Genomic DNA, 54870 nt, shown 5'->3' with positions numbered 1-54870 from the left:
GAGGCGCGAGGGATTACCGAGGCAGAGATCGAGGATGTGGAGGGCGTGCTGGCAATCCCAGGCGCTGTGGCATTTTTGCAGAGTTTGCCTGCCCACCGCTGGGCCGTGGTCACGTCTGCGCCCAAGGCCCTTGCCCTGCGCCGTATGCACGCGGCAGGCCTGGTACCGCCGGCTGTCATGATCACGGCTGAGGATGTGGCCAGCGGCAAGCCGGATCCGGCCTGTTACCTGTTGGGCGCCCAGCGTCTGGGGGTGCCGATAGGTGAGTGCCTGGTGTTCGAGGATGCCCCGGTGGGGATCGGCGCCGGTGAGGCGGCGGGTGCGGACGTCCTAGTGGTGACCTCGGTGCATGGGGAGCCAATGGTGACGGATCATCCGACGATTGCGAGTTATGACCGCGTACATGTCCAGTGCGACGCCGCCGGTTCACTGCGCTTGCGGCCTTCTACACCGGCTTGAATGCCTCGCCACGCTTGGTCAGCAGGATGTTTTCAGCGCTAGCCCACTGGTAGCCCAATGGATCTTTGATGCTCCCGTGGGTAATGGTGCCCGTAATCAGGTGCAGCAGATGAAGTTGACGCAGGCCCGCGAGGACGTCATCGGGCTTGCCGTGCAATTGCGCGGAAGACTTTGGATGATCTGCCGAGAGTTGTGCGATCAAGAACAATAGGTTCTTGGCGTTATGTTCTATGTCCATATCGATAACGTTTTTTATGGGATGTATGGGTATGGGTGCTACCGAAGTGGATAGTTCCTCCTGATTTAAGCATGGGATCCAATCGCTGTTTCAAGAGGGGGTTTTCTGGCGGGCCTGGCGAAACGCTCGACGACTGAGTTTTCGCTGGATCGCAGCCTGGATGGGCTTGAGGCAGAAGCAGAACAGATAGCCACCGAGAAACAACGCCAGGTCAGGCCATGAATTGGCATCCTGGACGGTGGTAGTGCCTTCCATATAAAACCTGAGACCATACCCGATCGCTACGAAAGCCAGGGCAATCACCAGGGCGATTATCCAGGATTTACGGGTATAGGGCTCTTTGCGGGATCGCCTCATTAACGCGCTCCGAGGGCACTGTAAGGTTTTGTAACGTTCCTGGAGGGGTTTGTCTGTTAAACGGCCCGCAAGTTCCGCGGGTGAGCCGGGGGAGGGGATGGCAAGTGGCTGGGCCTGGCGCGAATGCTGCGCTGATCACGGAATACCGTAGACAGGCCAAGAGGCTTTCGCCAGCCGTTACAGGGGACGAGCGGGCTGGCTACTGGGAGGGCTTCAAGGTGTTTCGCGTTTGTCCGGTGCAGTCAGGCCTGCCTGGATGCGCTGGTAAATCTCTTCGCGATGCACGGCAACATCTTTGGGAGCATTGATGCCGATTCTTACTTGCTGGCCGCTAACGCCCAGAATGGTGATCGTAATGTCATCACCGATATTTATGCTTTCACCGACTTTGCGGGTGAGTATCAGCATGGACTTCTCCTTGATTGCTTTGAAGGACGCATGTTCTAACAGGGCGGATGTCGGTTGCGTGTAGCTTACTGTGAAGCGCTTCCCTGTGGCTGCCTCTTTTAGGACGCATGGAGGCGGCATTAATTCCCATGGCGCCATCATACAGGTCTGGGAAACATCCTTCGCAATGTTTAAGCCAACGTTTATGACGGCCAGAATAGGCAGCGAATGATAAAGTTGCCTCTTTGATCATTAAAGGGGCAGGGCAGTGCGTAAAGTAGCGATGGCAATGGTGGTATTGGCGTTGGCCGGATGCGGTGAAGGGCCCAATCTCGACACCCCCCGAGACAAAGCTGAAGCCGCCAAAGCCCAGGCGCCTGCGGTTGCCGCTGTGCAGTGGGATATCCTGGTGCGCTCGCCCGACAACAAACTGCAGGCGCTGACCGACCTGACCGCCTGGTTGCTGGAAAACGGCTTTACTTTCTATCTGGCCAAGGAAGACGGCAAGGACCTGGTGCTGTTGGGACCATTCGCCAGCAAGGCCGAGGCCGAGGCTCGCCAGGTCCAGTTGCAGGAAAGGCTGGTGAAAAAGAAGAAGACCGACGCCGAGTCGCTGGTGATCGAGCACAAGGCCCGCCAGTAACAAGGGGGTTGGCGGGATCCGCGGATCCCGCTCGCGTTTATCCGCAGGCCTTGAGGTTCACCGGGCCGACGAACTCGTTGCCGCGCCCCATCACGCATGCCACGGTTTGATTGCGCTGGCGCTCCCAAGGCTGCACGGGATAGGTCCGGTTCCAGGCTTCATACAACTGGCGGTCCTGTTTCGACAGGCGCAGACCGTATTGTTTACTCATGTAAAAGTAAGTCCGGGCAATCATGCCGCGGATAGATGGCCTGGGCATGACCTTCTTGGCCTTGAAGTCCACTTGAGTCAGGCATGAACCGTATTGCCCGCTCTGCACTGGCAACCAGCCAAAGCTGAAGTTGTTTCGATCGCCATTGACCTCGCCGATGCTCGGTACCAGGTTGTGCAGGTCGGCTTCCGCGCGCTTGAAGACAGTATCGGTACGCGTGCAGTTTTTGCGTCCGCCGTCTTGCCAGCACTGGCGTTGATGCCCGATCTGCCATGCGGGGACAATATGCTCCCACTCGATGCGCGCGGCCCGGTTCGCGTTTTTACGTGGGATGTAGCCGCAGGCTTTCAGGTCTACCCGGTTACCCGTGTATTTGCAGCCGCAATAAAACTCCGTGGATTGCGGAGCGTAGAGTTTCCAGGCGATTTTCTTGGCTTCACTGAAGGTGCGTGGGGCTTGGGCGTGGGCGGCGGTGGCAAAAAAAATACATAACAGGGCGATAAAACGGACACTCATTGACTCAATCTTCCTTCGGCACGACCCAGAAAATCTGCACCCCACCATCATCGCGATAGGCGAGGGTGACGTTGTCGTTTTCTGCGATTTCCTCCAGTAGTCGTGCCCATTCGTCCTCTGGTTCCTCGGGCAGGCGAAAAATCAACGCGGCTTTGTTTTTTTGGGCGTTGGTGGAGTTGATGATTTTTTGCACGCGGATCGCCAGGCGTTGGTAGGCGTCGGGAGGTGTTGGTGTTGCAGCGGAGGGCTTGGCCACGGAGGAGTCCTTAGTTAGCTGTACGAACATACAGTATTTAACTGTGAGAAAATTCGCAACTGCTTAAAATCCAAGAAGTCTGTGTGGCGGCAAATTTATGAAAGGCAGGAATGTTTTTTATAGGGGCCGGCTGAGCGGCGATAGGGGTATGTCAGTCAATGATGCAACATCAGGTAGACCGCTATCGCTGGTAAGCCTGCGCCTACAGCGATAGCGGCGTATCGGTTACCGAGTGGACTCAGTATTCCCAGAAGATGCGCTGCAGTTCCTTGCTGTCCTGGGTCTTGGTCAGGGCGACCATAGCCAGGATGCGGGCTTTCTGCGGGTTCAGGTCATGGGCCACGACCCAGTCGTACTTGTCGTCAGGCTGTTCGGCGTTGCGCAGAACGAAACCGCCGGCATTGACGTGGGAAGAGCGAATGATCTGTACGCCTTCCTTACGCAGTTCCTGCAGGGCAGGCACTACCTTGGCCGGTACCGAGCCATTGCCGGTGCCGGCATGGATGATGGCTTTGGCGCCAGCCTGGGCCAGGGCTTTGTAGGCGGTGTCGCTGACGTTGCCATAGCCGTAGGCAATTTCAACATCCGGCAGGCTCTTGATGTTCTTGATATCGAACTCCGAGCCCATGGTGTGACGCTTGGCTGGCTGGCGGAACCAGTAGGACTTGCCCTCTACAACCATGCCCAGTGGGCCCCAGGCGCTTTTGAAGGCCTCAGTCTTGATGTTGATCATCTTGCTCACGTCGCGACCCGACTGGATCTCGTCGTTCATGGTCACCAGTACGCCTTTACCGCGTGCGTCCTTGCTGCCGGCTACGGCCACGGCGTTGTACAGGTTCAGCATGCCGTCGGCGGACATGGCAGTGCCCGGGCGCATGGAGCCCACGACGACGATTGGCTTGTCGGTCTTTTCCACCAGGTTGAGGAAGTAGGCGGTTTCTTCGAGGGTGTCGGTGCCGTGGGTGATCACGATGCCGTCCACGTCCTTGCTGTCGGCAAGTTCGGCGACACGACGACCCAGTTGCAGCAGGTTTTCGTTGGTGATGCTCTCGGAAGCAATCTGCATCACTTGCTCGCCACGCACGTTGGCGATCTGGCTGAGCTCGGGAATGCCGGCGATCAATTGTTCGATACCGACCTTGGCCGCCTGGTAGGTGGCGCTGTTGGCCGCGCTGGCGCCAGCGCCGGCGATGGTGCCGCCAGTGGCCAGTACCACCACGTTGGACAGCTTGGTCTTGGATTCAACTTCCTTGGCCTGGGCGGCAACCGGGAAGAGCAGCAGCAGGGCTAAGGCGCCCGGAACAAAGTTCTTGAGTGCAGATTTCATTATTTTTCTCTCTAGTTTTGATGAGTGCATGTGCAGGTTCATCCAGAACACCCCGGGCTGCGCTGAGCACCACAAGGTGCTGATTAAGAGCAGGATTTGTACCAGCGAGATTTTGTTTGAGGATTGTTTTTAACCTGCTGATTTAAAACAAATTTTTAACGTTGTGTGATTTTTTGGCTTTAGCTCGTGTCCGAATTTCCGAACGCTGGCGGCTTCGGCGTTCGGTTGTCCGAAAATCATTCCGGAAAAATCAGCAAGACGCTTCTGAAATGCGGCCGCAGGTCTGTCGTTTTAGAGAACGATCGCCTAGCCCGGATGTTTAGGCACGCGGGGGTTGGGCTGTAGGGCAGGAAGTAGAGCGTGCACGGAAAAAGCCCGTTTCTTTCGTTGACAAAATTCAGCCTTATTCGCATAGTTTGTTTAGCGCAAACGTTTGCGAGATGTTTCACGAGCACTCCGTGAGTGAGGTGAAGCTGCAGGCGTTGCTCAAAATAATCATAAGATCGGAGTGAACCCATGAAGCTGCCATTCGCTGGACGTTTGCTTGCTGCCGCTGTCCTGGCTGCCGCATCCGCTGCCCTGCCTATTTCCTCTGCATTCGCTGATGACAGCGCCGCCAAACCCAAGGTCGGCCTGGTGATGAAGTCCCTGGCCAATGAGTTTTTCGTCACGATGCAAGACGGTGCCAAGGACTATCAGAAAGCCCATGCCGCCGATTTCGACATGATCACCAACGGGATCAAGAACGAAACCGACACCTCGGCCCAGATTGATATCGTCAACCAGATGATCCTCGCGAAAGTCAACGCAATCGTCATCGCGCCCGCCGACTCCAAGGCCCTGGTCAACGTACTGAAGAAAGCCTCCGATGCCGGGATCAAGGTGGTCAACATCGATAACCGCCTCGACCCTGAAGTGCTGAAAAGCAAAAACCTCGAGGTTCCCTTCGTAGGCCCGGATAACCGCAAGGGTTCGCGCCTGGTCGGCGAGTACCTGGCCAAGCAACTGGAGAGCGGTGACAAGGTCGGGATTATCGAAGGTGTGCCGACCACCACCAACGCCCAGCAACGCACCGCCGGCTTCAAGGATGCGATGGATGGGGCGGGTATGAAGATTGTCTCCGTGCAGTCCGGTAACTGGGAGATCGACCAGGGCAACAAGGTCGCGGCTGCCATGTTGAGCGAACACCCAGACCTCAAGGCGCTGCTGGCCGGTAATGACAATATGGCCCTGGGTGCCGTTTCTGCGGTACGTGCGGCAGGCAAGGCCGGCAAGGTCCAGGTGGTTGGCTACGACAATATCGCCGCGATCAAACCGATGCTCAAGGACGGCCGCATCCTGGCCACCGCCGACCAGGCGGCTGCGCAGCAAGCAGTGTTTGGTATCCAGAACGCGCTGAAGCTGGTCAAGGGTGAAAAAGTCGAGTCCGTGGATGGCGTGATCGAAACGCCGGTAGAACTCGTCCTCAAGCAATAATCCCTGGCTGCGCACTACAGCGCCCGTTCACGTCGAGCGGGCGCCTGGAGATTTTCCTATGTCATCTTCCGCACCGACCACTGTCCTCTCGGTCAGCGGTATCGGTAAGACCTATGCCCAGCCTGTCTTGTCTGACATCACCCTGACGCTCAATCGCGGCGAGGTGTTGGCACTGACCGGTGAGAATGGCGCGGGCAAAAGCACCCTGTCGAAGATCATCGGTGGCCTGGTTACACCCACCACCGGGCAGATGCAGTTCAACGGCCAGGACTATGCCCCGGCCAGCCGCACCCAGGCGGAAAAGCAGGGGATCCGCATGGTGATGCAGGAGCTCAACCTGCTGCCGACCCTGACCGTAGCCGAAAACCTGTTCCTCGATAACCTGCCCAGTCGTGGTGGCTGGATCAGCCGCAAGCAACTGCGCAAGGCCGCGATCGAGGCCATGGCACACGTGGGGCTGGATGCCATCGACCCGGACACCCTGGTCGGCAGCCTGGGCATCGGTCATCAGCAGATGGTCGAGATCGCCCGCAACCTGATCGGCGACTGCCATGTGCTGATCCTCGACGAACCGACGGCAATGCTTACCGCCCGTGAAGTCGAGATGCTGTTTGAGCAAATCAGCCGCCTGCAGGCACGGGGCGTGGCAATTATCTACATTTCCCATCGCCTGGAAGAGCTGGCCCGCGTGGCCCAGCGCATTGCGGTGCTGCGTGACGGCCAACTGGTGTGTGTCGAGCCAATGGCCAACTACAACAGCGAGCAACTGGTCACGCTGATGGTCGGTCGCGAGTTGGGCGAGCACATCGACCTCGGCCCGCGCACCATTGGCGCGCCTGCCTTGACGGTCACGGGCCTGACCCGTTCGGACAAGGTCCGGGATGTGTCCTTTGAGGTGCGCGCCGGTGAGATCTACGGCATCTCCGGACTGATCGGTGCCGGTCGCACGGAGTTGCTGCGCCTGATCTTTGGTGCCGACCTGGCCGACAGTGGCACGGTGGCCCTCGGCTCGCCGGCCCGGGTGGTGAGCATTCGCTCGCCGGTGGATGCGGTAGGGCACGGCATTGCGCTGATCACCGAGGATCGCAAGGGCGAGGGCCTGTTGCTCAGCCAGTCCATCAGCGCCAACACGGCCCTGGGCAATATGGCCAAGGTGTCCAGCGCCGGCCTGGTCAATGGGCGTGATGAAGCGGCGCTGGCCAAGCGGCAGATCGACGCCATGCGCATCCGCAGCTCCAGCCCCGCGCAATTGGTGTCCGAGCTGTCGGGCGGCAATCAGCAAAAGGTGGTGATCGGCCGCTGGCTTGAGCGCGATTGCGCGGTGATGCTGTTCGACGAGCCGACCCGTGGCATCGACGTCGGCGCCAAATTTGATATCTATGCGCTGCTTGGCGACTTGACCCGCCAGGGCAAGGCGCTGGTGGTGGTGTCCAGCGACTTGCGCGAGCTGATGCTGATCTGCGACCGCATCGGCGTGCTGTCTGCCGGACGCTTGATCGAAACCTTCGCGCGTGACAGCTGGACCCAGGACGAATTGCTTGCCGCCGCGTTTGCCGGCTATCAGAAACGTGATGCGTTGCTCAACGAAGCAGCGCCCAGGACAACCCCATGAAAACAGCAACTCCAACCGCAAAAGCCGGCGGCAATTTCTACGGCCTGGGCACTTACCTGGGCCTGGCAGGTGCCTTGATGGCGATGATTGCGCTGTTCTCGGCCCTGAGCAGCCACTTTTGGTCCTATGACACCTTCAGCACCATCGCCAACCAGATTCCCGACCTGATGGTGCTGGCGGTCGGCATGACGTTCATCCTGATCATCGGCGGCATCGACCTGTCGGTGGGTTCAGTGCTGGCCCTGGCAGCATCTGCGGTCAGCGTGGCGATCCTCGGCTGGGGCTGGAGCGTAGTCCCGGCGGCGTTGCTCGGCATGGGCTGTGCGGCCCTGGCCGGGACCATCACCGGTTCCATCACCGTGGCCTGGCGTATTCCGTCGTTCATCGTGTCCCTCGGCGTGCTGGAAATGGCCCGTGGCGCGGCCTACCAGATGACAGGCTCGCGCACCGCCTATATCGGCGACTCCTTCGCCTGGCTGTCCAACCCGGTGGCATTTGGTATCTCGCCATCATTCATCATTGCCTTGCTGGTGATTATCGTTGCCCAGGCGGTGCTGACGCGCACAGTGTTCGGTCGCTACCTGATTGGTATCGGCACCAATGAAGAAGCTGTGCGTCTGGCGGGGATCAATCCAAAACCCTACAAGATCCTGGTGTTCAGCCTGATGGGGCTGTTGGCCGGTGTGGCGGCACTGTTCCAGATTTCCCGCCTGGAAGCGGCCGACCCGAATGCCGGCTCCGGCCTGGAGCTGCAGGTGATTGCCGCAGTGGTGATCGGTGGCACCAGCCTGATGGGCGGGCGTGGTTCGGTGATCAGCACGTTCTTCGGGGTGTTGATCATTTCTGTATTGGCAGCCGGCCTGGCGCAGATCGGCGCGACCGAGCCGACCAAGCGCATCATTACCGGCGCCGTTATCGTGATTGCCGTGGTGCTGGACACCTACCGCAGCCAACGCGCAAGCCGGCGGGGTTGAGACATGGCAACCATCAAGGATGTGGCGGCGCTTGCAGGCATTTCCTACACCACGGTTTCCCATGTGGTGAACAGGACGCGCCCGGTCAGCGAGCCCGTGCGGCTCAAGGTCGAAGCAGCGATCAAGCAGCTGGACTATGTACCCAGCGCAGTCGCCCGTTCGCTGAAGGCCAAGACCACCGCGACCATCGGCCTGTTGGTGCCCAACAGCCTGAACCCGTATTTCGCGGAGCTGGCCAGGGGCATCGAGGATTACTGCGAGCGCAATGGCTACTGCGTGATCCTGTGCAATTCCGATGATAACGCCGATAAACAGCGCAACTATTTGCGGGTGTTGCTGGAGAAGCGTGTCGATGGCCTGATCGTTACCTCGGTTGGTGGCGATGACAGTGGCCTGGCGACTGGCCTCAAGGCGGTGCGCACGCCCATGGTCATTGTCGACCGGGGCCTGGAGGGCGTTGATGTGGATCTGGTGCGCATCGATCATGAGCAGGGCGCGTACCTGGCGACCCGGCATTTGCTGGAGCTGGGGCACCGGGATATCGCCTGTATCGGCGGACCGGCGCACACGCGTGTCGCGCAGATGCGCCTGGCCGGCTACCAGCGGGCGTTGCAGGAGGCCGGTGTGGCGGTTCCTGCCAGCCGCGTACTGGAAAGTGATTTCACCAGTACCGGTGGCTATGCGGCGGCGGTGCAGTTGCTGGCGGATAATCCGCCCAGCGCGATATTCGCCGGCAACGATATGATCGGCTTCGGTGTGCTGCGTGCGGCCGCCGAACGCAACCTGCGGGTGCCCGCCGAGCTGTCGGTGATTGGTTTTGATGACATTCAAATGAGCCGCTATGTCTACCCCGCGTTGACTACTGTGGGCCAGTCGATCCTGCAATTGGGGGAGATGGCGGCGGAGTTGTTATTGCGACGGATTGCGACACCGCAATTGCCGGCTGATCAACGCATTGTCACGCCGAGCATTGTCTTGCGTGAGTCAACGGCGCCGTTGGCTGGCGTGTTTGCCTCAAACCGCTGAACGAATTGATGAGTATTGATGTATGCCAGCAAAAGTAGTGGTAGTAGGCAGCCTGAACATGGACCTGGTGACCCGCGCCAGCCGGCTGCCTCGCGGCGGCGAAACCCTGGTCGGCCAGTCGTTTGCCACCGTGCCGGGCGGTAAGGGAGCCAATCAGGCGGTCGCTGCGGCGCGTCTGGGGGCTGCCGTTGCGATGATCGGCTGCGTGGGCAGCGATGCCTATGGCGCCCAGTTGCGTGACGCGTTGTTGGTGGAGGGAATCGACTGCCAGGCCGTCAACGAGGTAGAGGGCTCCAGCGGTGTTGCGCTGATTGTGGTGGATGACAGCAGTCAGAATGCGATCGTGATTGTGGCTGGCAGCAACGGCCAACTGACACCCGTGTCGCTGCTGGCGTTCGACGCTGTGCTGCAGGCGGCCGAGGTGATTGTCTGCCAGCTCGAAGTGCCCATGGACACTGTGGGGTATGCCCTCAAGCGCGCTCGCGCACTGGGCAAGACGGTGATCCTCAACCCCGCGCCCGCCAGCGGGCCGTTGCCGGCAGACTGGTACGCGGCGATCGACTACCTGATCCCCAACGAAAGCGAAGCATCGGCCTTGAGCGGTGTGCCGGTGGATTCGCTGGACGCGGCCAAGGTCGCGGCTACGCATCTGCTAAATGCCGGTGCGGGCAAGGTGATTGTGACCCTGGGCTCGCAAGGCGCGCTGTTCGCCGATGGCCAGGGTTTCGAGCATCTGCCGGCGCCCAAGGTCCAGGCGGTGGATACCACTGCGGCGGGCGATACCTTTGTCGGCGGCTTTGCCGCAGCACTGGCCAACGGGCAGGGCGAGGCCGAGGCCATACGTTTTGGCCAGGTCGCGGCGGCTCTGTCGGTCACCCGTGCCGGGGCGCAACCCTCCATTCCCACATTGCATGATGTTCAAGGCTTTGTTCGCCCATGAAAAAGACTCCATTGCTCAACATTGCCCTGTCGCGGTTGATTGCCTCCCTCGGCCATGGCGACATCCTGGTGATCGGCGATGCCGGCCTGCCGGTGCCTCCGGGGGTGGAGTTGATTGATCTGGCGCTGACCCAGGGCATTCCTGATTTCATCAGCACCCTGCGCATTGTACTCACGGAGATGCAGGTTGAAAGCCACGTGTTGGCTGAGGAAATCCTGCACAAGCAGCCGCCGGCGCTGGCTGATCTCAACGCGCTGGACCCGCAAGACCTGGGTGAGCGCCGCCTGCTCAGTCATGAAGCGTTCAAGCAGCTCAGCCACAAGGCGCGCGCGGTGGTGCGTACTGGCGAGTGCCAGCCCTACTGTAATATCGCGCTGGTGTCTGGCGTGACTTTCTAGCATTTCCCACAATGACAAGGAGTGCGTCATGCAACATAGAATCCCAACCCTGCGACACCTGTTTCGGAGTGTGCTGCTTTTGTCCGTGCTAACTGCTGCAAGCGCCCAGGCGGCGGAAAAAATCGACCTGATCATTGATACCGATCCGGGCGCCGACGATGTAGTGGCATTGCTGTTTGCGATGGCCTCGCCACAGGAGCTGAACATTCGTGCATTGACCACGGTGGCCGGCAATGTGCGCCTGGACAAGACCTCGCGCAATGCGCGACTCGCCCGTGAGTGGGCAGGGCGCGAGGAGATCCCTGTGTATGCCGGCGCGCCGCAGCCGCTGCTGCGCACGCCGATCTATGCCGAGAATATTCACGGCAAGGAAGGCATTTCTGGTGTGACCGTGCACGAGCCGAAAAAAGGCCTGGCCGACGGCAATGCGGTCGACTACTTGATCAGCACCCTGAGCACCGCCAAGCCCCATAGCATCACCATCGCCATGCTCGGCCCGCAGACTAACCTGGCTCTGGCGCTGACCCAGGCGCCGGAAATCACCCAGGGCATCAAGGAAGTGGTGGTCATGGGCGGCGCGCACTTCAATGGCGGCAACATTACCCCGGTGGCCGAATTCAATCTGTTTGCCGATCCGCTGGCGGCTGAAATTGTCCTTAAAAGTGGCGTCAAACTGACCTATCTGCCGCTGGACGTGACCCACAAGATACTGACCAGCGAGGCGCGCCTGAAGAAGATCGCCGACCTGAACAACAACGCCAGCAAGGTGGTAGGCGATATTCTCAATGAATACGTCAAGGGCGATATGGAGCACTACGGTATGACGGGCGGCCCGGTGCACGACGCGACCGTGATCGGCTACCTGCTCAAGCCCGAACTGTTCACCGGGCGCCAGGCCAATATGGTGATCGATAGCCGCGAAGGCCCGACGTTCGGCCAGACCATCGTCGACTGGTACGACGGCCTCAAGCACGACAAAAATGTGTTCTGGGTTGAAAACGGTGATGCCCAGGGCTTTTTCGACCTGCTCACCGAACGCCTGGCGCGCCTTGAGTAAGGCACCTGCCGGTTGGTTGCTATTCGCGTAGCGGGTCTTCGACCCCCATATGGTCGGCCGGGTATTTCTCGAATATCTGGCCGATAAAGGCCTGTGCGGCCTGGGTGCCCAGTTCCTTGACCAGCAGGTCTATGCCGATGATTGCCAATTCTTCCGGGCTGCCCGGGCTGTAGGAGCTTTGCCCTTGAGGCCACTTGGCTTTGATATCGGCATTGATGGTAACGATGGTCATCGGGTTCTCGCGGTTCGCAAAGGCTGGACTGGCGCGCAGAGTTAACCATTTTGCGCCGCGTTTGGCACTGCTACTTAGGCATGAGGTGAGCGCTGTGCGACACTGGCGCCCTGTTTAATTGTCAGGACAAGCCACGTGCACATCGATTTGACCAACCCCAAGAGCCTTACATTGGAGGCCGTTCGCCAAATGATTGCCAGTGCCAGCGACGACCAGCACACCCAATTGCGTGTGACCAAGGCCGGTATTGCCTATATCTCCTCCTGCGTGGTGGGAGGGATGGAGGTCAACGGGCTGTTGTTCCGCCTGGAAACATGGGCGGCAGGGTCGGGCTACGTGGGCAGGGTGGCGGCCAGTGATGAGGTGTGGGTGACGCAGATTTATAACGCGCTGAAACAGAACTGGCCAAACCCGCCCTTTGACTACATCGACATCTACTGACACTTGTTCATATCTGGTGACGATTGATTCATCAGGCCGTGGCGCTGAGTCAGGCAGACTCGCTTACGGCCAATTGTGACAATTCTGAAACCAATTGGCCAAATCACGGTCGCACGATCTCTGTCCATTTTTTATCAAAGGAGGCTTCATGCCTTGGAAGCTCGCATCATTCGGTACCTTGTTGGCGGCAGCCGTCCTGGCGGGCTGCAGCACTGCGGGTACCTCTGAGCCGGCCAAAGACACGGCTGCGGCTGAGCCTGTTCATACACGCTGCGAATCGAAGGCTGCAGAGTTTGCGGTCGGCCAGAAAGCTTCGCCGCAATTGCTGGAGCAGGCCCGTACCCGTGCGGGTGCGCAGAATGCACGCATTCTCAAGCCCAACGATATGATCACCCTCGAATACCGCTCCGATCGCCTGAACCTCAATACCGATGACAACCTGGTGATCACCCGCGTCAATTGCGGCTAAAAACGCTTTTGCATCCCCCATAAAAAACCCCGTCACATGGACGGGGTTTTTTTGATTGGCGTAGAGATTACTCTGCGCGAACCTGTGCAGCTTGCATACCCTTTTGGCCTTTCTCAGCCACGAAGGAAACGGTTTGGCCTTCTTTCAGGCTTTTGAAACCGTCGCTTTCGATAGCTTTGAAGTGTACGAACAGGTCGTCACCGCCACCTTGAGGAGTGATGAAGCCGAAGCCTTTTTCATCGTTGAACCATTTAACGGTGCCGGTTTGGCGATTAGACATGGTGTATCTCCAAGAAACATATATTTTCAGTAGTGCTGTGCTGCTCAGGCCAACTGGGCACACTGGGCTATCATAGTCGAAATGTTCGGCTTGGGAGCCCCCCCAAGGCACTGTTTGCTAATCAATCGCGTCTTCTTCAGTGCCGTGGCTGGCTGTAAGCCCCGGTTTACGGGGCTTGAGTACGAAATATCAGCTAGTAAAAAAAGCCGTAAAAGCTGTGTAAATTGTGCGAAATAGCAGTTTTCAGAGGGTTTTCAGGCCATTTTGGTGGGCTGATTTCTCGCCACGCTTACTTTTTCTTCACGACCTTGCAGGACGAAATAGCCGCGACTGCTTTGTTTTTTAGCTCCGCGCTGGCGTTCTGGTTAGTCATCAGTTCCTTGATTTCCGCCGTGCTCAATTCCGCGTTGATTTTGTCTGCGCCGCATTCGCAATGGGCTTTGGCGGTTTTGGCATCAACGTTCTGGCTGGCGGCGGCGCTGCAGTCCTGTACGAAGCTATCGCGGGCACCAGCGGGCCAGTTGGAGGGGGCGGCGGCTTGAGCGCCAATGGAGAACAGGGCCAGGGAAGCGGCAAGGGCGAAGATCGAGGTGCTGCGCATGGTGAGATGCTCCTTGAGTCGATAGGACGGACGGCGATTTTCAGTGTGTTTGAGGCCTGTCGTACAGCCCAAGTTCACTTTTGGCTGCAAAAGTCTGGGGTTTGTCGCTACCAGGCTGCAGGGGCGCGCCATGACCGTTCATCTGTGCTAGCATCCACCGCCTGGCTTTTTTCTTGCCAGGTTCCTTTTTGTTTAACTCCAGTCACTCTGGTTCGATTATCGGTTGGCCGAAAGGCTCCTGCCGCTGTAAGGCAGGCGTTCAGCAATGAGCGGCCTGGTGTTGGATCTTGTACTGGCTCATCCCAACCCACGTGACCTTTGGTAGGGGTCACCACTAGGAGAGGAGGCGCCATGCCAACTATTACTCTTCCCGACGGCAGTCAACGTTCATTCGATCATTCGGTTTCCGTAGCCGAGGTCGCCGCATCCATCGGTGCAGGCCTGGCCAAGGCCACCGTAGCCGGCAAGGTCGACGGCAAGCTGGTTGACGCCAGCGACCTGATCACCACCGATGCCAGCCTGCAAATCATCACGCCCAAGGATCAAGAGGGGCTGGAGATCATTCGCCACTCTTGCGCGCACTTGATTGGCCATGCGGTCAAGCAGCTGTATCCAACCGCGAAGATGGTGATCGGCCCGGTCATCGACGAAGGCTTCTATTACGACATCGCCTACGAGCGTCCTTTCACTCCGGACGACCTGGCGGCCATCGAACAGCGCATGCATGCACTGATCGAGAAAGATTACGACGTCATCAAGAAAGTCACGCCGCGCGCCGAAGTGATCGACGTGTTCACCGCCCGTGGCGAGGACTACAAGCTGCGTCTGGTGGAAGACATGCCGGACGAGCAGGCCATGGGCCTGTATTACCACGAAGAATATGTCGACATGTGCCGTGGCCCGCACGTGCCGAACACGCGCTTCCTCAAGTCGTTCAAGTTGACCAAGCTGTCCGGTGCCTACTGGCGCGGGGACGCGAAGAACGAGCAATTGCAGCGCATCTACGGCACCGCCTGGGCTGACAAGAAGCAGTTGGCCGCCTACATCCAGCGCATCGAAGAAGCCGAAAAACGCGACCACCGCAAAATCGGTAAGCGCCTGAACCTGTTTCACCTCCAGGAAGAAGCGCCGGGCATGGTGTTCTGGCACCCGAACGGCTGGACCCTGTACCAAGTGCTTGAGCAGTACATGCGCAAGGTTCAGCGCGAAAACGGCTACCTGGAGATCAAGACTCCACAGGTCGTCGATCGCAGCCTGTGGGAGAAATCCGGGCACTGGGCCAACTATGCCGACAACATGTTCACCACCCAGTCGGAAAACCGCGACTACGCCATCAAGCCGATGAACTGCCCGTGCCACGTACAGGTGTTCAACCAGGGCCTGAAGAGTTACCGCGAGTTGCCAATGCGCCTGGCCGAGTTCGGTGCCTGCCACCGTAACGAGCCATCGGGTGCGCTGCACGGCATCATGCGCGTGCGCGGCTTCACCCAGGATGACGCACACATCTTCTGCACCGAAGAGCAGATGCAGGCCGAATCCGCCGCTTTCATCAAGCTGACCATGGACGTTTATCGCGATTTCGGTTTTACCGAAGTGGAAATGAAGCTGTCCACTCGTCCGGAAAAACGCGTTGGCTCCGACGAATTGTGGGATCGCGCCGAAGCTGCACTGGCCGCAGCGCTAGACAGTGCGGGCCTTGCGTACGATCTGCAGCCGGGCGAAGGCGCCTTCTACGGGCCTAAGATCGAGTTCTCGCTGAAAGATTGCCTTGGCCGTGTCTGGCAATGTGGTACCTTGCAGCTCGATTTTAACCTGCCGATCCGTCTGGGAGCCGAATACGTCTCCGAAGACAACAGCCGTAAACACCCGGTTATGCTGCACCGGGCGATCCTCGGCTCGTTCGAGCGGTTCGTCGGGATACTGATCGAGCACTACGAGGGCGCGTTCCCTGCGTGGCTGGCTCCGACTCAGGCAGTGATCATGAATATCACTGATAAACAGGCCGATTTTGCCGCTGAAGTGGAAAAAACACTCAACGAAAGCGGATTTCGTGCCAAGTCCGACTTGAGAAATGAAAAGATCGGCTTTAAAATCCGCGAGCATACTTTGCTCAAGGTTCCCTATCTTTTGGTTATCGGAGATCGGGAAGTCGAGATGCAGACTGTCGCTGTGCGTACTCGTGAAGGTGCTGACCTGGGCTCGATGCCCGTCGCCCAGTTCGCTGAGTTCCTCGCGCAAGCGGTTTCCCGGCGTGGTCGCCCAGATTCGGAGTAATTATTATTAAGCGTGAAATGAGACAAGATAAACGAGCTGCACCGAAAGCCCCGATCAACGAGAATATCTCGGCACGCGAGGTTCGGTTAATTGGGGCTGAGGGTGAGCAGCTTGGGATTGTGTCAATTGAAGACGCGCTTCTTAAGGCTGAAGAAGCCAAGCTCGATTTGGTGGAAATTTCCGCCGATGCTGTACCGCCTGTCTGCAAGCTGATGGACTACGGCAAATCGATCTTCGAAAAGAAGAAGCAGATTGCCGCAGCCAAGAAAAACCAGAAGCAGATCCAGGTTAAAGAAATCAAGTTTCGTCCAGGGACGGAGGAAGGGGATTACCAGGTAAAACTGCGCAACCTGGTACGTTTCCTGAGTGATGGGGACAGGGCCAAGGTATCCTTGCGATTCCGCGGCCGTGAGATGGCCCACCAGGAGCTGGGTATGGAACTCCTCAAGCGGGTTGAAGCTGACCTGCTGGAGTACGGTTCCGTCGAACAGCATCCTAAGATGGAAGGACGCCAGCTGATCATGGTCATCGCCCCGAAAAAGAAGAAGTAATCAATAGGGCACGGCAGGCCTTCTGATTATGTTTATCAACTGAATGCGGAGTATCCGAACATGCCAAAGATGAAGACTAAAAGTGGTGCTGCTAAGCGGTTTCTGAAAACTGCTAACGGTATCAAGCACAAGCACGCTTTCAAGAGCCACATCCTGACCAAAATGTCGACCAAGCGTAAGCGTCAACTGCGCGGTAGCAGCTTGCTGCATCCGTCTGACGTGGCAAAAGTCGAGCGCATGCTGCGCCTTCGTTAATTTTGGATCAAGAATAGAGGAAGTAACTCATGGCTCGTGTAAAGCGTGGCGTCATTGCCCGTAAGCGTCACAAAAAAATTCTGAAACTCGCTAAAGGCTACTACGGCGCGCGTTCACGCGTATTCCGTGTTGCCAAGCAAGCGGTAATCAAGGCAGGCCAATACGCCTACCGTGACCGTCGTCAGAAAAAACGTCAGTTCCGCGCTCTGTGGATCGCTCGTATCAACGCTGGTGCTCGTGTTAACGGTCTGTCCTACAGCCGTTTCATCGCTGGCCTGAAAAAAGCGTCCATCGAAATCGACCGTAAGGTTCTGGCTGAACTGGCCGTGAACGAAAAAGCGGTGTTTGCTGCGATTGTCGAGAAAGCTAAAGCCACCTTGGCTTAAGTACCCCCGACAGTCACCCTGGGCTACTCCGTAGTCCAAGGTGGTAAACGTCATAAATAGGGGAAGAGCCTTCAAGCTCTTCCCCTATTTTGTATCTGGAGTCTGTACATGGAAAACCTGGACGCGCTGGTTGCTCAAGCTCTTGAAGCTGTGCAAAGCGCTGAAGATATCAATGCCCTGGAGCAAATCCGGGTTCACTACCTTGGCAAAAAGGGTGAATTGACTCAGGTGATGAAGACCCTGGGCAATCTGCCGGCAGAAGAGCGCCCGCAAGTCGGCGCGCTGATCAACGTTGCCAAGGAGCGTGTCACAGAGGTTCTCAATGCGCGCAAGGCGTTGTTCGAGGAGGCCGATCTTGCGGCCAAGCTCGCCGCCGAGTCCATTGACGTGACCCTGCCTGGCCGCGGCCAGACCTCTGGCGGTCTGCATCCGGTTACCCGGACTCTGGAACGTATCGAGCAGTTTTTTACCCACATCGGCTACGGCATTGCCGAAGGCCCTGAGGTCGAAGACGACTATCACAACTTCGAGGCGCTCAACATCCCAGGCCATCACCCGGCCCGGTCGATGCACGACACCTTCTATTTCAATGCGAACATGTTGTTGCGCACCCATACCTCGCCGGTACAGGTCCGCACCATGGAATCGCAGCAGCCGCCGATCCGCATCGTCTGCCCAGGCCGTGTGTATCGTAGCGACTCCGATATCACCCACTCGCCGATGTTCCACCAGGTCGAAGGCCTGCTGGTTGATCGCGATATCAATTTCGCCGACCTCAAAGGCACCATCGAAGAATTCCTGCGGGTGTTCTTCGAAAAAGAGCTGGCGGTACGTTTCCGCCCGTCGTACTTCCCGTTCACCGAGCCTTCCGCTGAAGTCGACATGGAGTGCGTGATGTGCAGCGGTAAAGGCTGCCGCGTCTGCAAGCAGACCGGCTGGCTGGAAGTCATGGGCTGCGGCATGGTTCACCCCAACGTGCTGCGCATGTCCGGGATCGACCCGGAAGAATTCTCGGGCTTTGCCTTCGGTATGGGCGTCGAGCGTCTGGCCATGCTGCGTTACGGCGTGAACGACTTGCGCCTGTTCTTCGACAACGACTTGCGGTTTCTCGCGCAATTTCGCTAGTCGTAACGAACCTTTAGGAGAGCAGGATGAAATTCAGTGAACAATGGCTGCGTGGCTGGGTAAGCCCGCAGGTAAATCGCGATGAGCTGGTTGCTCGTCTGTCGATGGCCGGTCTTGAGGTCGATAGCGTTACACCGGCCGCCGGTGTTTTCAGTGGTGTGGTAGTGGGCGAGGTGCTGAGCACCGAGCAGCACCCGGACGCCGACAAGCTGCGTGTGTGCCAGGTCAGCAATGGTGCGCAAACCTTCCAGGTCGTGTGCGGAGCGCCAAATGTGCGCCCGGGCCTGAAGATTCCGTTCGCGATGATCGGTGCCGAACTGCCCGGTGATTTCAAGATCAAGAAAGCCAAGCTGCGTGGTGTCGAGTCCAACGGCATGCTGTGCTCCCAGGCGGAGTTGCAGGTTGGCGAAGGCAATGATGGCTTGATGGAACTGCCGACCGATGCGCCAGTAGGCCAGGACATTCGTGTCTACCTGGACCTGGAAGACGCCAGCATCGAAGTCGACCTGACCCCGAACCGTGGCGACTGCCTGTCCCTGGCAGGCCTGGCCCGTGAAGTGGGCGCGTTGTACAACGCGCCCGTCACCCGTCCAGTGGTTGCTGCTGTGCCTGCGGTGCACGATGAAGTGCGCTCGATCGAAGTGCTGGCGCCAAGCGCGTGCCCGCGCTACCTGGGGCGTGTGATCCGCAATGTCGACCTGTCCAAGCCGACCCCCCTGTGGATGGTCGAGCGCCTGCGTCGCGCCGATGTACGCAGCATCGATGCCGCCGTCGACATCACCAACTACGTGATGCTGGAGCTGGGTCAGCCGCTGCACGCCTTCGACCTTGCCGAAATCAACGGTGGGATTCGTGTGCGTATGGCCGAGGAAGGCGAAAAGCTGGTCTTGCTCGATGGTCAGGAAGTCACCCTGCGCAGCGATACCCTGGTGATCGCTGATCACTCACGCGCCCTGGCCATTGCCGGTGTGATGGGCGGTGAGCACAGTGGCGTATCCGCGACGACCCGTGATGTGTTCCTGGAAAGCGCTTTCTTTGACCAGATCGCCGTGGCAGGCAAGGCTCGTTCCTACGGCCTGCACACCGATGCCTCGCACCGCTATGAGCGTGGCGTGGACTGGCAACTGGCCCGTGAAGCCATGGAGCGCGCCACTGGCCTGCTGCTGGAAATCACTGGTGGTGAAGCCGGACCGATCACTGAGACCGTCAGCGAGCAGCACTTGCCGTCGATTGCACCGGTGACGCTGCGCGCCCAGCGCGTTGAGCAAATGCTCGGCCTGGTGATTGAAGACGCGGAAATCGTCCGCCTGCTGACCGGCCTTGGCCTGGGCATCAGCGCTGATGGGGCAGGGCAGTGGCGTGTAGCAGTGCCAAGCCATCGCTTCGATATCAGCCTTGAAGTCGACCTGATCGAAGAGCTGGCCCGTCTATACGGCTACAACCGCCTGCCGGTTCGTTATCCGCAAGCGCGGCTGGCCCCGCAACCCAAGGCTGAAGCTCGTGCGCATCTGCCAGAGCTACGCCGTCTGCTGGTCGCCCGTGGGTATCAGGAAGCCGTGACCTACAGCTTCATCGATCCCAAGCAATTCGAACTGTTCAACCCGGGCGTCGAGCCATTGTTGCTGGCCAACCCGATCTCCAACGACATGGCGGCCATGCGCTCGTCCCTGTGGCCGGGCCTGGTGAAAGCACTTTCCCACAACCTGAACCGCCAGCAGGACCGCGTACGTATGTTTGAAAGCGGCCTGCGCTTTGTCGGCCAATTGGATGGCCTGAAGCAAGAGCCAATGCTGGCCGGTGTAGTCTGCGGCAGCCGTCTGCCGGAAGGTTGGGCGCAGGGTCGCGACCCAGTGGACTTCTTTGACGTCAAGGCCGACGTGGAAGCGGTGCTGGGCTTCGCTGGTGCGCTGGATGCCTTCGCGTTTGTTCCCGGCAGCCACCCAGCGTTGCATCCGGGCCAGACTGCGCGTATCGAGCGCGAAGGCCGCCTGGTTGGTTTCGTTGGTGCTATCCACCCTGAGCTGTCGAAAACCCTCGGTCTCGACCGTCCGGTCTTCGTCTTCGAGTTGGTATTGGCTGAAGTCGCTGCAGGCAAGATGCCTAAATTCAGCGAGCTGTCGCGTTTCCCGGAAGTACGTCGTGACCTGGCCCTGGTGGCAGATCGTGATGTAGCGGCCAGCGCTGTGCTGGAAGTAATCCGAGAAAATGCAGGCGAATGGCTGACGGACCTCAGGCTATTTGACGTCTATCAGGGTAAAGGCATTGATCCGCATAGAAAAAGCCTTGCAGTTGGCTTGACCTGGCAGCATCCATCGCGCACTCTTAATGACGATGAGGTGAATACCACGACGCAAAATATCCTCACCTCGCTCGAACAAAGGTTGAACGCCACGTTAAGGAAGTGACGTATGGGGGCTTTGACGAAAGCTGAGATGGCGGAACGTCTGTACGAAGAGTTGGGTCTGAACAAGCGCGAGGCCAAGGAATTGGTCGAGCTGTTTTTTGAAGAAATCAGGCACGCTCTGGAAGACAACGAACAGGTCAAATTGTCCGGTTTCGGCAATTTTGACCTGCGGGACAAACGCCAGCGGCCTGGCCGCAATCCAAAAACGGGAGAAGAAATCCCGATCACGGCTCGCCGTGTGGTCACCTTTCGTCCAGGGCAGAAGTTGAAGGCCCGAGTTGAGGCTTATGCTGGAACCAAGTCATAACGACGAGCTACCCGTCATCCCAGGCAAACGCTACTTCACCATCGGTGAAGTCAGCGAGCTATGTGCGGTAAAACCGCACGTACTGCGCTATTGGGAGCAGGAGTTTCCTCAACTCAACCCCGTCAAACGCACAGGGAACCGTCGGTATTATCAGCGCCAGGATGTGCTGATGATCCGACAGATCCGTGCGTTGCTGTACGATCAGGGGTTCACCATCAGCGGCGCACGCCAGCGTATGTCCGGTGATGAAGCCAAAGACGACACCACCCAATACAAGCAACTGATCCGCCAGATGATCTCCGAACTCGAAGATGTGCTGGTTGTTTTGAAGAAGTGAAACAAGCCTTTAAAATACTTCCACATTTCAAATGCTTGCGGTATATTCCTGATCGCTTCGTTACGAAGCGAACCCAGTTTCACGCCTAGTCGGGGCGTAGCGCAGTCCGGTAGCGCACTAGCATGGGGTGCTAGGGGTCGAGTGTTCGAATCACTCCGTCCCGACCAAATTTTTCAATGACTTAGGCCAATGTTCACAGCATTGGCCTTTTTCATGTGCGTGACTTTTGCGTGACTTGTCGTTTTCTCACGCCTGCTTCCTCTTCAAAATTGTCAGGACCGGTCCGCGAGAATCGGTTGCTGATACCATATTCGCAGCTTCGATCAGATGCCCAAGCTCAGCGCCTGAGTAGTGACTGGTGATGCTGCCGTTCTTGTGCCCCAGAAGGGTCTTGCGATCTTCCTAGGTTACACCTGCTGCGCGTAGCCGCCGGCCGAACGTGTGTTTAAGGTCATGGATCCTGATGGATGCATACCCAGGGTGAGCGGGGCGAAGGCTTTCCTTCTGCCAGAGTTTCGCCGCTCTCACCCGAGCCTTCTTCCAGGCCGAGTCGTTCATTCGGTGCATCGCGGTGCCGTTGTATGGGAAACCCCATTCCTTGCTGATACCGCGCTGCTTTTCGATGATCGACCTAGCCACGCTGTTCAGCACTACGAGCCGCTCGTCACCGTTCTTCACGCCTGACCGCTCATGCCGCCCCCAAAGTCGGCCGGTATTAGAATTTCAGCAATTCTCTGGCTGGGGCTACTCAGCTCCTGCACGATGACAGAACCAAAATTTACGCCATTCGATCTCGTTATCTTTGATGAGGCATCTCAAATACCTGTCCGGGATACCATCGGCGCAATGGCCCGAGGGAAGCTAGTGGTGATGGTAAGCGACCCCAAACAGCGCCCTCCAACTTCGTTCTTTATGGCCGGCGCGCATAACAGGAGCGGAGCAGCACACCCCCCCAACTCTGTTATCGTGGCGCGCATCTGAAGGCAAGGAAGCGATCAACAGTGGATTTCTGCAAACCTCTAGCAATCACCCTCATGGTGTCGATTGGCAATCTGGCTGTGGCCGCCGAGAACAATAATCCGTTCCAGGGGGCGCTCATGATCACTTCGGTAGCCCCCTTCGTCATCACCTCGGCAGCCACCGCAGGCACGTCCTATATTCCAGAGCTTTTCAAATCATCCAAAAGTGACGCGCTGGCGTTCATTGGTTCCGATGGCCAGATCCGTGGTGCGCAGTTCGAGCAGGCGTGCAGGTATTACCGCTCGACCTACAAGCCTGCGCTGATGACTGACGCACAACTGGCCCTGGCGATCGCCGCTGCAGGCTGATGGGTTACTCACCCCGCGATGATGCAGCACTTCCCCGGTCATGAAGCTCGCGCCGTGGCTGCACAGGAATGCGATCACCGAGGCGATTTCGCTGGGCAGGCTCCCGTGCTGACGGGCCGCGCCGCCTCACGGCCTGCCGAATTCCAGACAAAGAAAAGCCCGCGATGGGGAGTGCGGGCTTAAAGGTTTTCACTAGGAGCTGGGACTACCCTATGCGCCCGACTGTGAAAGGGATGTGAAAGCGCTAAGCAATTCGCATGGACGCTGATCAGCGATGGGTCGACAAGTGATAAACCCTCATCGGCCACTGCACCAGGGATTGGCCGTTGTTGAATAACCCTACCCGGTCCATTTGGGGTGTGGGCAGCCACAGTGTGCCGTCCTTATCCAGGAAGGGCGCATCAACCCAATGCAAGCGCTTGTCCTGGATCAGGGTTTCGATCTGCCCATCAGTGCGGCGTACGCGAATGGCGTCGTGCGCCAGGTCGGAAAAGTACAGGTTGCCCTGTGCATCCATGACCGACCCGCCGGTTGCCGGGATATCGGCAAAAAACTCCACCCGCGCGGCCAGTTGCTCTGGGGTCAGGGCCCGGTTTGCAAGGTCTTGGATACGTACCTTGGACCACGGGCCTTGCAGCGGGCCGTAATACAGCCAGATGCCGTCAATACTGACTTCCAGCGGGTCGGCGTTGACGCGCAGGGGCTCGCCGTTGGGAGCCTTGACCACGTGGTTGCTGAGGACCAAGTCCCGGTCAGGCGGGGCGTTTACCGAGGCATGCTGGTTCAACACGCGGCGGGCAGCGCCGGTCTTCAGGTCCAGCACAATAATGCCGGCATTTCCCGCATCGGTGAGGAAGGCCATGCCGGCGCTGAAGCGCACGTCATCTACATAGCTGCCGGCTGTGGCGATATCCGGCCCGAAGAAGTAGGTTCGAACCACCTGGTTGGTAGGCAGGTCGATACACACCAGCTTCGCGCCCTGGTGGACGGGGTTGCCGCCGAACTCGGGTGAGCCGGTATCCACCACCCACAGTTTGTTGCCTTCCAGGCGCAAGGCATTGATGTTCACAAAGGCGTTGGCAGCATCCAACCCAGGCGCCCAGTTGTTCCAGGCATCCTTTGGATAGGCGCTGTGCTGGCCATTGCTGTCAACCGCCGTCAGTTGCGGCCCCTGGGTGCCGGTCCAACGGGGGCCGGAGAGAAATGTGCGGCCGCTGTAGTGCGCCACGGCATTCCAGATCTGCCCGGAGCTTTGGACGGCGACGTCCAGTTCGGGCTGTTTGGCGGCGCTGCACCCAACCAGCAGTGCCAGCATGGCAGCGCCCAGCAGCAAGCGCGTCATGACCGTGTGCCCCCTGCGCGGGCGCAGGTATCCCATAACTCTGTGAGACGTTGATGGAGGGTTTGCATGAACTGGCTGACGGTGGTTTTCGACATGATGCTTCTCCTGTATCCGGTGAGGTGACCTAACGAGGAGATAGCTTGATTGCTGGTGTTTAACTGAAAAAGCCCAGGTTCGATGCATTCAGTTTCTTCAAAATATTGATAATCGGCGCTCGAACAGCACAACACGCACCATTCGTTGCGCAATGTTTCTCCGGGTGAGAAACTGGCCTAATTGTGAACAGTTATCATCCACTGCCTATGACATCTTCTTCCGCGCGCATCCTGGTCATCGAGGATGACGTCGAGCTGTGCACCCATCTTTGTACCCACCTGAGCCGCCGTGGATTTGCCATGAGCAGTGCGCATTGCGGTGATCAGGGCTTGAGCATGGCCCTGGACCCGGCAGTCGAACTGATCCTGCTGGATATCATGCTGCCCAACGAAAACGGTCTGAAGGTGCTGGCGCGCTTGCGCAGCGAGCGGGGCACGCCGGTGATTCTGATGTCGGCCCTGGGCGCCGAGCAGGATCGCATTACCGGATTCAGCCAGGGCGCGGACGACTATCTGCCCAAGCCTTTCAGCCTCGCCGAGCTGGATGTGCGGATCGACGCCCTACTGCGGCGGGTGGCCCTTGATCGCGGCACTCGAGCCTTCAGGCCAGCATTGCTGGATCTGGATATAGACGCCCGGGATGTAATGTTCAACGGCTGCCCAGCCGGGCTGACGGGTTCGGAATTCCGCTTGCTGTGCACGCTGCATGAGCATGCCGGCGAACCCCTGTCCAAAGCGTTCCTGTACCAGCATGTATTGCACCGCGCCTATACGCGGCTCGATCGTGGCCTGGATGTGCATGTGTGCAATGTGCGGCGCAAGCTGGCGGCGATCAACCTGCAGGGCGTGCGTATCGAGGCGGTGCGTCACCAGGGCTATGTGCTGCTGTGCGAAGGCTTGGGCTGATGCAGCGCCGGCATCCACTGCTGTGGAAAATGGCACTGTTGCAAGTGTGTTTCTGCTTGCTGCTGGTCTGGTTGGTCTGGGGCTGGGGCTTGCAGGTGGAGCGCAGCACATACTTTCTTGAAGAGCCCGACCGCGCGGCCCTGACCGCCTATGCCGCCCAGGCCGAAGAGGTGGCCGCCACCGGCGACGCCAACGCCGTGGAGCGGTGGCGCCAGGCCCTGCAACAGCGTGAGCACACTTGGGTGGGCGTGCTCGACCCGTTTCTGCAAAGCCTCGGCACACAAGCGCTGACGGCGGCCGAGGTCAGCCACCTGACCTTTATGCGCAAGCCCAGTTGGCCCATGAGCAAGCGCCTGGAGGATGAACTGCCCTATGTCAGCATCGCCTTTCCGCAACGCCCGGAGCGCGGCCGCCTGGTCATGCAACTGCCCGAGCGCCTGCTGCCATCGGGGCTCACGCCATGGACGCACCTGTTTACCCACGGTGTGGTGCCGGTCGTGTTGGCCTTGGGCCTGGGCCTGTTGCTATATCGCCACTTGGTGGTGCCGTTGAACGAATTGCGCGAGCGCGCTAACGCCCTGAGTGCCGGTGACCTGGCGCCACTGGCCAGCAGTTCCGTGACCCGGCGCGGTGATGAATTGGGTGAGTTGGCGCGCGCCTACGAGCATATGGCCGAGCGCCTGCGCCAGAGCCTGCAGCAGCAGCGCCAACTGTTGCGCACCTTGTCCCATGAAATCCGCACGCCCTTGGCCCGCTTGAAAATCGCCAGCGAAAGCGGCCTGGCGCGCCAACAGTTGGAGCAACGGCTGACGCGGGAAGTCGAGGAGATGCGGCGCCTGGTGGATGACTCCCTCAACCTGGCCTGGCTGGATACCGAAAAGCCGCGCCTGGGGGCCGAGGATGTGCGGGTGACCTCGGTGTGGGAAGCGCTGGTGCAGGACGCGCATTTCGAGACCGACTGGCCATTGCAGGCGCTGGTGTGCGAGGTGGACGGTGCGTGCGAGGTCAGGGTCCACCTCAACAGCTTCGCCCAGGCCCTGGAAAACATCCTGCGCAATGCAATCCGCCATTCACCCCCAGGCGGTGTGATCCGCTTGAGCGGCGTGCGTGAAGGCGATACGTGGCTGCTGACCGTCGAAGACCACGGCCCCGGTGTTGCCGAAGCCGACCTGGAGCGGATTTTTGAACCCTACCTGCGCCTGGACGGTGCGCCCGGTACCGGCTTTGGCCTGGGCTTGAGCATTGCCCGGCGGGCTATCGAACTGCAAGGCGGCCAGTTGTGGGCCAGCCATGGCACGCAAGGTTTGCGCATGCACCTGCGGGTGGCGGCGGCAAATGTTTAGAAAGTTAATGTTCTTTACTCGCAATTGCATCTGATTATCATCTGCGATCTTTGCTGGCCTACCGCTATCGGTGGGCTTGACGTTCCGGAGATCTTCCCATGCACCGTCTGCCGCCCCTGTCCCTGCTAGCCCTGAGTATGTGCAGCCTGCTGCCCGCCAGCAGCTTTGCCGCCGAGCCCGAGACGCCCGCGCGTCTTGAACTGCAAACCCAGACCGTACTGGGCACGGCGCAGGAAGAGATCAAGCAGGCGCCCGGTGTGTCGATCATCACCGCCGAAGACATCAAGAAGCGCCCACCGGCCAATGACCTGTCGGACATCATCCGCACCATGCCCGGCGTCAACCTCACAGGCAATTCCAGCAGTGGCCAGCGCGGCAACAACCGGCAGATCGATATCCGTGGCATGGGCCCGGAAAACACCCTGATCCTGGTCGATGGCAAGCCGGTGGGCAGCCGCAACTCCGTGCGCTATGGCTGGCGCGGCGAGCGTGACAGCCGTGGCGACAGCAACTGGGTGCCGGCCGACCAGGTCGAGCGCATCGAGGTCATCCGTGGCCCGGCTGCCGCCCGTTACGGCAACGGCGCCGCCGGTGGCGTGGTGAACATCATCACCAAACAACCCGGTACCGAGACCCACGGTTCGGCGACCATTTACCACAACTTCGCCCAGCACAGCGCCGAAGGCGAGACCCAGCGCATGAACTTCGGCCTGAACGGCCCGCTGACCGACACCCTCAGCTACCGGGTATACGGCAACGTGGCGAAAACCAATGCCGACGACGCCGACATCAACAGCGGCCATGAATCCAAACGTACCGGTAACCAGGTCGGCACCTTGCCGGCGGGGCGCGAAGGGGTGCGCAACAAGGACGTCAACGGCCTGTTGAGCTGGCAGATGACGCCTGAGCAAACCCTGGACCTGGAAGCCGGCTTCAGCCGCCAGGGCAACATCTACACCGGTGACACCCAGAACACCAACAGCAACGCCAATGTGAAAAAACTGCTCGGCCACGAGACCAACGTGATGTACCGCGAGACCTACGCCGTGACCCATCGCGGCGACTGGGACCTGGGCACCAGCCTGGCCTACCTGCAATACGAAAAGACCCGCAACAGCCGGATCAGCGAGGGCTTGGCGGGCGGCACCGAAGGGATCTTCTCCAGCAGCAACTTCAATACCAGCGTCTTGCGCGACCTGACCGCCCACGGCGAACTCAGCCTGCCCTTGCATGCCGGGGTGGACCAGGTACTGACCGTGGGCACCGAGTGGGTCGAGCAGCAACTGGATGACCCCAGCTCCAACGTGCAAACCACCACCGCCGGCGGCAGCGTGCCGGGGCTGGCCGGGAGCAACCGCAGCAGTTCGTCCTCGGCGCGGATTTTCTCGGTGTTCGTTGAAGACAACATTGAGCTGCGCCCCGGCACGCGCCTGACCCCCGGCCTGCGCATGGACCATCACGACATCGTGGGCGACAACTGGAGCCCGTCACTGAACCTGTCCCAGGTGCTCACCGACACCCTGACCCTGAAAGCCGGGATCGCCCGCTCCTACAAGGCGCCCAACCTCTACCAGCTCAACCCCAACTACTTGCTGTACAGCAATGGCCAGGGTTGCTACGGGCAGACCACCAGTTGCTACCTGCAAGGCAATGCCGAACTGGACGCCGAAACCAGCGTCAACAAGGAACTGGGGATCGAGTACCGCAACGAGGGGGTGGTCGCCGGCCTGACGTACTTCCGTAACGACTACAAAAACAAAATCGAGTCGGGCCTGACCCCGGTCGGCAACGCCAGCGGTGGTACCGGCACCACGGCCAACGCAAGCATTTTCCAGTGGGAAAACGTGCCCAAGGCCTTGGTCGAAGGGCTGGAAGGCACCCTGGCCCTGCCGTTGACCGAGCAGTTGAACTGGACCAACAACTTCACCTACATGCTGCAATCGAAAAACAAGCAGACCGGCGATGTGCTGTCTGTCGCGCCCAAGTACACCTTGAACTCGATGCTCGACTGGCAGGCCAGCGATGCCCTGTCCCTGCAAATGAGCGTGGCCTGGTACGGCAAGCAAACCCCGAAAAAATACGATTACCACGGCGATCGCGTGACGGGTTCGGGCAACAACCAATTATCGCCCTATGCCATTGCCGGCGTCAGCGGCACGTACGCTTTGAGCAAGAACCTGAGCCTGACAGCCGGCGTCGTCAACCTGTTCGACAAACGCCTGTGGCGCGAAGGCAATGCCCAGGGCGTGGCCAATATCGAAGGGGCGGGTGCCGCGACCTATAACCAGTCCGGCCGCACCTTGTACACCAGCCTGACGGCGTCCTTTTGATGGGGCGCTGGATCAGCCTGGCGCTGCTGCTGATTACCCCGCTCGCGGTTGCCCGGCCCGCGCCGGATCAGTTGATGGATGCGCCGGTGTTGCGCGAATCCAGTGCCTATAGCTTCAGCAGCCTGGAGCTGGATTCGGCCGATGGCGCCCGCCATTACCGGATCTGGCTGGGGCAGCCGTCGACGGTGAGTGACGCCACCCCAGTGGCGTACTTGCTCGATGGCAACGCCGCGATGGCTGCGCTGGATAGCCAGAGCCTGGACCGACTGGCACACAGTGTGGCGCCTCCGGTGCTGGTCGCCGTGGGCTATGCCACGCCGCTGCGCATCGAGCGTACTGCACGTACTTTTGACTACACGCCGAAAGTCGGCAGCGCCACGCAACAGCGGGACCCTTTGACTGCCGTGCCCAGTGGCGGTGCGGATGTGTTTCTTGACCTGCTGACCGGGACCGTTCGCCCGCTGATCAATCAGCGTCTGGGCATCACCCCACAGCGGCAATTGCTATGGGGGCACTCCTACGGTGGTCTGCTGGTGCTGCATGCCTTGCTGACACGCCCACAAGCCTTCGATGACTACGCGGCCGCGAGTCCTTCGTTATGGTGGAACCAGGGGCTGATGACGGCAGAGGCCAACGGCCTGGCGCAACGCCTGCGGGGCAGCCAGCCCCGCTTGCTGCTGATGCGTGGCGACCAGGAACCGGCCAGCCCGGGAGCCGTGTCGCCGGCCAAAGAGGCCAGTGACACGGCGTTCAAGGCGTTGCTGGGCACACTCCATCAGGTGGATGGGCTACACGTGCGTCACCTGACCTTCACCGGGCTGGGGCATGGCCCGATGTTGCCGGCATCCTTGCGCTATACCCTGCAGATGCTCAGCCAGGGGCGTTAGCCCGCCAGGCTGGCACGTCCTCGGCATCAATCGTCCAGTGCGGCTGGCCGGGCACGATCTGCACGCCACCGACCCAACGCGGGTGGCTTGCGTGATCGGGCCAGTACGCGCGGCCATTCAGCACCCTGACGCCCAGCGGTGTCAGCGCCAATGTACGTTCAGGCCATGGCCGGTCGGCGTCGGACTCCGTCAGCAAAGGAGCGGCGCCGTCGATCAGCGGCCGCATCAGGGCGTGGAACATCATGTCGCCAAGAAAGGGCAGGGGGTCTCGCTTGGCCATCAGCTCGGCGAACACCCGGGCAAACGCCGTGGGGCCGACTTCGGCCAGATACTCCAGGGCCAGGCGCTCGGTCAGCGACAAACCGTCACGCGCGCCGGGCAGCTCCTGCAACTGCCGACGCAGTGCCGGGGCCAGCAAGGGCAAGGCGGGGTGGGGCGCGCGGGCCAGTTGCGCGAGGGCCACGGGCGAGTTGTCGCAATAGGCCGCCCACGCCTGCCGCGCCAACTGGCGCATCGGCTCGTCGACCGGCCGACGTTGGGGCCACAGCCACGCCAATACCTGCGGCGCCAATTGGCCGATACCGATAAAGCGTTGTACGCCGGGTATGTGGTCGACTTCGATCAGCTCCAGCCTGGCGGGCGTATGGTCAAGACCTGCCAGGGCACGGATCAAAAACAACTGGTCATAGCCATCGGCTTCGCACCACAACACGCTGTGATCGGCGCTGCCCAGTTCCTTGAGATGGGTGTATTCATCGTCCAGGCGGCGCGCGGCATCTGCCACGTCCAGGGTAAACGCCTGGCTGATGAAACGCGCCCGCGTCGCCCGGTAGGCCTCGGTGGGCAAGGCTTGGACCGGGCCCATGCACAGCGGATCGCTGAGCATCCGGAAGCGCCCCTGGAACCCGGCCAAGCCAAGGCTGTGGGCAATATCATTGCCGCAACGCCAATGGGTGGTGCGCGCTTCATCACTGGCCTCGAAGCCCGGGTGGCTGGCGGCGAAGTCCACCGCATCCACATGGGCCTTGAGTTTTGGCCAACTGCTGAAACCCAACTGTCGGGCAATCAGCCATTGAGCATCGGACAGGGTCGGCGGCGGGTGGGCAACCTGCGCCAGTTCATCGGGCGCCGTGCCTTGTTTCATACGCTGTAAAAGCTCCTTGGCGCGCTTGCGCTGCTGCTCAAGGTTGATACGGCCGTCAGTGGACGGTGAGACGGGGCGTTGCGACATACGATCTCCTTGCACAAACCTTGTCCGCTTTAAGGTTGGGAGTCGTAGTGATGTGATAGGCAGTCATGTCTTGGGCGCAGCCCTTTCCGCGGAGGGTGGCGTAGATGGCGCCTGGCGCGAATATAGGCAGGGGAGAGGTTGTTTGCAAGGCGTTCTGTTTCCAGATGTTGAAATATGCAACTTCTCCAAGAGCCAGAAAAACCGTTGAGGTAGCCTTGTTTCCTACAGACAACAAGGAGTCGTCATGCAACGAAGAACCATCAATCCCCCGACAGTCTTCAACTCTCTGCAATACGGTTTCAGCCAGGCCATGGAAGTGCGCGATGGCCGACGCATTTTACTGTCCGGCCAGGTAGGCGTGGACGCTGACGAACGCACCGTCGGCCCGGGCATCGCCGAGCAGACCGCCACCGCTCTGGACAATATCGAAAAGGTCCTGGCCGCGGCCGCGGGGGACCTGTCCCATGTGATCATGCTGCGCCTGTACATCGTCGAGTCCGCCCGCGATCAGCAGGAGCCTATCGCCGCCGCCTTGCGCGAGCGTTTCCCGAACAACCCACCGCCGTCGTCGTGGATCATCGTCAGCGGCCTGTCGCTGCCCGAATGGTTGATCGAGATCGAGGCGGAGGCGCTGATCCCAGGGTGATCAATAACGCATCATCACCGACTTGAGTTCGGTGTAGTCCTCGATAAACGCACTGCCAAACTCCCGGCCAATCCCCGAGGATTTGTTGCCACCGAATGGCACGGCCGGGTCGAGCAGGGTGTGCATGTTGACCCACACCGTGCCGGCGTTGATGGCCGGGACCATACGCAGGGCCTTGCCCAGATCGTTGGTCCACAGGCTGGCGCTGAGGCCGCCGGCAGTGTGGTTCATCAGTGCCAGCAACTCCTCCTCGTCGTCGTAGGGCAGGAAGGTGGCGATGGGGCCGAAGGTTTCTTCGGTGAGTAGCGTGTCGTTGATGCTGTTGGCGAGGATCACCGTGGGCTCGACGTAGCAACCGGGGCGATCCATCGGTTGGCCGCCGTAGATAATCGTGTTGTTTTCGGCGCGGGCGGTGGCAAAAAAACCTTCCAGCTTCGCTTGGTGTTGGCGATGGGTGACCGGGCCGAATTCGGTGCGCTCATCCAGCGGCGAGCCGATGTTCAATGCGCTCAAACGCTGGGCCAGGGCCTCCATGACGGGGTTGACCTGTGAACGATGGACGAAGAAGCGCTCGGCCGCCGCACAGATCTGCCCCGAGTGCAGGAACCCGGCCTCGATAATGCCGTTGACGGCGGTTTCCAGCGGCACATCGCGCAGGAACGCCGCCGCGTTTTTGCCACCCAACTCCAGGGTCGCCCGCGTCAGGCCGGCGCCCATGGCCGCGCGGCCGACCGCAATGCCGGTGGGCACCGAGCCGGTGAACGACACCTTGTCGGTGCCTGGGTGTTCGATCAGCCCCTTGCCCACCTGGCCACCGCCAGTCAGCACGTTCAGCACGCCCGCGGGCAGGCCGGCTTCCACGGCCAGTTCGGCAATGCGCAGCAGAGTCAGCGGGGTGAACTCGCTGGGCTTGATGATGATGCTGCAACCGGTCACCAGGGCCGAGGCGAGTTTCCAGATGGCGATCATGGTGGAGAAGTTCCACGGCACGATGCCGACCACCACACCCACCGGTTCGCGCAGGGTGAAGGCGGTGTAGCGCTCGCCGGCAAACGAGGGCAGCGATGGGGTGAGGGTCTGGCCGCTGATCTTGGTTGCCCAGCCCGCGTAATAACGCAGGAAATGCGCGGCCTGGTCCACTTCAAAGGCGCGGGAAATCTGGATGATCTTGCCCGACTGACAGGTCTCGATCTGCGCCAGTTCCTCGCGGTTGCGTTCCAGCAGGTCGGCGAGTTTGAGCAGGACGTTGCCACGGACCGCGGGCGCGGCCTGGGACCATTGTTTGAAACCGTGCCGGGCAGACGTCACCGCCCGTTCAATATCACTGGCTTGCGCATCGGCGACCGTGGCAATGACCTGGCCGGTGGCGGGGTTGATCACCTCCAGGGTCTGGCTGGATTGGCTGGGGACGTAGCCACCGTCGATAAACAGGCCGTGGTCCCGACGCAAGAAGGCTTCGACCTGGGGCAGCAGCGCGATATCGCTCATGGGGGGTGTTCCTGATCAAAAAGGAAAACCCGAGGCTAACCAACGCCGGCGGCTACAGCTTGACTGTGCCTGCCGGGGCGCATGCCTGTGGCTGCCATCTGCCGGGGGGAGGGTTGTTGTGTTGAGCAGGCTTTCTTGTAGGGGAGCAGATTTCCTTGTGGCGAGCGGGCTTGCCCCGCTCGCCACAGGAAGCGCCATCACAGGCCAGTCACACCACAACCAAACCTCAGAACGGCACGGCCACCACCAACTGGCTGTACACATTGGTGCCGTTACCGCCGACCTGGTTGCCGCCGTTGTCCTGGTCCTTGTCCGGTTGGTACAGGCCAATCAACGGCGTGATGATCAGGTGGTCATTCACCGCCCATTCGGCATACAGGTCCAGCTCGCGGCCATCGAGGTCGAGCATGTTGCGTTTGCTCACGGTCTGGTAGTCGAAGAACAGCGCGCCGAGGGTCAGGTTGTCCAGCGGCTTGACCTTGAGTGCTACATGCTGCACCGCAGTGTTGGTGTTGTAGGGCCCGGAGTAGTTGCCCGCCACTTCGCCCTGGACCCAGGTGCCATAACCGCGGTTGAAACCGGCGAACAGTGCATCCCAATTCTTCGAATAGCGCGCATAACGGTAGGTCAGGTCCGGCGACCAGGGCAGGTCGGCAAAGGTATAGCCGGCTTCGGCGTACCAGGCTTTTTCCGGGCCGGGGTCCTTGTCCTGCCAGGCGTATTCAAACGAGAAGTGCGCGTTGTCGATCCCGGCATTCCCGCTGCCGCGCAGGCTGTAGAGGTTCATGCCCTTGCGCTGCTTTTGCACGTCACTGGCATAGCGCTCGTCCACATCGATGCCATGCAGGTACGTCAGGCCCAGGGTGCCCGGTGCGGCGCTGTATTCCAGGGTGCCGATGGCCATCTCGGTCAGGGCCTGGGCGCGGTTGTCGGACTCGATCCACATCAGGCTGCCGTGCAAGCCGTCCTTGCCGCCCAGGCGCACCACCGCAGCCTTGTCGAAAGCATGCCGGGCCGCGATGTAATAGGCGCCGCCACGGTCGAACTCGCCATCGGCCACGCCATTGCCCAGGTTCGGGCCGTCGTCATTGATGATAAAACCATCGCCCACGGTGATGATCTGGCGCCCGTACGACAGGTCCAGGCCATCCTTGCCCAACGCCGGCAACAGGTCCCCCGAGCGCCAGCCAGCAAAGGCTTCGTCGAACTTGGTGGTGCGCTCGCTGCCGTCGGTCACACGGGAGGCATCGCCATCGCCCCAGGTGCCAGAACTCACCAGGTTGGCGGTGCCATACACACTGCCCAGGCCGCCCAGGGTCTGGTCGACGCTCAAGCCATACTTGATAAAGCCTTCCCGCCACGTCGAGCCACCCGGGCTGCCCTCGTAGTTCTTGCGGCTGTTGAACATGCCGTACACGGCCAGGAAGTTGCCGGTGACGGTGGTGTCGTCGTCGGCATACAGTTCGATTGCCTGGGCCGCAGGTTGGCCGATCAACAGCGCCAGCCCCAGGCCGACGGCCGGGTGCAGGTGGCGGGTTTTGAGTGTGTGCTCCATTGTTATAGTCCCCAGCAAGATGAAGTTGAGGGCGCATTAGGACGAGCGTCGGCGGCACAAGTCTTTCACCTGCGTGCCAGGCAATTGATCCTGGCCGCCACGCCGCAAGCCCTGGCAGGGAGCAACAAAACCGGCGGCAGCCAGGGGCAAGACGATCAGGTTGGGCGGGGCGCACAGTGCAAACACTTCTAAAAAATCCCTTTCGAGGATCTGCACCATGTCGATCAATGACAGACTTACCGCGCACCTGAACCGGGGCACGGTGGGCTTTCCCACCGCGTTGGCCAGCACCATTGGCCTGATCATGGCCAGCCCGGTGATTCTCACCGCGACCATGGGTTTTGGCATCGGCGGCAGCGCGTTTGCGTTGGCCATGCTGATCGCCGTGGTGATGATGCTGGCCCAGGCGACAACCTTCGCCGAGGCCGCCTCGATCCTGCCCACTACCGGCTCGGTGTACGACTACATCAACTGCGGCATGGGCCGTTTTTTTGCGATCACCGGTACCTTGTCGGCCTATTTGATCGTGCATGTGTTTGCCGGCACCGCCGAGACCATCCTCGCCGGGGTCATGGCCCTGGTGAACTTCGAACACCTCAATACCCTGGCCGAATCCGCCGGGGGTTCCTGGCTGCTTGGCGTCGGTTTTGTGCTGGTGTTCGGCGTGCTCAATGTGTTTGGCGTCAGCGCCTTTGGCCGCGCCGAAATCATCCTGACCTTCGGTATGTGGACCACCTTGATGGTGTTTGGCGTGCTGGGCTTGATCGCCGCGCCGGCAGTGCAACTGGACGGCTGGTTTGGCGAGTCCCTGGTGGGCAGCGACCTGGTGACGGTGTTGTCCCTGGTGGGCATGGCGATGTTCATGTTTGTCGGCTGCGAATTCGTCACCCCGCTGGCGCCGGACTTGCGCCAGTCGGCCAAGGTCATGCCACGGGCGATGATGCTCGGCCTGATGGGCGTGGCGACGTGCATGTTCATCTATGGCGCGGCCATGAAGCGCCAGGTCGAAAACGTGGTGCTGGACGCGGCCAGCGGCGTGCATCTGCTGGACACGCCCATGGCGATCCCACGCTTTGCCGAACAGGTCATGGGGCAGATCGGGCCGCTGTGGCTGGGCGTCGGTTTTCTGTTTGCCGGTGCCGCCACCATCAATACCTTGATGGCCGGTGTGCCACGGATTCTCTACGGCATGGCGGTGGATGGCGCGCTGCCGAAGGTGTTCACCTACCTGCACCCACGCTTCAAGACCCCGGTGCTGTGCATCCTGGTGGCGATGCTGATTCCCTGCCTGCACGCGCTGTACCTGGGTGGCAACACCGACAACATCATGCACCTGGTGCTGGCGGCGGTGTGTGCGTGGAGTTTTGCCTACCTGCTGGTGACGGTGTCGGTGGTGATCCTGCGCATTCGTCGTCCCGACTTGCCACGGGCCTATCGCTCGCCGTGGTTCCCACTGCCGCAGTTGCTGTCCAGCGCCGGCATTCTTTTGGGCATGTGGTTTATCACGCCACCGGGGATGAACCCGGCGGATATCTACGTCCCGTTCGGCGTGATGCTGGGCGGTACGGCGGTGTATGCGCTGTTCTGGACCCTGGTGGTGCAGAAGGTCAATCCATTCAAGCCGGCGTCGGTGGAAGACGTGCTGGCCAAGGAGTTTGCCAATGAACCGGGTCACGCTCACAGCGGCTATATCAGTGCTGCGGCAAAAGCTGTCTGAACTGTTCAGCGCACAACGGGCGCCAGCGGGCTATCAGCCGGGGCGCACCCTTGGGCAACTGCGGCGCAACCTTGGGCTGGCGCGTTTCGAGCAAGTCTCGCCGACCTTGGCGCGGGTTGCCCTGGACGACGACAGCCTGCACCTGGAAATCCGCGAGCGCACCGAATCGCAGTTGTTGATGCACCTGGTCATGACGGAGTTCAGCGTGCGCCTGCCTGCCTCGACAGAGGGCGCGGCGAGTTTTGCCCTGCACCATGGCGGGGCTGTTCGACGGACCGGGATCCACTGTCGGCAACGCATGGGCGAACGTGCTTTGTTGGGGCAACTGCAGGCGCGTCTGCAACACGACAGCGCCTTGCACCAGGCATTGATGCCCCTGGATTTCAAACGCTTGCACATCGAGCTGCGCGACCATCAATGGCATGTGCGCCTGGAGCATATGGGCGGCAGCGAGGTGGTCAACCGCATGCCGGCCTTTCGGCGCTACATCGCCTTGAGCCGCGTGCAGCGCGATGCCTTGCTGGCTGCGCTGGTGGGCTTGCAGCGCGTATTGCGCACGCTCTGATTGGCATCATTAGTGCAAACACAATGGCGGACAGGTACTTGTTGCGCGCATATAGATAACATGTTAACTATTGCCCGACAAAAACAATAAGCCATTGTGGAGACACCCATGGGTATCCAACAGAGTGCACAACAGGGGCTCGACACCTGGAACCGCGACTTGCGTGCGATGTGCGGCCACTTCGACACCGAACTGGCTTTCAACCGTTCGCTGTTTATCGGCGAGTTTTCCATGCTTTCAAACGGCGGGTTGCCCTTGGCCAGCCTGCGTACCAATGCCGGCCTGATCAAGCGCCAGGTTTCCAATCCCGACCATGATAACGACCAGGATTGTTTTTTGGTCAGCCAGCGCAGCGGCTATTCGCAGATCGTGCAGAACGGCCAGCGGGTGCAACTGGCCCCTGGCGAACTGCTGCTGATGGACTCGGTGGGCTCCATTGAAATCACCCCGTTCGGCTTGATCGAACATACCTCGCTGTCGTTGCCGCGCGCTCAGGTGTGCAAGCAGATGGGCAGCCAATCGAAGACCTTTGGCAAGATTTCCTCCAGCAAAGCCTGTGGGCGCATGTTGCATGTATTGATGGACCAACTGTGCAAGGGCAGCGAAGGCGCCGAGGATGAGGTCGAGGCGTTGCAGTGTGCGTTTGTATCGCTGCTGGGTTCAGCCCTGGAGCAGGACGACGACGCGCGCGACGATACCAGCGCGTTGCAAGGCAACAACCTGCGCAGCTACGTGCAGAAGATCATTGATGAGTCCCTGAGCCAACCCGGCCTGAGCCCCGTTGGCCTGGCCAGCCGGCTGAACATCTCGGTGCGTCATTTATACCGGCTGTTCGAGGAGCAGGACGATAGCGTCTGCCGCTACATCCAACGTGCGCGGCTCAAGCGCAGCGCTGATGACTTGACCAACCCGTTCCTGCGTAGCGAATCGATCACTTCGATTGCCTACAAGTGGGGCTTTACCGATTCGGCGCACTTCAGCCGTTCGTTCAAGAAGCAGTTTGACCTGTCGCCCAAGGCGTTCCGTTCCAGCCGGATGGCCTGAACCCCATTCATCAACCACCGAATGTGGGAGCGGCGGTGCGACGATTCGACTTGCCCGCGAACGCAGTGGGTCAGTCAGAACAGTATTGACTGACCCAGCGCATTCGCGAGCAAGTCGAATCGTCGCACCGCCGCTCCCACTTAGAGCAAAGTAGTTATACGACCGCGAAGTAGTGTTTGACGAAACTCTCGCTCAGCACTTCCCACAGCACGGGCGTGCCCTGGGTCACGAACCAGCTGTCGCCCGCTTTGTAGGTGGTGGTTTGGCCGCTGGCCTCGTCGGTCAGGCGCACTTCGCCGGTGACTACCGTGGCCTGTTCGTTGAACGGGTAGACCATGCGGAACTTGCCTTGCGTGGTGCCGAAGTAGGCGCTGCTGACCGGGTCGGTCGGCGCACCGAAGGTCATTTTGCCGAAGGCCTTGAGTTCGCCGGCGAGGATTTCGGAGCCGAGGTCGGCAACGGTGCCCCAGGCGTCGAGTTCAGACAGCTGGATATCTTTCTTGAGGGTAACGAGGGTCATGGCAGTTGCTCCAGAGGGATAAAAAAGGGGTTAGCGGCGACCATTCCAGTAACCGGACAGTTGGTGCCAGGATTTGCCCGCCGTCAGCAGCAGCGGGCGGATTGCGTCCTTGCCGATAATCGTCGGGCGGTGGATCGAGCTGACCAGGTCGTAGCGCGCCGAGCCTTCGCTCATGCCTTCGGCCAGGACCTTGCAGATGATGTGGCTGGGGGTGACGCCGAAACCGGAATAACCCTGGACGAAGAACGCATTGCTGCGCCCCGGCAGGGTGCCGATCTGCGGGAACAGATTGGGGCTGCAGGCCATCGGGCCGCCCCAGGCCAGGTCGATTTTCACGTCCTTGAGGTAGGGGAAAATCTTCAGCATCAGCTTGCGGTTCCAGGCCTTCAAATCGCCGGGAATGTGCTCCACCAACGGCGTGGCGGCGCCGAACAACAGGCGGTTTTCATTGGTCACCCGGTAGTAGTCGATCACCGGGCGGATATCGCTGTAGGCCCCGCGAATCGGGCTTATGCGCTGGATCAGCTCTTCGCTCAACGGCTCGGTCATCATCTGGAACGCGTAGGTATTGATGGTCGAGCGATGCAGTTCCGGCTCCAGTTTGTTGAGGAAGCTGTCACACGCCCATAGCAGTTTGCTGGCCTTGACCGAGCCGCGCCCGGTACGCACGGTGATGCGCTCGCCGTAGCTGACTTCCAGCGCCGGGCTGTTCTCGAAGATCCGCACGCCATGCCCGGCCAGGGCAGTGGCCTCGCCCAGCAGCAGGTTCAACGAATGCACATGCCCGCCGCCCATGTGCAGCAGGGCGCTGCTGTAGGCGTTGGAGCCGATGATCTGCTGGACGTCGGAGCCGCCGAGGAAGCGGATCTCATGCTTGCTGTTGATCGACTTGAAGTCTTTTTCCCAGGCCCGCAGGGTCTTTTCCTGGCGGGCGTTGAAGCCCATATAGCCGTAGCCGTGGCAGAAGTCGGCGTCGATGTTGTACTTGGCAATACGGTCCTTGATGATATCGGCGCCCAGGTCGCTGATCTCGAAGACCTGGCGCAGGCCGTCCTCGCCGACGTCGTTCTTGATCTTCTCCAGGTCATGGCCAATGCCGGCCATGATCTGCCCGCCATTGCGCCCGGTGCCGCCAAAGCCCAGGTAGCGCGCTTCCAGCACGACGATATTAGTGATGCCCTTTTCCGCCAGCTCCAGGGCGGTATTGATCCCGGAAAACCCGCCGCCAATCACCACGACGTCGGCCTCGATGTCCTGTTCCAGGGTGGGAAAGCTCAGGTTGTACTTCTTGGTAGCGGTGTAATACGTGGGGGTTTCAATATTGATCATGGCGCAGCCTGAAAAGTGAAGGAAGGCTCTAAAGCAGATGTCTTCATTAGGGGCCTTGGCGGGATCAATGTCTTGATCCTGCGTGCCGGGGCTTTTGATTCAGCGCGCCATGGACGTGCGCGACCACTAAGTTATAGCGCGAGCGCGGGGCGGGGATGTTAGAGTTTCGTTAAAACATTAACTAAATATCACGTGATCCTGACTCTATGCTCAAACCCCGGCAGTCCCTGACCCTCACCCTGTTGCAGGCCCGCGAAGCGGCCATGAGTTTTTTCCGCCCCTCGCTGAACGAACATGGCCTGACCGAGCAGCAATGGCGGGTGATCCGCATCCTCAATCAACACGACGAACTGGAGATTTACCAACTGGCGGAACTGGCCTGCATCCTCAAGCCGAGCATGACGGGCGTGCTGGTGCGCATGGAAGCGGCGGGGATGATCCACCGGCGCAAGGCCGAGCAGGATCAGCGGCGGGTACTGGTGACCCTGGCGGACAAGGGCCGGGCGAGTTTTGCGTCCATGAGCCAGTGCATGGAGGCCAACTACCAGCGCTTGCAGGAGCAGTTGGGGGCGCAGAAATTGCAGACCTTGCTGGGGCTGCTCGATGAGCTGAAAAACATCAAGCGCTGAAACACCACACATCCAAAAGGTGGGAGCGGGCTTGCTCGCGAATGCGTAGTGTCAGTCGATATATTCGCCGGCTGAACCACCGCTTTCGCGGGCAAGCCCGCTCCCACATTTTGCACCTGGGGTGTTTGGAAGGGATCAGTACACGCCACCAGTACCGACTGGTGACGCTGTACCTTTGAATTTCCCCACCAACCCCTGCAACCCGCGCATTAGCACCGTGGTATCCACTCCCACCGCGACAAACCCTGCGCCCAGCTCGATATAACGCCGGGCCAGTTTTTCATCGGCACTGAGAATGCCCGCCGCCTTGCCCGCCTGGCGAATCCGCGCAATGGCGTCCTCGATGGCCGCTTGCACGTCAGGGTGCCCCGGATTGCCCCGGTGCCCCATGGACGCACTCAAGTCCGCCGGGCCGATAAACACTCCATCGACGCCCTCGACGGCGGCAATCGCATCGAGGTTGGCCAGGCCTTGCAGGCTTTCGATCTGCACCAGCAGGCACATCTGCGCGTCGGCCTGGTCCAGGTAGCCGTCGATGCGGTTCCAGCGCGAAGCCCGCGCCAGGGCGCTGCCCACCCCGCGTATGCCCTGGGGCGGATAGCGCATGGCGCGCACCAGCTCCCGGGCCTGGGCGGCGCTTTCGACCATCGGCACCAATAAGGTCTGTGCGCCGATATCCAGCACCTGCTTGATCAGCGCGGTGTCGCCGATCACCGGGCGAATCACCGCCTCGCTGGCGTAGGGCGCCACCGCCTGCAATTGGCCGAGCATGCCGCGCAGGTCATTGGGGGCGTGCTCGCCGTCGATCAACAGCCAATCGAAACCGGCATTGGCCGCCAATTCCGCGCAGTACGCGTCAGCCAGCCCGAGCCACAGGCCGATTTGCGCTTCACCGCTATTGAGCCGCTGCTTGAAGCGGTTGATAGGCATGTCCATGAAACAGTCCTCCTGGGGTCAGACGAAACGGCAGGAAATCGAGCCGAGCATGTCGTAGTCGACATGGAAGGTATCGCCTGGGCTGGCCGCCACCGGCCGGGTAAACGAGCCGCCGAGGATGATCTGCCCCGGCAGCAACGTGACGTCGTAGGGCGCCAGTTTGTTGGCCAGCCAGGCCACGCCCTTGGCCGGATGGTTGAGCACGGCGGCCGAGACCCCGGACTCTTCGATCACGCCGTTGCGGTACAGCACCGCCGGAACTTTGCGCAGGTCGATCTCGGTCGGGCGCACCGCACGGCCACCCATGACCACGCCGGCATTGGCGGCGTTGTCGGAGATGGTGTCGAATACCTTGCGTGTGGCCTTGGTGTGCGGGTCGATCTGCTGGATGCGCGCGTCGATGATCTCCAGGGCCGGGATCACCCACTCGGTGGCGTCGAGCACATCGAAAATCGTGCAGTTGGGGCCCTTGAGCGGCTTGCCGAGGATGAAGGCCAGCTCCACTTCGACCCGGGGCACGATAAAGCGCTCGAACGGAATGTCGGTACCTTCCTCAAACAGCATGTCGTCGAGCAGCGCACCGTAGTCCGGTTCGGTGATGTTGGACGACACCTGCATGGCCCGCGAGGTCAGGCCGATCTTGTGGCCGACCAGCTTGCGCCCGCCCTTGATCTTCTGGGCGACCCAGGCGCGCTGGATGGCGTAGGCGTCCTCGATCGTGATGTCCGGATGATCGAGGGAAAATTGGCGTACCTGTTCGCGGCTGCGTTCGGCATGGTCCAGCTGGGCGGCGGCTTGCAGGATGAGCTGTGGATCGAGCATGACGAGGGTCTCTTACTGAGGGTTGACGATGGCGGCGTTGGTGCGCAACACCAGCAGGCCGCCAAGGGCGATAAACAGTGCCAGCACGTACAGGGCGAGGCTGGCGCTTTGGGTGGTGTCGCGCATCCAGCCGATCAGGTACGGCGCGAGGAACGAGGCGATGCTGCCAAACGAGCTGATCATGGCGATGCCGGCGGCCTGGGTGCAGTTGGACAGGAAGGCCGGCGGCAGTTGCCAGAACATCGGCAGCGCGGCGCTGGCGCCCATACCGGCGACGATCAGGCCACCCATCACCACCAGCGAATTGCCCGGTGCCAGGCCGGCCACGGCAATCCCGACGGCGGCCATCAGCAGCGGCACACACAAGTGCCAGCGGCGTTCGCGGTTGCGGTCCGAGGAGCGTCCGCAGCCGATCATGAAGAAGCAGCCGGCCAGGTACGGCACGGCGCTCAGCAGGCCGACCTGGCTGTCGCGGCCGATGCCGGCGCCGTGGATCAGGGTGGGCATCCAGAACGCCAGGGTGTTGACCGCCAGCATCACGGCAAAATAGATCGCCACCAGCAACCACACTTGCGGGTCGCGCAGGATGCCGCCGAAGGAGGTGATGGACTTGCGCTTTTCTTCGGTGCTCAGCTGTTCGCGCAATTGTTGCTTTTGCGCGGGCTCCAGCCATTTCACCGTTTCAAAACTGTCCGGCAGGTACTTGAGCACCACCAGGCCCAGCAGCACCACGGGCGCGCCTTCGATCAGGAACATCCACTGCCAGCCGCGCATCCCGCCAAAGTCGTGGAAGTTTTCCAGGATCGCCCCCGAGAGCGGTCCGCCAATCACCCCGGCCATGGGCACGGCGATGGCGAACAGGGCGGTGATCTGCGCCCGGCGGCGCGCCGGGTACCAGCGGTTGAGAAACACCAGGATCCCCGGGAAGAAACCCGCTTCGGCCACCCCCAGCAAAAAACGCAGGACGTAGAAGCCGGTGGAGCTTTCGATCCACAGCATGCTGGTGGACAGGATGCCCCACACCACCATCAGGCAGGCGATCCAGCGCCGTGGCCCGACGCGGTCCAGGGCGATGTTGCTGGGCACGCCGAACAGGGCGTAGGCGATAAAGAACAAGCCGGCACCGAAGCCATACACCGTGTCGCTGAAGTGCAGGTCGCTGCTCATCTGCATCTTGGCGAACCCGATGTTGATCCGGTCCAGGTGGGCAAACAGGTAACAGATCAGCAACAACGGCATCAGTCGCCAGGTGACGGTGCTGTGGGTGCGATCATGCTCGGCAAGGGTGACGCTGTGGGCGGTATTGGCTGTGCTCATGATGTTGTACTTTTTGTCTGAGAGGCCGTTGTGGAGGCGAGACTGCCCCGTCAAGCGAATGGAACCCACTGTAGGCGCGAGCTTGCTTGCCAAGGCCTCAAGGCCATCGCGGGTATCCAGCAGGCACGCGTTATCGTTGACGATCTTCGCGAGCAAGCTCGCTCCTACAGGTGATCTCGTTCAGTCGATGGATGTCAGCCCGCCTGGTTGCTTAAAAACGCGTGGATGTTGTTCTGTTTGAAGTTCAATTGCGGGTGCAGCTCGATCATCTCGAACGACAGGGCCAGCAGCCGCTGAGCCTGCAGGGCGGCGAAGTGTTCGGTGATCACCGCGAACAGCGCCTCGGCCACGGTCTGGCGGGTGGCCAGGTCACGTCCGTGGCCGACCTTGAGGGTCATGTGGACGAAGGCGTAGTCGTGCTTGCCGTCGGCCATGCGCCAGGTGTCCAGGCGTACGGCGCGGCTACGGATGCCGCCCAGGGGGAACACGCCACTGTCTCCCAGCACCTGGTGGACCTTTGCAAACAGCCCCGGCAGGTCGGCCTGGGATTCGAGGTTGTCGGTGTATTCGGCGATGAAATGCGGCATGCAAAGCCTCCTTCTGTGCGCGATTCAATGTGGGAGCGGTCTCGCCGGGCGAGACAGCTCCCACATGTATTCAGAGCGGGAAAATGGCGTTGATCTGGCCGGTGCCGGAGCTGCCGAACGGCTCGGTGATGATCTCTGCAGGGCGGTTGTACTCAGGCCCGCCAAGCAAACCCAGGAGCATCGCGGTGTCGTGCATCTTGCCTTCGCCAAAGCAGTGTTCGGCGTAGTCCGGGAGCATCGCGCAGAACTCCTTGAAGCGGCCTTCGCGCCACATCTGCACCACGTGCATGTCCACTTGCTTGTCGAACTCGCGAGTCCAGTTGTGGATGTTGGCTTCGGCCTCGCGGTCGTCGGAGAAACGGTGCGACAGAGAGCCGGACGCCAGCACCAGTACCTTGCGATCACTCTTCTCGATGGCCCGGCGCACGGCGGCACCAAAGGCAAAGCTGTCTTCCAGGCGATGCCAGGCGCACCAGGCGGCGATGGAGACCACGTTGAATTTCTGTTCTTCGGGCACATCCATGTGCATGTAGCGCATGGGCACCAGGGTGCCGTATTCCAGCTCCAGGCTCGGGATGTTGTGGTTCATGCTGCGCACCCCGGCCAGGTTGGCCTCGGCGGCGATCAGTTCGCCCAACTCCGGGCAGCCGGGGTAGGCGTACTCCATGTTCTTGATGAAGTGCGGCAGCTCATTGCTGGTGTAAGTGCCCTGGAAACGCTCGCCACCGTTGATGTGATAGCCGCTGTTGACCAGCCAGTGCACATCGAAAACCACGGCGGTGTCAGCCCCCAGTTCACGGGCGCGGCGCCCGATTTCCTTGTGCCCGGCAATCGCCGCGGCGCGGCAGCCGTGATGCTTGCCCGGCAGTTCCGACAGGTACATGGAAGGCACGTGGCAGATTTTCGCCGCCAGGACTACTTCACCCATGATCGTTCTCCTGATTTCATTATTCTTGTTGGGTTGTAGGAGCCGGTTTGCCGGCGATCCGAGTGCACGCGTCGCTTGCATCGCCGGCAAGCTGGCTCCTACAGACAGCGTTCATGCAGTTACACGCCCCAGCGCGGGATGTGATGGCTGCCCATGGAGATGCACACGTTCTTGATCTCTGCGAAAACTTCGAAGCTGTACTGGCCGCCTTCACGGCCGGTACCCGAACCCTTGACCCCGCCGAACGGCTGACGCAGGTCGCGCACGTTCTGGCTGTTGATAAACACCATGCCGGCCTCGATGCCACGGGCCAGGCGATGGGCCTTGCCGATGTCCTGGGTCCAGATATACGACGCCAGGCCATATTCGGTGTCGTTGGCCAGTTGCAGGGCCTGGGCTTCGTCCTTGAAGGGAATCAGGCACACCACCGGACCGAAGATTTCTTCCTGGGCGATGCGCATGTTGTTGCTTACATCGGCGAACACGGTGGGTTGGATAAACTGCCCGCGTGCCAGGTGTGCCGGCAGGTTGGCCGGCCGTTCCAGGCCGCCTGCCACCAGGTTTGCGCCTTCTTCGATGCCAATCTTGATGTAGCCGGTGACTTTGTCATAGTGGGCTTGCGTGATCATCGAGCCCACCTGGGTGTTCGGGTCTTGCGGGTCACCGACAATCAGGCGCTTGGCGCGGGCGGCGAACTCGGCGACGAACTGCGGGTACACGCTTTCCTGGATAAACACCCGGCTGCCGGCGGTGCAACGCTCGCCATTGAGCGAGAAGATGGTGAACAGCGCCGCATCCAGGGCGCGTTCGAGGTCGGCGTCTTCAAAAATCAGCACCGGCGATTTACCGCCCAACTCCATGGAGTATTTTTTCAGGCCGGCGGTCTGCATGATTTTCTTGCCGGTGGCGGTGCCGCCGGTAAAGGAAATCGCCCGCACATCCGGGTGACGCACCAGGGCATCGCCAGCGGTGGCGCCGTAGCCCTGGATCACGTTGAGCACGCCCTTGGGGATTCCCGCTTCGAGGGCCAGGCGTCCCAGTTCGTTGGCCGTCAGCGGCGACAGTTCGGACATCTTCAGGACCGCGGTGTTGCCCAGGGCCAGGCACGGAGCGGTCTTCCAGGTGGCGGTCATGAACGGCACGTTCCACGGCGACACCAGCGCGCACACACCCACCGGTTGGTAGAGGGTGTAGTTGAGCATCTGGTCGTCCACCGGGTAGCTGTGGCCGTCCATGCGCGTGCAGACTTCGGCGAAGAAATCAAAGTTGTGCGAAGCCCGTGGGATCAGCACGTTCTTGGTCTGGTGGATCGGCAGGCCGGTGTCCAGGGTTTCCAGTTCGGCCAGGTGGGGCACGTTCTGTTCGATCAATTCACCAAGCTTGCGCATCAGGCGCGCACGCTCCTTGGCGGGGGTATTGGCCCACTTGGGGAAGGCTTCCTTGGCGGCGGCCACGGCCTGGGCGACTTCTTCGGCGCCGCCGCTGGCCACTTCACCAATCGCCTCGCCGGTGGCCGGGTTGTAGTTGATGAAGGTGTCTTTGCTTTCGACCTCACGGCCGTTGATCCAATGTTTGATCATGGTGCTCAAGCCTCTTTGGCGGCGGCAAAAAAGTCCGCCTCGCTGACAATTCGGTTGACCAGGCGGCCGACGCCTTCGACTTCCACCACCACTTCATCGCCGGGCACCACATCGGCCAGGCCTTCTGGGGTGCCGGTGGCGATCATGTCGCCGGGTTGCAGGGTCATGAAGCTGGACAGGTATTCGATCAGGTAGGGGATATCGAAAATCATGTCGCGGGTGCTGCCTTCCTGGCGCAGTTCACCGTTGATCCAGGTGCGCAGGGTCAGGTTGCTCGGATCTGGCACATCGGCCACATCGACGATCCACGGGCCGACCGGGGTGGTGGCGTCGCGGTTTTTCACCCGCAGGTTGGGGCGGTAGTAGTTTTCCAGGTAGTCGCGGATCGCGTAGTCGTTGCACACGGTGTAGCCGGCCAGGTACTCCAGGGCGTCTTCGCGCTTGACGTTGCGCGCCGGCTTGCCGATCACCGCCACCAACTCGCACTCGTAGTGCATGTAGACGATGTTGTCGGGGCGCCAGGTGACCTGGTTATGCCCGGTGTAGGTGCCCGGCGACTTGACGAACGCCAGCGGCTCGGTCGGTGGGGCGAAGGCCAGTTCGGCGGCATGGTCGGCGTAGTTCAGGCCCAGGGCGAACATATTACCGGTGGCCGGTGGCAGCCACTCGACCTGGTCTTCGGCCAGCAACCGGCCGTCAGCCAGGCGCACAGCATTGAAATCTTCGACGTGGGCCTGATGGACCTGGCCTTCAAAACGGATGCGCGCGTGTTTCATGGCTGTTCCTCGGCCTGGATGTGGTTGACCAGGCGGCCCAGGCCACTGATCTCGACTTCGACGGTGTCGCCGGGTTGCACATCCACCCGGCCTTCAGGCGTACCGGTGATCAGCACATCGCCTGCATGCAGGGTCATGAATTCGCTGATCTCGGCGATCAACCGGGGAATATCACGCACAAAGTTGGCGGTGGTGTTCTGCTGGCGCAGCTCGCCGTTGACGAACAGCTTGAGGCTCAACTGATGAGGGTTGGCGATCTGCTCGCGGGCCACCAGTTCCGGGCCAAGGGCGCAGAACCCGTCGCGGCACTTGGCTTTGACGGCGGGGCGGTAGTAGCTGTCTTCCGGCAGGCTGAATTCATTGACGATGGTGTAGCCCGCCACATAATCCAGGGCGTTTTCCACGCTGACGCGGCTGGCATTTTTGCCGATCACCACGCCCAGCGCCGGGCCAGGTTGCAGGCGCTGGCCAGCCGGATGAAGCACTACGCCGTCATGACCGTTGCGCGTATTGGGCGTCTTGATAAACAGCACCGGCTTGACCGGCGGCTTCTGGTACGGCGGCTGTTCGAATTCAGCGAGACGCTGGTTCAGCAAGCCCTGGTAGTTCAGCGCGACGCCGAACAGGGTGCCGCTGGCAACATCATGCAGGGTACGGCTCATGGATTTCTCCTGGCGATGGCGACTGCTCTGGAGGCAGTTCGTTAATGTGTTAACGTTATAATTAATATGTTAACTACCGTCAAGCATGGCAAAATCATCGGGTGCAAAAAACAATAAAGAGATGCCCGTGAAACCGATCCCCAACATCAACATCGGCCAGGTCTACGACCAGCGCTACAGCGATGCCGACGTGCATTACGACCGGCTCGGCAACCTGGCGGGTTTTTTCGGGCGCAATATGCCCGTGCATCGCCATGACCGGTTTTTCCAGGTGCATTACGTCAAGAGCGGCGCGGTGCGGGTCTACCTCGACGACCAGCAATACCTGGAATCCGGGCCGATGTTCTTCCTTACGCCACCGACGGTGGCCCATGCGTTTGTCACCGAAGCCGATGCCGACGGCCACGTATTGACCGTACGCCAGCAACTGGTGCGGGCGCTGATCGATGCCGACCCAAGCCTTGCCCCCGGCCCGCACGTGCCACCGGCCTGCGTCGCGCTGGCCCGCCTGGCGCCGCAGTTCCAGCCCGAAATCAAGCGGCTGGAGTGGCTGTTTGACGAGCTGTGCAACGAAATCAACAGCGCTGGCGCCGGTCGCGCAGTGGCCCTGGAAAGCCTGACCCGATTGATCATGATCAGCTTGCTCAGGCTCAGCGCCAATTCCCTGGAAGCACGCCCGGCGCGCCATGAAGACCTGCGCATCTTCCATCGCTTCAATGAGCTGATCGAAGACCACTATCTGCTGCACTGGCCGCTGTCGGCCTATGCCGAAGCCATCGGCGTCACCGAAGCGCGGCTCAACGACGTGTGCCGGCGCATAGCCGACCTGCCGTCCAAGCGCCTGGTGCTTGAACGGCTGATGCAGGAAGCCAAGCGCCTGCTGCTGTTTACCGGCAGTTCCGCGAATGAAATCTGCTATCAACTGGGCTTCAAGGACCCGGCCTATTTCAGCCGGTTTTTCCAGCGCTATGCACAGATGACGCCGGGGGAGTACCGCCTGCGCCAAGCGGGCCTGCGCTGATCACCACAACGCCAGGCTGTAGCCGATGATGATGCGGCTTTCGTCGATATCGCTGGTCAGGCCGTTGCTCGAACGCAGGGTCGCGTTACGCAGCCTGACATTGACGTTTTTCAACGGCCCGCTCTGCACGGTGTAGGTCAGGTCGGTATCGCGCTCCCATTCGCGGCCATTGCGCACGCTGGCGGTCCGCACATGGCTGCCATCCACATAGCGGGTCATGAAGGTCAGGCCCGGCAGGCCGAGGGCCGCGAAGTTGTAGTCGTAGCGTGCCTGCCAGGCATCGGTCTGGGCCTTGGTGAACACGTTGATGGTCACCAGGTTGACGGAGTAGGGGTCCAGGCCCGGGTAGGCGAAATCGCCGTCGCCTGAGAGGTTCTGGTAGCCCAGGCCGAATTTATGGGCCCCCGTCGACAGGCTCAGCATGCCGTTGAAGAAACGGTTGTCGATCCGCCCACCGTCCACCCGTGAGGCGCTACGCAGTGCTTGGCTGCCTTGCTCGCGGGTGTCGAAGTAACGCAGGTCGCTGCGCAGGCTCATGCCGTTGGCCAGCGGCAGGTCGTGCACCAGGCCGATAAAGTGCTGGCGGTAGATATCCTGCATCTGCGCGTAGTAGTAGGTGGTCGCCAACTGTGGGGTGATGGCGTAGGTGCCACCGGCCAGGTCCAGGTGGCTGCTGTCGACGCCGGCGTAGCTCATCTGGTCGTTGCTGGAGGAGTCGCGCAGGTTCTGTTTTTCCAGGCGGCCGAGGTTCAGGGTCAGGCCGGCAATGTCCTGGGACGTGACCAGTTCACCGGTGTAGGTCGAGGGCAGCAGCCGCGTGTCGTTGTAGGCGGCCACGGGCAACTGCGGCTGCAGAGTGCCGGCCTTGAGCACGGTTTTCGCTACCCGCACCTTGGCCGTCAAGCCCAGTTCGCTGTAGTTGTCGACAGGCTGCTGGCTGGCGCCATACGCCAGCAGGCCGGTGCCACGCCGGTCGCGGCTGGAGTCGAGCTTGACGCCCAATTCGCCCAAGGCATCCACGCCAAAGCCCACCAAACCTTCGGTGTAGCCCGACTCCAGGCGCAGCACAAAGCCCTGGGCCCATTCATCGGCCTTGTTCTGTGGAGCGTTGGTCTGGCGAAAGTCGCGGTTCATATAGAAGTTGCGCAGGTCGAGGCTGGCCTTGCTGTCCTGGATAAACTCGGCGTAGGCGCTCAAGGGGCTGAACGTAGCGCACAGGCCGGCGCTGGCCGCCAGGGGAAGGAGGCGCAAATGCATGACAGATTCCTTTTGTTGTTTTTGTAGGTATCGCCCTTCGGATCACTCAAGGGAGTGGCATATTGTTAACATGTTATATTTATTATGGGTAGGTAATTTATGCGTCTGAAAAATAATTCGTGTCGAGGTTAACGAGTTTGTGTGGCGGGCGGCTTGCATGCCCGGGGAGGCGACCCTAAGCTTCGACGCTTCGATCTCTTTTGCGCGTGAACCATGTCCACTCCCAGACCTTCCCTGACGCTGACGCTGCTGCAGGCCCGCGAAGCCGCCATGGCGTTTTTCCGCCCTTTGCTCAACGAACACCAACTGACCGAACAGCAGTGGCGGGTGATTCGTATCCTGCGCCAGCAAGGTGAACTGGAAAGCCATCAACTGGCGCACCTGGCCTGCATCCTCAAGCCGAGCATGACCGGGGTGTTGGCGCGCCTGGAGCGCGATGGCATCGTGCGCCGGCGCAAGTCCAGCGAAGACCAGCGCCGCGTGTTCGTGAACCTCACCGAGCAGGGGCAACAGTGCTTCGTCGAGATGAGTGCGGGGATGGAAAGCAACTACCAGAAGATCCAGGAGCAGTTCGGCGAAGAGCAATTGCAGCAACTGCTCGAGCTGCTCAACCAGCTGAAAAACATCAAGCCCTAAGCCCTTGTAGCAGCCGGCTTGCCGGCGCCCGCAGACAGGTCGAACAATAATGGAAAGACGGCAATTCAGTGGCGGCATGAAAGGCAAGAACCTGCGCTACCTGAATGAAACCCCAGGCCAGGCACCACGCCTGGTCCTCGCAGGGTTTGTGTTGTTGGAGCATTTTTCCCTGCCCGCATTCACTCAGGCGCTGGACACCCTCATCACCGCCAACCTGCTACGCCCGGGGTTGTTCACCTCGCGCACTTTCGGTCTGGACGAGCAGGAGGTGATCAGCGACCTGGGCTTGGTGATTCGCCCGGACGCACGCCTGGACCACAGCGCGCTGGCCGACCTCGACCTGCTGGTGATTTGCGGCGGCTACCGCACCCAGCTCAAAGCCAGCGAAAGCTTTATCGAACTGCTCAAGGCCGCGGCGCAACAGGGCGTGATCCTTGCCGGCTTATGGAACGGGGCGTGGTTCCTGGGCAAGGCCGGGGTGCTCGATGGCTATCGCTGTGCCATCCACCCGGAACACCGCCCGGCCCTGACGGAAATCGCCAAGGCCACCCAAGTCAGTAGCGAGCCGTACGTGATCGATCGTGACCGCCTCAGTGCATCGAGCCCATCAGGTGCGTTCCATATGGCCCTGGACTGGATCAAGAGCCTGCACGACAAGGCGTTGGTGGAAGGGATCGAAGATATCCTGGCCTTTGAGGAGTCGCGTTACCGGCGGATCAAGCCCGCAGAAAACATCTGCGTGAGTGCGCCGCTACGCGAAGTGGTGCGCCTGATGGATGCCAACCTCGAAGAGCCCCTGGCCCTGGAACAACTGGCGGTGTATGCCGGGCGCTCGCGGCGCCAGTTGGAGCGCCTGTTCCGCGAGCAATTGGGGACCACGCCGCAGCGTTATTACATGGAGCTGCGTATCACCGAGGCCCGGCGCCTGCTGCAGCACACCGAGCTGTCCCAGGTCGATGTGCTGGTGGCCTGCGGGTTTGTGTCCCCCAGCCACTTCAGCAAATGCTACAGCGCCTATTTCGGCTATCGCCCGTCGAAGGAAACCCGGCTGGTCAAATAGCGCGCTGCTACACAGCGTGCGTCGCCGGTTTGCTTGCCGGCGCGCGCTTGACGCAATGCGCCAGTGCCTGCTCGATATCGGCCAGCAGGTCCGCGATGTCCTCCAGCCCCACCGACAAGCGCACCAGCCCTTCGGCAATCCCGTGCTGGGCCCGTTCCTCTGGGGTGTAGGTGGAGTGGGTCATGCTCGCCGGATGCTGGGCCAGGGACTCCGCGTCGCCCAGGCTGACCGCGCGGCTGAACAGTTTGAGCGCGTTCATGAAGCGCCTGCCCGTGGCGATGCCGCCCTTGAGTTCAAAGGCAATCATGCCCCCTGACAGCTTCATCTGACGTGCCGCCAACTCGTATTGTGGGAAGGAGCGTAGGCCGGGGTAGGTCACCGACTCTACCGCCGGATGGGCCTGCAACGCCTCGGCCACGGCCTGGGCATTGCTGCAATGGCGATCCATGCGCAGGGCCAGGGTCTTGAGGCCACGCATCAATAAAAAGGCGTCCTGGGGCGACAGCACGGCCCCGGTCAGGTCCTTCAAGCCTTGCAGACGAATGCGCTGCGCCAGGTCCTGGCGACTGACGGCGATGCCGGCGGTGATATCGCCGTGGCCGCTGAGGTATTTGGTGGCCGAGTGCACCACCACATCGGCGCCCAGTTCCAGCGGGCGTTGCAGGTAGGGGGTGCAGTAGGTGTTATCAATGACCACGGTAATGTTGGGCTGCTGATGGGCGATCTTGGCCACCGCGCCAATGTCGATCAATTGCAGGTTGGGGTTGGCCGGGGTTTCGCAGTAGATCATGCGGGTCGCGGGGGAGAGGGCGGCGCGCAGGGCGTCGAGGTCCGACAGGTCGACATGACGCACCTTGATGCCGAACTCGCCGATACCGTGGTGCAGCAGGGCGAAGGTGCAGCCGTATAACGTCTGGCTGACGATCACCTCATCGCCGGGCCTCAACAGGGTCCAGAACGTTGCTGCAATTGCGCCCATTCCGGAACTGAACGCCACCGCCGCTTCGCCGCCTTCCAGGGTGGCCATGCGTGATTCGAGCAAGGCCAGGGTCGGGTTGGAGATACGCGTGTAAAAGTGCCCGCTTTCTTCGCCGGCAAAACAGCCCGCGCCGTATTCGGCCGTAGGAAAGGCAAACGTTGCCGACAGATAAATCGGCGGCACCAGGGCACCATGATGGTCTTGCGCATCGTAGCCGTAGTGGATCGCACGGGTAGAAAAGCCGAATCCGCTGTGTTTGTTGTTCATGTAGGACTCTCCTTATTTCCTACAATGCTATGCTCATAACCGAGGCTGAACGTTGCCTACTTTGCTGGGAAAAACCGGCGGCAAAGGATGAAAACCCATAAAAATAACTATTCGAGGCAAGACATGCCTGTAGGACTCGACCGTACCGACAAAGCCCTGCTCAACGCCCTGCAAGGCAACGCCCGCCTGACCGTTGCCGAACTGGCCGATCGTGTCTCCCTGACCACCTCGCCGTGCTGGCGTCGGGTCAAGAACCTGGAAGACAGCGGCGTGATCAGCGGCTACCAGGCGATCCTCTCGCCCAAGGCCCTGGGCTACGGGGTCACGGCGTTTGTCAGCATCATGATGGACACCCACTCCAAGGAAATCGCCCGGGCGTTTGAACAGCGGCTGCTGGACATCCCGGAAATCGTCGCCTGCCATAACGTGTCGGGGCGCTATGACTTTTTGCTGGAAGTGGTGGCCAAGGACCTGGAGTCGTTTGGCGAATTTGCCCGCGAGGTGTTGCAGACGTTGCCATGCGTGAAGGAAATCTATTCGAGTTTTTCCTACAAGTCCGTCAGGCCGTTGCGGGTGATCCCACTGCCGGGGTGAGCGCGTTACCCCTAAAGATGCCCAAAGGCTGATGCCCAGTCCTGGCTGTTGAGTACCCCGAGCACCTTGAGCTTGCCGTGGCTGCCGACTTGGACAAACAGCGAACTGCCGTATTCGGCGCCATCGGCGTGGGGATAACCCAACACCCGCTCCAGGTCGGCGATGCATTCGCTGTGGGTGACCAGCAGCAGGTTACGCCCGGCGGCCTTGCGCGCCGCCAGATCATGGGCGAGGGCGGGGCCACACAAGGTCAAACGGTCAGGTAACACGCGGGCGTGGTCAAACATGAACTGCGACGTTTGCAGGGTGCGCGTGGCAGGGCTGCTCAACACATCACTGTGGGACATGCCCAGGGTCTGGAATGCGGCACCCACTGCGGTCGCCGCCATACCCCCGGATCGGGTCAAGCCATCTGGAGGGCCCAGGCAGGGATTGCTGGAGCGATCGCAGCGTTCTGCATGACGCACCAGCACGATCAGGTTGCCATTGCGCCAAGCTTCCAAGGCCCCCGAAGTGACCAGGCGATTGTCGATGCCAAGGTTCTGCGGTGACGCAGGCCAGAGCATCGCGCCCATCACCGCCAGGCACAGGGCGATGAGTGCGATAAAACGCAGCCACAGTTGTTTGAGGGGTTTTGCCAGGCGCCGATCGGCGAGGAGTTTGGCCTGGATCATGTCAACCACACTGTTCACCCTGGGGAGTTCTTACATTGCTGATTACGTCGGCAGGCAATCTAGCGTTCGGCGCGTGGCCGGCCAGTGAAATCAATGTGAAAAAAACGCGGTTGTCGCAGGGCGATGTTCGCGGTCGTTTCTGTAGGTCTGCGGTGCTTGAAAAGTAGGCAACTTCCCAAACTTCATCCCCTAGCCGTTTTTCATCCCCGGGCTTGTGCCAGGCCCGTTCTGCTTACATATATTCCTACGCCCTATTCATTGCATCAGGGATGCGGGCGAT

59 protein-coding genes, 1 tRNA gene and 2 pseudogenes (1 of these 62 only partly in view) are annotated in these 54870 nt (G+C 60.6%); 35 read left to right on the top strand and 27 right to left on the bottom strand.

The annotated features are described in order from the left end of the window. Positions 1-459, top strand: partial view of an HAD-IA family hydrolase gene (locus BHC62_RS11370; protein ID WP_070995075.1) — the 3' portion only. Its footprint begins 222 nt before the window's first position; only the last 459 of its 681 coding nucleotides appear in the window; its start codon lies off the left edge, out of view; the stop codon is at positions 457-459. Here the strand turns inward: BHC62_RS11370 and BHC62_RS11365 are convergent. The 3 genes from BHC62_RS11365 to csrA form a co-directional block, all read right to left on the bottom strand. Continuing rightward, a complete protein-coding gene (locus tag BHC62_RS11365; protein ID WP_029294201.1) occupies positions 446-697 on the bottom strand; it encodes a hypothetical protein in 252 nt (83 codons plus the stop codon). The genes BHC62_RS11370 and BHC62_RS11365 overlap by 14 nt on opposite strands. A gap of 90 nt (positions 698-787) precedes the next feature. Beyond that, the gene (locus tag BHC62_RS11360) at positions 788-1054 is read right to left on the bottom strand and encodes a hypothetical protein (protein WP_029294203.1); all 267 of its coding nucleotides are present in this window, start codon (positions 1052-1054) and stop codon (positions 788-790) included. A gap of 213 nt (positions 1055-1267) precedes the next feature. Then, positions 1268-1462 carry a carbon storage regulator CsrA gene (gene csrA, locus BHC62_RS11355; protein ID WP_007920550.1) on the bottom strand — a complete coding sequence of 65 codons (195 nt, stop codon included), beginning with the start codon at positions 1460-1462 and terminating at the stop codon, positions 1268-1270. A 247-nt stretch (positions 1463-1709) separates the two neighbouring features. Here csrA and BHC62_RS11350 point away from each other — a divergent pair, with 247 nt between their 5' ends. Further along, positions 1710-2084: an SPOR domain-containing protein gene (locus BHC62_RS11350; RefSeq protein WP_071610028.1), complete on the top strand. Its 375-nt coding sequence runs from the start codon at positions 1710-1712 to the stop codon at positions 2082-2084. A 37-nt stretch (positions 2085-2121) separates the two neighbouring features. Here BHC62_RS11350 and BHC62_RS11345 read toward each other — a convergent pair whose 3' ends face one another. The 3 genes from BHC62_RS11345 to BHC62_RS11335 form a co-directional block, all read right to left on the bottom strand. After that, the gene (locus BHC62_RS11345) at positions 2122-2811 is read right to left on the bottom strand and encodes an endonuclease (RefSeq protein WP_070995073.1); all 690 of its coding nucleotides are present in this window, start codon (positions 2809-2811) and stop codon (positions 2122-2124) included. Positions 2812-2815: 4 nt separating this feature from the next. After that, positions 2816-3067, bottom strand: a complete 252-nt coding sequence (locus BHC62_RS11340) for a DUF1654 domain-containing protein (protein WP_029294216.1) — start codon at positions 3065-3067, stop codon at positions 2816-2818. Positions 3068-3305: 238 nt separating this feature from the next. Next, complete coding sequence (locus BHC62_RS11335; RefSeq protein ID WP_029294218.1) at positions 3306-4394, bottom strand: asparaginase; 1089 nt, start codon at positions 4392-4394, stop codon at positions 3306-3308. Positions 4395-4910: 516 nt separating this feature from the next. On the opposite strand from BHC62_RS11335, the gene BHC62_RS11330 reads away from it, so the two are divergent. From BHC62_RS11330 to BHC62_RS11300, 7 genes are read left to right on the top strand one after another with little or no spacing between them, the layout of a single operon-like run. Next, complete coding sequence (locus BHC62_RS11330; RefSeq protein WP_070995072.1) at positions 4911-5870, top strand: sugar ABC transporter substrate-binding protein; 960 nt, start codon at positions 4911-4913, stop codon at positions 5868-5870. Positions 5871-5928: 58 nt separating this feature from the next. Then, positions 5929-7482, top strand: coding sequence for a sugar ABC transporter ATP-binding protein (locus tag BHC62_RS11325; protein WP_029294223.1), 1554 nt, complete (start codon positions 5929-5931; stop codon positions 7480-7482). Further along, a complete protein-coding gene (locus BHC62_RS11320) occupies positions 7479-8456 on the top strand; it encodes an ABC transporter permease (protein ID WP_070995071.1) in 978 nt (325 codons plus the stop codon). Before BHC62_RS11325 ends, BHC62_RS11320 begins: the two co-directional genes overlap by 4 nt. Positions 8457-8459: 3 nt before the next feature. Beyond that, on the top strand, positions 8460-9482 hold the full coding sequence (locus BHC62_RS11315; protein ID WP_070995070.1) for a LacI family DNA-binding transcriptional regulator: 1023 nt from the start codon (positions 8460-8462) through the stop codon (positions 9480-9482). Between the two features lie 22 nt (positions 9483-9504). Continuing rightward, entirely contained in the window at positions 9505-10422 is a 918-nt protein-coding gene (rbsK, locus tag BHC62_RS11310) for a ribokinase (RefSeq protein ID WP_070995069.1), read from the top strand. Further along, positions 10419-10820: a D-ribose pyranase gene (rbsD, locus tag BHC62_RS11305; RefSeq protein WP_070995068.1), complete on the top strand. Its 402-nt coding sequence runs from the start codon at positions 10419-10421 to the stop codon at positions 10818-10820. The genes rbsK and rbsD overlap by 4 nt, the downstream gene beginning before the upstream one ends. Before the next feature lie 28 nt (positions 10821-10848). After that, positions 10849-11877, top strand: coding sequence for a nucleoside hydrolase (locus BHC62_RS11300; RefSeq protein ID WP_029294232.1), 1029 nt, complete (start codon positions 10849-10851; stop codon positions 11875-11877). Positions 11878-11896: 19 nt separating this feature from the next. On the opposite strand, the gene BHC62_RS11295 is transcribed toward BHC62_RS11300, so the two are convergent. Then, a complete protein-coding gene (locus tag BHC62_RS11295; protein ID WP_029294233.1) occupies positions 11897-12109 on the bottom strand; it encodes a hypothetical protein in 213 nt (70 codons plus the stop codon). Positions 12110-12244: 135 nt separating this feature from the next. Here BHC62_RS11295 and BHC62_RS11290 point away from each other — a divergent pair, with 135 nt between their 5' ends. Together BHC62_RS11290 and BHC62_RS11285 are read left to right on the top strand one after the other, a co-directional pair. Beyond that, positions 12245-12550 carry a hypothetical protein gene (locus BHC62_RS11290; protein WP_029294235.1) on the top strand — a complete coding sequence of 102 codons (306 nt, stop codon included), beginning with the start codon at positions 12245-12247 and terminating at the stop codon, positions 12548-12550. Between the two features lie 148 nt (positions 12551-12698). After that, on the top strand, positions 12699-13019 hold the full coding sequence (locus BHC62_RS11285; RefSeq protein ID WP_029294237.1) for an I78 family peptidase inhibitor: 321 nt from the start codon (positions 12699-12701) through the stop codon (positions 13017-13019). A gap of 67 nt (positions 13020-13086) precedes the next feature. Here the strand turns inward: BHC62_RS11285 and BHC62_RS11280 are convergent, their stop codons facing one another. Together BHC62_RS11280 and BHC62_RS11275 are read right to left on the bottom strand one after the other, a co-directional pair. Next, positions 13087-13299: a cold-shock protein gene (locus BHC62_RS11280; RefSeq protein ID WP_007905882.1), complete on the bottom strand. Its 213-nt coding sequence runs from the start codon at positions 13297-13299 to the stop codon at positions 13087-13089. A gap of 289 nt (positions 13300-13588) precedes the next feature. Then, positions 13589-13900 carry a hypothetical protein gene (locus BHC62_RS11275; RefSeq protein ID WP_029294244.1) on the bottom strand — a complete coding sequence of 104 codons (312 nt, stop codon included), beginning with the start codon at positions 13898-13900 and terminating at the stop codon, positions 13589-13591. A 351-nt stretch (positions 13901-14251) separates the two neighbouring features. On the opposite strand from BHC62_RS11275, the gene thrS reads away from it, so the two are divergent. The 9 genes from thrS to BHC62_RS11230 all read left to right on the top strand — a co-directional run bounded on the left by thrS (position 14252) and on the right by BHC62_RS11230 (position 21706). Further along, positions 14252-16174, top strand: coding sequence for a threonine--tRNA ligase (gene thrS, locus BHC62_RS11270; RefSeq protein ID WP_029294245.1), 1923 nt, complete (start codon positions 14252-14254; stop codon positions 16172-16174). Then, entirely contained in the window at positions 16174-16725 is a 552-nt protein-coding gene (gene infC, locus BHC62_RS11265) for a translation initiation factor IF-3 (protein ID WP_169851780.1), read from the top strand. The genes thrS and infC overlap by 1 nt, the downstream gene beginning before the upstream one ends. Positions 16726-16785: 60 nt before the next feature. Further along, entirely contained in the window at positions 16786-16980 is a 195-nt protein-coding gene (gene rpmI / locus BHC62_RS11260) for a 50S ribosomal protein L35 (protein WP_002553160.1), read from the top strand. 29 nt (positions 16981-17009) lie between these two features. Continuing rightward, positions 17010-17366 carry a 50S ribosomal protein L20 gene (gene rplT / locus BHC62_RS11255; RefSeq protein ID WP_003174975.1) on the top strand — a complete coding sequence of 119 codons (357 nt, stop codon included), beginning with the start codon at positions 17010-17012 and terminating at the stop codon, positions 17364-17366. 108 nt (positions 17367-17474) lie between these two features. Further along, positions 17475-18491: a phenylalanine--tRNA ligase subunit alpha gene (pheS, locus tag BHC62_RS11250; RefSeq protein WP_003203624.1), complete on the top strand. Its 1017-nt coding sequence runs from the start codon at positions 17475-17477 to the stop codon at positions 18489-18491. 26 nt (positions 18492-18517) lie between these two features. Then, positions 18518-20896: a phenylalanine--tRNA ligase subunit beta gene (pheT, locus tag BHC62_RS11245; protein WP_070995067.1), complete on the top strand. Its 2379-nt coding sequence runs from the start codon at positions 18518-18520 to the stop codon at positions 20894-20896. A gap of 3 nt (positions 20897-20899) precedes the next feature. Next, positions 20900-21202 (top strand): integration host factor subunit alpha, encoded by a 303-nt coding sequence (gene ihfA / locus BHC62_RS11240; protein WP_002553164.1) that lies wholly within the window; start codon positions 20900-20902, stop codon positions 21200-21202. Then, entirely contained in the window at positions 21183-21539 is a 357-nt protein-coding gene (locus BHC62_RS11235) for a MerR family transcriptional regulator (protein WP_003174972.1), read from the top strand. Before ihfA ends, BHC62_RS11235 begins: the two co-directional genes overlap by 20 nt. 90 nt (positions 21540-21629) lie before the next feature. After that, positions 21630-21706 (top strand) — tRNA-Pro (locus BHC62_RS11230). A 79-nt stretch (positions 21707-21785) separates the two neighbouring features. Here BHC62_RS11230 and BHC62_RS28935 read toward each other — a convergent pair. After that, positions 21786-22261, bottom strand: a pseudogene (locus BHC62_RS28935) (tyrosine-type recombinase/integrase); the annotation flags it as partial. Positions 22262-22319: 58 nt separating this feature from the next. Here BHC62_RS28935 and BHC62_RS29320 point away from each other — a divergent pair. Both BHC62_RS29320 and BHC62_RS11220 read left to right on the top strand, forming a co-directional pair. Continuing rightward, a pseudogene (locus BHC62_RS29320) lies at positions 22320-22451 on the top strand (AAA domain-containing protein); the annotation flags it as partial. Between the two features lie 89 nt (positions 22452-22540). After that, positions 22541-22867 carry a DUF2388 domain-containing protein gene (locus BHC62_RS11220; RefSeq protein ID WP_029294305.1) on the top strand — a complete coding sequence of 109 codons (327 nt, stop codon included), beginning with the start codon at positions 22541-22543 and terminating at the stop codon, positions 22865-22867. 268 nt (positions 22868-23135) lie between these two features. Here the strand turns inward: BHC62_RS11220 and BHC62_RS11215 are convergent, their stop codons facing one another. Next, a complete protein-coding gene (locus BHC62_RS11215) occupies positions 23136-24209 on the bottom strand; it encodes a major royal jelly family protein (RefSeq protein ID WP_256324330.1) in 1074 nt (357 codons plus the stop codon). A 302-nt stretch (positions 24210-24511) separates the two neighbouring features. Here BHC62_RS11215 and BHC62_RS11210 point away from each other — a divergent pair, with 302 nt between their 5' ends. The 4 genes from BHC62_RS11210 (at position 24512) to BHC62_RS11195 (ending at position 29770) form a co-directional block, all read left to right on the top strand. Then, positions 24512-25210: a response regulator transcription factor gene (locus BHC62_RS11210; RefSeq protein WP_070995065.1), complete on the top strand. Its 699-nt coding sequence runs from the start codon at positions 24512-24514 to the stop codon at positions 25208-25210. Continuing rightward, on the top strand, positions 25210-26553 hold the full coding sequence (locus tag BHC62_RS11205) for a sensor histidine kinase (RefSeq protein WP_070995064.1): 1344 nt from the start codon (positions 25210-25212) through the stop codon (positions 26551-26553). Before BHC62_RS11210 ends, BHC62_RS11205 begins: the two co-directional genes overlap by 1 nt. Before the next feature lie 98 nt (positions 26554-26651). Further along, positions 26652-28883, top strand: a complete 2232-nt coding sequence (locus BHC62_RS11200; protein ID WP_070995063.1) for a TonB-dependent siderophore receptor — start codon at positions 26652-26654, stop codon at positions 28881-28883. Then, positions 28883-29770 (top strand): alpha/beta hydrolase, encoded by an 888-nt coding sequence (locus tag BHC62_RS11195; protein ID WP_070995062.1) that lies wholly within the window; start codon positions 28883-28885, stop codon positions 29768-29770. Before BHC62_RS11200 ends, BHC62_RS11195 begins: the two co-directional genes overlap by 1 nt. Here the strand turns inward: BHC62_RS11195 and BHC62_RS11190 are convergent. Next, positions 29754-31001: a DUF1835 domain-containing protein gene (locus tag BHC62_RS11190; RefSeq protein WP_070995061.1), complete on the bottom strand. Its 1248-nt coding sequence runs from the start codon at positions 30999-31001 to the stop codon at positions 29754-29756. The genes BHC62_RS11195 and BHC62_RS11190 overlap by 17 nt on opposite strands. A 244-nt stretch (positions 31002-31245) precedes the next feature. Between BHC62_RS11190 and BHC62_RS11185 the strand changes: the two genes are divergently transcribed. Beyond that, the gene (locus BHC62_RS11185; protein ID WP_029294319.1) at positions 31246-31647 is read left to right on the top strand and encodes a RidA family protein; all 402 of its coding nucleotides are present in this window, start codon (positions 31246-31248) and stop codon (positions 31645-31647) included. On the opposite strand, the gene BHC62_RS11180 is transcribed toward BHC62_RS11185, so the two are convergent. After that, the gene (locus tag BHC62_RS11180; RefSeq protein ID WP_070995060.1) at positions 31648-33135 is read right to left on the bottom strand and encodes an aldehyde dehydrogenase family protein; all 1488 of its coding nucleotides are present in this window, start codon (positions 33133-33135) and stop codon (positions 31648-31650) included. It abuts the gene before it with no gap. A 226-nt stretch (positions 33136-33361) separates the two neighbouring features. Beyond that, on the bottom strand, positions 33362-34690 hold the full coding sequence (locus BHC62_RS11175) for a hypothetical protein (protein WP_070995059.1): 1329 nt from the start codon (positions 34688-34690) through the stop codon (positions 33362-33364). A gap of 217 nt (positions 34691-34907) precedes the next feature. Here BHC62_RS11175 and BHC62_RS11165 point away from each other — a divergent pair, with 217 nt between their 5' ends. The 3 genes from BHC62_RS11165 (at position 34908) to feaR (ending at position 38016) form a co-directional block, all read left to right on the top strand. After that, the gene (locus BHC62_RS11165; RefSeq protein WP_070995058.1) at positions 34908-36407 is read left to right on the top strand and encodes an APC family permease; all 1500 of its coding nucleotides are present in this window, start codon (positions 34908-34910) and stop codon (positions 36405-36407) included. Further along, complete coding sequence (locus BHC62_RS11160; RefSeq protein WP_070995057.1) at positions 36352-36972, top strand: DUF3156 family protein; 621 nt, start codon at positions 36352-36354, stop codon at positions 36970-36972. Before BHC62_RS11165 ends, BHC62_RS11160 begins: the two co-directional genes overlap by 56 nt. A gap of 108 nt (positions 36973-37080) precedes the next feature. Continuing rightward, positions 37081-38016, top strand: coding sequence for a transcriptional regulator FeaR (gene feaR / locus BHC62_RS11155; protein ID WP_070995056.1), 936 nt, complete (start codon positions 37081-37083; stop codon positions 38014-38016). A 154-nt stretch (positions 38017-38170) separates the two neighbouring features. Here the strand turns inward: feaR and BHC62_RS11150 are convergent, their stop codons facing one another. Both BHC62_RS11150 and BHC62_RS11145 read right to left on the bottom strand, forming a co-directional pair. Beyond that, positions 38171-38536 carry a cupin domain-containing protein gene (locus BHC62_RS11150; RefSeq protein ID WP_029294333.1) on the bottom strand — a complete coding sequence of 122 codons (366 nt, stop codon included), beginning with the start codon at positions 38534-38536 and terminating at the stop codon, positions 38171-38173. Positions 38537-38566: 30 nt separating this feature from the next. Further along, positions 38567-39865: an FAD-binding oxidoreductase gene (locus BHC62_RS11145; protein ID WP_070995055.1), complete on the bottom strand. Its 1299-nt coding sequence runs from the start codon at positions 39863-39865 to the stop codon at positions 38567-38569. A 206-nt stretch (positions 39866-40071) separates the two neighbouring features. On the opposite strand from BHC62_RS11145, the gene hpaR (BHC62_RS11140) reads away from it, so the two are divergent. Further along, entirely contained in the window at positions 40072-40494 is a 423-nt protein-coding gene (gene hpaR, locus BHC62_RS11140) for a homoprotocatechuate degradation operon regulator HpaR (RefSeq protein ID WP_029294338.1), read from the top strand. A 135-nt stretch (positions 40495-40629) separates the two neighbouring features. Here hpaR (BHC62_RS11140) and hpaI read toward each other — a convergent pair whose 3' ends face one another. The 8 genes from hpaI to BHC62_RS11100 form a co-directional block, all read right to left on the bottom strand. Further along, on the bottom strand, positions 40630-41430 hold the full coding sequence (gene hpaI, locus BHC62_RS11135) for a 4-hydroxy-2-oxoheptanedioate aldolase (RefSeq protein WP_070995054.1): 801 nt from the start codon (positions 41428-41430) through the stop codon (positions 40630-40632). Between the two features lie 18 nt (positions 41431-41448). After that, positions 41449-42252, bottom strand: coding sequence for a 2-oxo-hept-4-ene-1,7-dioate hydratase (gene hpaH, locus BHC62_RS11130; protein ID WP_029294342.1), 804 nt, complete (start codon positions 42250-42252; stop codon positions 41449-41451). Between the two features lie 12 nt (positions 42253-42264). After that, positions 42265-43569, bottom strand: coding sequence for an MFS transporter (locus tag BHC62_RS11125; protein ID WP_029294344.1), 1305 nt, complete (start codon positions 43567-43569; stop codon positions 42265-42267). Positions 43570-43763: 194 nt separating this feature from the next. Then, a complete protein-coding gene (locus BHC62_RS11120) occupies positions 43764-44156 on the bottom strand; it encodes a 5-carboxymethyl-2-hydroxymuconate Delta-isomerase (RefSeq protein WP_070995053.1) in 393 nt (130 codons plus the stop codon). A gap of 70 nt (positions 44157-44226) precedes the next feature. Next, positions 44227-45084, bottom strand: coding sequence for a 3,4-dihydroxyphenylacetate 2,3-dioxygenase (gene hpaD / locus BHC62_RS11115; RefSeq protein WP_029294348.1), 858 nt, complete (start codon positions 45082-45084; stop codon positions 44227-44229). A gap of 119 nt (positions 45085-45203) precedes the next feature. Next, complete coding sequence (hpaE, locus tag BHC62_RS11110) at positions 45204-46664, bottom strand: 5-carboxymethyl-2-hydroxymuconate semialdehyde dehydrogenase (RefSeq protein ID WP_029294350.1); 1461 nt, start codon at positions 46662-46664, stop codon at positions 45204-45206. A 5-nt stretch (positions 46665-46669) separates the two neighbouring features. Continuing rightward, complete coding sequence (locus BHC62_RS11105; RefSeq protein WP_070995052.1) at positions 46670-47440, bottom strand: fumarylacetoacetate hydrolase family protein; 771 nt, start codon at positions 47438-47440, stop codon at positions 46670-46672. After that, the gene (locus tag BHC62_RS11100) at positions 47437-48102 is read right to left on the bottom strand and encodes a fumarylacetoacetate hydrolase family protein (protein ID WP_029294354.1); all 666 of its coding nucleotides are present in this window, start codon (positions 48100-48102) and stop codon (positions 47437-47439) included. Before BHC62_RS11100 ends, BHC62_RS11105 begins: the two co-directional genes overlap by 4 nt. Before the next feature lie 121 nt (positions 48103-48223). On the opposite strand from BHC62_RS11100, the gene hpaA reads away from it, so the two are divergent. Further along, positions 48224-49123: a 4-hydroxyphenylacetate catabolism regulatory protein HpaA gene (hpaA, locus tag BHC62_RS11095; RefSeq protein ID WP_029294355.1), complete on the top strand. Its 900-nt coding sequence runs from the start codon at positions 48224-48226 to the stop codon at positions 49121-49123. Here hpaA and BHC62_RS11090 read toward each other — a convergent pair whose 3' ends face one another. Next, positions 49124-50380 (bottom strand): OprD family porin, encoded by a 1257-nt coding sequence (locus tag BHC62_RS11090; RefSeq protein WP_070995051.1) that lies wholly within the window; start codon positions 50378-50380, stop codon positions 49124-49126. Positions 50381-50593: 213 nt separating this feature from the next. Between BHC62_RS11090 and hpaR (BHC62_RS11085) the strand changes: the two genes are divergently transcribed. Next, a complete protein-coding gene (gene hpaR / locus BHC62_RS11085) occupies positions 50594-51016 on the top strand; it encodes a homoprotocatechuate degradation operon regulator HpaR (protein ID WP_029294359.1) in 423 nt (140 codons plus the stop codon). A 49-nt stretch (positions 51017-51065) separates the two neighbouring features. Further along, a complete protein-coding gene (locus BHC62_RS11080; RefSeq protein WP_032866764.1) occupies positions 51066-52076 on the top strand; it encodes a GlxA family transcriptional regulator in 1011 nt (336 codons plus the stop codon). Positions 52077-52083: 7 nt separating this feature from the next. Here BHC62_RS11080 and BHC62_RS11075 read toward each other — a convergent pair whose 3' ends face one another. Beyond that, on the bottom strand, positions 52084-53322 hold the full coding sequence (locus BHC62_RS11075; protein ID WP_070995050.1) for a methionine gamma-lyase: 1239 nt from the start codon (positions 53320-53322) through the stop codon (positions 52084-52086). Positions 53323-53445: 123 nt separating this feature from the next. On the opposite strand from BHC62_RS11075, the gene BHC62_RS11070 reads away from it, so the two are divergent. Further along, complete coding sequence (locus BHC62_RS11070) at positions 53446-53916, top strand: Lrp/AsnC family transcriptional regulator (protein WP_029294365.1); 471 nt, start codon at positions 53446-53448, stop codon at positions 53914-53916. Positions 53917-53927: 11 nt separating this feature from the next. On the opposite strand, the gene BHC62_RS11065 is transcribed toward BHC62_RS11070, so the two are convergent. Then, positions 53928-54608, bottom strand: a complete 681-nt coding sequence (locus tag BHC62_RS11065; protein WP_071610026.1) for a histidine phosphatase family protein — start codon at positions 54606-54608, stop codon at positions 53928-53930. Between the last annotated feature and the right edge of the window lie 262 nt (positions 54609-54870).

Source organism: Pseudomonas sp. 06C 126, assembly GCF_001855215.1.
GTDB classification, from domain to species: Bacteria; Pseudomonadota; Gammaproteobacteria; order Pseudomonadales; family Pseudomonadaceae; genus Aquipseudomonas; species Aquipseudomonas proteolytica.
The sequence above is the reverse complement of the archived record's forward strand: the minus strand, read 5'-3'. Positions and strand labels throughout refer to the sequence as shown.

Bases quoted from the DNA above. Each gene is read 5' to 3' on its own strand.
- BHC62_RS11365 (WP_029294201.1), bottom strand. From the start codon at position 697: ATGGACATAGAACATAACGCCAAGAACCTATTGTTCTTGATCGCACAA.
- BHC62_RS11360 (WP_029294203.1), bottom strand. From the start codon at position 1,054: ATGAGGCGATCCCGCAAAGAGCCCTATACCCGTAAATCCTGGATAATC.
- csrA (WP_007920550.1), bottom strand. From the start codon at position 1,462: ATGCTGATACTCACCCGCAAAGTCGGTGAAAGCATAAATATCGGTGAT.
- BHC62_RS11345 (WP_070995073.1), bottom strand. From the start codon at position 2,811: ATGAGTGTCCGTTTTATCGCCCTGTTATGTATTTTTTTTGCCACCGCC.
- BHC62_RS11335 (WP_029294218.1), bottom strand. From the start codon at position 4,394: ATGAAATCTGCACTCAAGAACTTTGTTCCGGGCGCCTTAGCCCTGCTG.
- BHC62_RS11330 (WP_070995072.1), top strand. From the start codon at position 4,911: ATGAAGCTGCCATTCGCTGGACGTTTGCTTGCTGCCGCTGTCCTGGCT.
- BHC62_RS11325 (WP_029294223.1), top strand. From the start codon at position 5,929: ATGTCATCTTCCGCACCGACCACTGTCCTCTCGGTCAGCGGTATCGGT.
- BHC62_RS11320 (WP_070995071.1), top strand. From the start codon at position 7,479: ATGAAAACAGCAACTCCAACCGCAAAAGCCGGCGGCAATTTCTACGGC.
- BHC62_RS11315 (WP_070995070.1), top strand. From the start codon at position 8,460: ATGGCAACCATCAAGGATGTGGCGGCGCTTGCAGGCATTTCCTACACC.
- rbsK (WP_070995069.1), top strand. From the start codon at position 9,505: ATGCCAGCAAAAGTAGTGGTAGTAGGCAGCCTGAACATGGACCTGGTG.
- rbsD (WP_070995068.1), top strand. From the start codon at position 10,419: ATGAAAAAGACTCCATTGCTCAACATTGCCCTGTCGCGGTTGATTGCC.
- BHC62_RS11300 (WP_029294232.1), top strand. From the start codon at position 10,849: ATGCAACATAGAATCCCAACCCTGCGACACCTGTTTCGGAGTGTGCTG.
- BHC62_RS11295 (WP_029294233.1), bottom strand. From the start codon at position 12,109: ATGACCATCGTTACCATCAATGCCGATATCAAAGCCAAGTGGCCTCAA.
- BHC62_RS11285 (WP_029294237.1), top strand. From the start codon at position 12,699: ATGCCTTGGAAGCTCGCATCATTCGGTACCTTGTTGGCGGCAGCCGTC.
- BHC62_RS11280 (WP_007905882.1), bottom strand. From the start codon at position 13,299: ATGTCTAATCGCCAAACCGGCACCGTTAAATGGTTCAACGATGAAAAA.
- BHC62_RS11275 (WP_029294244.1), bottom strand. From the start codon at position 13,900: ATGCGCAGCACCTCGATCTTCGCCCTTGCCGCTTCCCTGGCCCTGTTC.
- thrS (WP_029294245.1), top strand. From the start codon at position 14,252: ATGCCAACTATTACTCTTCCCGACGGCAGTCAACGTTCATTCGATCAT.
- rpmI (WP_002553160.1), top strand. From the start codon at position 16,786: ATGCCAAAGATGAAGACTAAAAGTGGTGCTGCTAAGCGGTTTCTGAAA.
- rplT (WP_003174975.1), top strand. From the start codon at position 17,010: ATGGCTCGTGTAAAGCGTGGCGTCATTGCCCGTAAGCGTCACAAAAAA.
- pheS (WP_003203624.1), top strand. From the start codon at position 17,475: ATGGAAAACCTGGACGCGCTGGTTGCTCAAGCTCTTGAAGCTGTGCAA.
- pheT (WP_070995067.1), top strand. From the start codon at position 18,518: ATGAAATTCAGTGAACAATGGCTGCGTGGCTGGGTAAGCCCGCAGGTA.
- ihfA (WP_002553164.1), top strand. From the start codon at position 20,900: ATGGGGGCTTTGACGAAAGCTGAGATGGCGGAACGTCTGTACGAAGAG.
- BHC62_RS11235 (WP_003174972.1), top strand. From the start codon at position 21,183: ATGCTGGAACCAAGTCATAACGACGAGCTACCCGTCATCCCAGGCAAA.
- BHC62_RS11215 (WP_256324330.1), bottom strand. From the start codon at position 24,209: ATGACGCGCTTGCTGCTGGGCGCTGCCATGCTGGCACTGCTGGTTGGG.
- BHC62_RS11210 (WP_070995065.1), top strand. From the start codon at position 24,512: ATGACATCTTCTTCCGCGCGCATCCTGGTCATCGAGGATGACGTCGAG.
- BHC62_RS11205 (WP_070995064.1), top strand. From the start codon at position 25,210: ATGCAGCGCCGGCATCCACTGCTGTGGAAAATGGCACTGTTGCAAGTG.
- BHC62_RS11200 (WP_070995063.1), top strand. From the start codon at position 26,652: ATGCACCGTCTGCCGCCCCTGTCCCTGCTAGCCCTGAGTATGTGCAGC.
- BHC62_RS11195 (WP_070995062.1), top strand. From the start codon at position 28,883: ATGGGGCGCTGGATCAGCCTGGCGCTGCTGCTGATTACCCCGCTCGCG.
- BHC62_RS11190 (WP_070995061.1), bottom strand. From the start codon at position 31,001: ATGTCGCAACGCCCCGTCTCACCGTCCACTGACGGCCGTATCAACCTT.
- BHC62_RS11185 (WP_029294319.1), top strand. From the start codon at position 31,246: ATGCAACGAAGAACCATCAATCCCCCGACAGTCTTCAACTCTCTGCAA.
- BHC62_RS11180 (WP_070995060.1), bottom strand. From the start codon at position 33,135: ATGAGCGATATCGCGCTGCTGCCCCAGGTCGAAGCCTTCTTGCGTCGG.
- BHC62_RS11175 (WP_070995059.1), bottom strand. From the start codon at position 34,690: ATGGAGCACACACTCAAAACCCGCCACCTGCACCCGGCCGTCGGCCTG.
- BHC62_RS11165 (WP_070995058.1), top strand. From the start codon at position 34,908: ATGTCGATCAATGACAGACTTACCGCGCACCTGAACCGGGGCACGGTG.
- BHC62_RS11160 (WP_070995057.1), top strand. From the start codon at position 36,352: ATGAACCGGGTCACGCTCACAGCGGCTATATCAGTGCTGCGGCAAAAG.
- feaR (WP_070995056.1), top strand. From the start codon at position 37,081: ATGGGTATCCAACAGAGTGCACAACAGGGGCTCGACACCTGGAACCGC.
- BHC62_RS11150 (WP_029294333.1), bottom strand. From the start codon at position 38,536: ATGACCCTCGTTACCCTCAAGAAAGATATCCAGCTGTCTGAACTCGAC.
- BHC62_RS11145 (WP_070995055.1), bottom strand. From the start codon at position 39,865: ATGATCAATATTGAAACCCCCACGTATTACACCGCTACCAAGAAGTAC.
- hpaR (WP_029294338.1), top strand. From the start codon at position 40,072: ATGCTCAAACCCCGGCAGTCCCTGACCCTCACCCTGTTGCAGGCCCGC.
- hpaI (WP_070995054.1), bottom strand. From the start codon at position 41,430: ATGGACATGCCTATCAACCGCTTCAAGCAGCGGCTCAATAGCGGTGAA.
- hpaH (WP_029294342.1), bottom strand. From the start codon at position 42,252: ATGCTCGATCCACAGCTCATCCTGCAAGCCGCCGCCCAGCTGGACCAT.
- BHC62_RS11125 (WP_029294344.1), bottom strand. From the start codon at position 43,569: ATGAGCACAGCCAATACCGCCCACAGCGTCACCCTTGCCGAGCATGAT.
- BHC62_RS11120 (WP_070995053.1), bottom strand. From the start codon at position 44,156: ATGCCGCATTTCATCGCCGAATACACCGACAACCTCGAATCCCAGGCC.
- hpaD (WP_029294348.1), bottom strand. From the start codon at position 45,084: ATGGGTGAAGTAGTCCTGGCGGCGAAAATCTGCCACGTGCCTTCCATG.
- hpaE (WP_029294350.1), bottom strand. From the start codon at position 46,664: ATGATCAAACATTGGATCAACGGCCGTGAGGTCGAAAGCAAAGACACC.
- BHC62_RS11105 (WP_070995052.1), bottom strand. From the start codon at position 47,440: ATGAAACACGCGCGCATCCGTTTTGAAGGCCAGGTCCATCAGGCCCAC.
- BHC62_RS11100 (WP_029294354.1), bottom strand. From the start codon at position 48,102: ATGAGCCGTACCCTGCATGATGTTGCCAGCGGCACCCTGTTCGGCGTC.
- hpaA (WP_029294355.1), top strand. From the start codon at position 48,224: ATGCCCGTGAAACCGATCCCCAACATCAACATCGGCCAGGTCTACGAC.
- BHC62_RS11090 (WP_070995051.1), bottom strand. From the start codon at position 50,380: ATGCATTTGCGCCTCCTTCCCCTGGCGGCCAGCGCCGGCCTGTGCGCT.
- hpaR (WP_029294359.1), top strand. From the start codon at position 50,594: ATGTCCACTCCCAGACCTTCCCTGACGCTGACGCTGCTGCAGGCCCGC.
- BHC62_RS11080 (WP_032866764.1), top strand. From the start codon at position 51,066: ATGGAAAGACGGCAATTCAGTGGCGGCATGAAAGGCAAGAACCTGCGC.
- BHC62_RS11075 (WP_070995050.1), bottom strand. From the start codon at position 53,322: ATGAACAACAAACACAGCGGATTCGGCTTTTCTACCCGTGCGATCCAC.
- BHC62_RS11070 (WP_029294365.1), top strand. From the start codon at position 53,446: ATGCCTGTAGGACTCGACCGTACCGACAAAGCCCTGCTCAACGCCCTG.